The organism is Ruegeria sp. AM4 (assembly GCF_056540665.1).
Window position 1 is genome coordinate 1 of the sequence record NZ_JBQFXD010000003.1, and the last position, 55,970, is coordinate 55,970.

The 55,970-nt window shown below is 58.3% G+C and carries 53 protein-coding genes and 2 tRNA genes (1 of these 55 running past the window's edge); 31 read left to right on the forward strand and 24 right to left on the reverse strand.

The annotated features are described in order from the left end of the window. The first annotated feature begins 85 nt into the window (after positions 1–85). Both ACR0JA_RS07765 and ACR0JA_RS07770 read left to right on the forward strand, forming a co-directional pair. A tRNA-Met gene (locus tag ACR0JA_RS07765) sits at positions 86–162 on the forward strand. A 163-nt stretch (positions 163–325) separates the two neighbouring features. Further along, positions 326–886 (forward strand): CHAP domain-containing protein, encoded by a 561-nt coding sequence (locus ACR0JA_RS07770; RefSeq protein WP_480572423.1) that lies wholly within the window; start codon positions 326–328, stop codon positions 884–886. A 2-nt stretch (positions 887–888) separates the two neighbouring features. Here the strand turns inward: ACR0JA_RS07770 and ACR0JA_RS07775 are convergent, their stop codons facing one another. After that, on the reverse strand, positions 889–1,308 hold the full coding sequence (locus ACR0JA_RS07775) for a hypothetical protein (RefSeq protein ID WP_480572426.1): 420 nt from the start codon (positions 1,306–1,308) through the stop codon (positions 889–891). Between the two features lies 1 nt (position 1,309). Here ACR0JA_RS07775 and ACR0JA_RS07780 point away from each other — a divergent pair, with 1 nt between their 5' ends. The 5 genes from ACR0JA_RS07780 to ACR0JA_RS07800 all read left to right on the forward strand — a co-directional run bounded on the left by ACR0JA_RS07780 (position 1,310) and on the right by ACR0JA_RS07800 (position 7,321). Beyond that, on the forward strand, positions 1,310–1,729 hold the full coding sequence (locus ACR0JA_RS07780; protein WP_480572429.1) for a hypothetical protein: 420 nt from the start codon (positions 1,310–1,312) through the stop codon (positions 1,727–1,729). Positions 1,730–1,834: 105 nt separating this feature from the next. Further along, entirely contained in the window at positions 1,835–4,852 is a 3,018-nt protein-coding gene (locus ACR0JA_RS07785; protein WP_480572432.1) for a di-heme-cytochrome C peroxidase, read from the forward strand. Between the two features lie 125 nt (positions 4,853–4,977). Beyond that, a complete protein-coding gene (locus ACR0JA_RS07790; protein ID WP_480572435.1) occupies positions 4,978–5,373 on the forward strand; it encodes a hypothetical protein in 396 nt (131 codons plus the stop codon). Further along, on the forward strand, positions 5,373–6,332 hold the full coding sequence (locus ACR0JA_RS07795; RefSeq protein WP_480572438.1) for a tyrosinase family protein: 960 nt from the start codon (positions 5,373–5,375) through the stop codon (positions 6,330–6,332). Before ACR0JA_RS07790 ends, ACR0JA_RS07795 begins: the two co-directional genes overlap by 1 nt. Before the next feature lie 68 nt (positions 6,333–6,400). Further along, positions 6,401–7,321, forward strand: coding sequence for a hypothetical protein (locus tag ACR0JA_RS07800; protein WP_480572441.1), 921 nt, complete (start codon positions 6,401–6,403; stop codon positions 7,319–7,321). Between the two features lie 52 nt (positions 7,322–7,373). On the opposite strand, the gene ACR0JA_RS07805 is transcribed toward ACR0JA_RS07800, so the two are convergent. The 3 genes from ACR0JA_RS07805 to ACR0JA_RS07815 are packed head-to-tail and all read right to left on the reverse strand — an operon-like array spanning position 7,374 to position 9,895. Then, on the reverse strand, positions 7,374–8,222 hold the full coding sequence (locus tag ACR0JA_RS07805) for a 3-methyl-2-oxobutanoate hydroxymethyltransferase (protein ID WP_480572444.1): 849 nt from the start codon (positions 8,220–8,222) through the stop codon (positions 7,374–7,376). Between the two features lie 40 nt (positions 8,223–8,262). After that, positions 8,263–9,264 carry a sterol desaturase family protein gene (locus ACR0JA_RS07810; protein ID WP_480572448.1) on the reverse strand — a complete coding sequence of 334 codons (1,002 nt, stop codon included), beginning with the start codon at positions 9,262–9,264 and terminating at the stop codon, positions 8,263–8,265. 13 nt (positions 9,265–9,277) lie between these two features. Further along, positions 9,278–9,895: an HD domain-containing protein gene (locus ACR0JA_RS07815; RefSeq protein ID WP_480572451.1), complete on the reverse strand. Its 618-nt coding sequence runs from the start codon at positions 9,893–9,895 to the stop codon at positions 9,278–9,280. Between the two features lie 109 nt (positions 9,896–10,004). Between ACR0JA_RS07815 and ACR0JA_RS07820 the strand changes: the two genes are divergently transcribed. After that, positions 10,005–10,910, forward strand: a complete 906-nt coding sequence (locus ACR0JA_RS07820) for a LysR family transcriptional regulator (protein WP_480572454.1) — start codon at positions 10,005–10,007, stop codon at positions 10,908–10,910. A 46-nt stretch (positions 10,911–10,956) separates the two neighbouring features. On the opposite strand, the gene ACR0JA_RS07825 is transcribed toward ACR0JA_RS07820, so the two are convergent. Beyond that, a complete protein-coding gene (locus ACR0JA_RS07825; RefSeq protein ID WP_480572457.1) occupies positions 10,957–12,240 on the reverse strand; it encodes a cytochrome-c peroxidase in 1,284 nt (427 codons plus the stop codon). Positions 12,241–12,243: 3 nt separating this feature from the next. Between ACR0JA_RS07825 and ACR0JA_RS07830 the strand changes: the two genes are divergently transcribed. After that, a complete protein-coding gene (locus tag ACR0JA_RS07830) occupies positions 12,244–12,714 on the forward strand; it encodes a tetratricopeptide repeat protein (RefSeq protein WP_480572460.1) in 471 nt (156 codons plus the stop codon). Between the two features lie 3 nt (positions 12,715–12,717). Here the strand turns inward: ACR0JA_RS07830 and ACR0JA_RS07835 are convergent, their stop codons facing one another. From ACR0JA_RS07835 to ACR0JA_RS07865, 7 genes are all read right to left on the reverse strand, one after another. Then, positions 12,718–13,422, reverse strand: coding sequence for a phytanoyl-CoA dioxygenase family protein (locus tag ACR0JA_RS07835; RefSeq protein ID WP_480572463.1), 705 nt, complete (start codon positions 13,420–13,422; stop codon positions 12,718–12,720). An 85-nt stretch (positions 13,423–13,507) separates the two neighbouring features. Next, on the reverse strand, positions 13,508–14,575 hold the full coding sequence (gene dctP / locus ACR0JA_RS07840) for a TRAP transporter substrate-binding protein DctP (RefSeq protein ID WP_480572465.1): 1,068 nt from the start codon (positions 14,573–14,575) through the stop codon (positions 13,508–13,510). 25 nt (positions 14,576–14,600) lie between these two features. Beyond that, on the reverse strand, positions 14,601–15,890 hold the full coding sequence (locus ACR0JA_RS07845) for a TRAP transporter large permease (protein WP_480572468.1): 1,290 nt from the start codon (positions 15,888–15,890) through the stop codon (positions 14,601–14,603). After that, on the reverse strand, positions 15,891–16,478 hold the full coding sequence (locus tag ACR0JA_RS07850) for a TRAP transporter small permease (RefSeq protein WP_480572471.1): 588 nt from the start codon (positions 16,476–16,478) through the stop codon (positions 15,891–15,893). It lies immediately after the preceding gene. Between the two features lie 54 nt (positions 16,479–16,532). After that, positions 16,533–17,048 carry a flavin reductase family protein gene (locus ACR0JA_RS07855; RefSeq protein WP_480572474.1) on the reverse strand — a complete coding sequence of 172 codons (516 nt, stop codon included), beginning with the start codon at positions 17,046–17,048 and terminating at the stop codon, positions 16,533–16,535. After that, positions 17,048–17,938, reverse strand: coding sequence for an aldo/keto reductase (locus ACR0JA_RS07860; RefSeq protein ID WP_480572477.1), 891 nt, complete (start codon positions 17,936–17,938; stop codon positions 17,048–17,050). The genes ACR0JA_RS07855 and ACR0JA_RS07860 overlap by 1 nt, the downstream gene beginning before the upstream one ends. After that, entirely contained in the window at positions 17,938–19,092 is a 1,155-nt protein-coding gene (locus ACR0JA_RS07865) for an LLM class flavin-dependent oxidoreductase (protein WP_480572480.1), read from the reverse strand. Before ACR0JA_RS07865 ends, ACR0JA_RS07860 begins: the two co-directional genes overlap by 1 nt. Before the next feature lie 106 nt (positions 19,093–19,198). Here ACR0JA_RS07865 and ACR0JA_RS07870 point away from each other — a divergent pair, with 106 nt between their 5' ends. Next, a complete protein-coding gene (locus ACR0JA_RS07870) occupies positions 19,199–19,909 on the forward strand; it encodes a GntR family transcriptional regulator (protein ID WP_480572483.1) in 711 nt (236 codons plus the stop codon). Positions 19,910–19,921: 12 nt separating this feature from the next. Next, entirely contained in the window at positions 19,922–21,019 is a 1,098-nt protein-coding gene (locus tag ACR0JA_RS07875) for a Gfo/Idh/MocA family protein (RefSeq protein WP_480572486.1), read from the forward strand. 78 nt (positions 21,020–21,097) lie between these two features. Here ACR0JA_RS07875 and ACR0JA_RS07880 read toward each other — a convergent pair whose 3' ends face one another. The 5 genes from ACR0JA_RS07880 to ACR0JA_RS07900 form a co-directional block, all read right to left on the reverse strand. Further along, positions 21,098–21,568, reverse strand: coding sequence for a putative molybdenum carrier protein (locus tag ACR0JA_RS07880; RefSeq protein ID WP_480572489.1), 471 nt, complete (start codon positions 21,566–21,568; stop codon positions 21,098–21,100). Positions 21,569–21,711: 143 nt separating this feature from the next. Then, on the reverse strand, positions 21,712–23,889 hold the full coding sequence (locus tag ACR0JA_RS07885) for a xanthine dehydrogenase family protein molybdopterin-binding subunit (RefSeq protein WP_480572492.1): 2,178 nt from the start codon (positions 23,887–23,889) through the stop codon (positions 21,712–21,714). A 5-nt stretch (positions 23,890–23,894) separates the two neighbouring features. Further along, positions 23,895–24,359 (reverse strand): (2Fe-2S)-binding protein, encoded by a 465-nt coding sequence (locus tag ACR0JA_RS07890; protein ID WP_480572495.1) that lies wholly within the window; start codon positions 24,357–24,359, stop codon positions 23,895–23,897. Positions 24,360–24,387: 28 nt separating this feature from the next. Then, complete coding sequence (locus ACR0JA_RS07895; protein ID WP_480572498.1) at positions 24,388–25,230, reverse strand: SDR family NAD(P)-dependent oxidoreductase; 843 nt, start codon at positions 25,228–25,230, stop codon at positions 24,388–24,390. 23 nt (positions 25,231–25,253) lie between these two features. Then, positions 25,254–26,066, reverse strand: a complete 813-nt coding sequence (locus ACR0JA_RS07900; protein ID WP_480572501.1) for an SDR family oxidoreductase — start codon at positions 26,064–26,066, stop codon at positions 25,254–25,256. Positions 26,067–26,226: 160 nt separating this feature from the next. Here ACR0JA_RS07900 and ACR0JA_RS07905 point away from each other — a divergent pair, with 160 nt between their 5' ends. The 3 genes from ACR0JA_RS07905 to ACR0JA_RS07915 all read left to right on the forward strand — a co-directional run bounded on the left by ACR0JA_RS07905 (position 26,227) and on the right by ACR0JA_RS07915 (position 29,861). Beyond that, entirely contained in the window at positions 26,227–27,120 is an 894-nt protein-coding gene (locus ACR0JA_RS07905; RefSeq protein ID WP_480572504.1) for an AraC family transcriptional regulator, read from the forward strand. A 150-nt stretch (positions 27,121–27,270) separates the two neighbouring features. Next, positions 27,271–28,659 (forward strand): bifunctional enoyl-CoA hydratase/phosphate acetyltransferase, encoded by a 1,389-nt coding sequence (locus tag ACR0JA_RS07910; protein WP_480572507.1) that lies wholly within the window; start codon positions 27,271–27,273, stop codon positions 28,657–28,659. Continuing rightward, the gene (locus ACR0JA_RS07915) at positions 28,656–29,861 is read left to right on the forward strand and encodes an acetate/propionate family kinase (protein WP_480572510.1); all 1,206 of its coding nucleotides are present in this window, start codon (positions 28,656–28,658) and stop codon (positions 29,859–29,861) included. Before ACR0JA_RS07910 ends, ACR0JA_RS07915 begins: the two co-directional genes overlap by 4 nt. A gap of 17 nt (positions 29,862–29,878) precedes the next feature. Here the strand turns inward: ACR0JA_RS07915 and ACR0JA_RS07920 are convergent. Further along, positions 29,879–29,955: transfer RNA gene (locus ACR0JA_RS07920), tRNA-Arg, on the reverse strand. 439 nt (positions 29,956–30,394) lie between these two features. Here ACR0JA_RS07920 and ACR0JA_RS07925 point away from each other — a divergent pair. The 4 genes from ACR0JA_RS07925 to ACR0JA_RS07940 all read left to right on the forward strand — a co-directional run bounded on the left by ACR0JA_RS07925 (position 30,395) and on the right by ACR0JA_RS07940 (position 35,458). Beyond that, complete coding sequence (locus ACR0JA_RS07925; RefSeq protein WP_480572513.1) at positions 30,395–31,492, forward strand: glycosyltransferase family 4 protein; 1,098 nt, start codon at positions 30,395–30,397, stop codon at positions 31,490–31,492. Continuing rightward, positions 31,489–32,394 (forward strand): hypothetical protein, encoded by a 906-nt coding sequence (locus ACR0JA_RS07930; RefSeq protein WP_480572515.1) that lies wholly within the window; start codon positions 31,489–31,491, stop codon positions 32,392–32,394. The genes ACR0JA_RS07925 and ACR0JA_RS07930 overlap by 4 nt, the downstream gene beginning before the upstream one ends. Before the next feature lie 209 nt (positions 32,395–32,603). Continuing rightward, positions 32,604–33,557, forward strand: a complete 954-nt coding sequence (locus ACR0JA_RS07935; protein ID WP_480572518.1) for a glycosyltransferase family 2 protein — start codon at positions 32,604–32,606, stop codon at positions 33,555–33,557. Then, a complete protein-coding gene (locus ACR0JA_RS07940) occupies positions 33,554–35,458 on the forward strand; it encodes a hypothetical protein (RefSeq protein WP_480572521.1) in 1,905 nt (634 codons plus the stop codon). Before ACR0JA_RS07935 ends, ACR0JA_RS07940 begins: the two co-directional genes overlap by 4 nt. A gap of 72 nt (positions 35,459–35,530) precedes the next feature. On the opposite strand, the gene ACR0JA_RS07945 is transcribed toward ACR0JA_RS07940, so the two are convergent. Continuing rightward, positions 35,531–37,216, reverse strand: coding sequence for a tryptophan halogenase family protein (locus ACR0JA_RS07945; RefSeq protein ID WP_480572524.1), 1,686 nt, complete (start codon positions 37,214–37,216; stop codon positions 35,531–35,533). A 408-nt stretch (positions 37,217–37,624) separates the two neighbouring features. Between ACR0JA_RS07945 and ACR0JA_RS07950 the strand changes: the two genes are divergently transcribed. After that, positions 37,625–38,128, forward strand: a complete 504-nt coding sequence (locus ACR0JA_RS07950; RefSeq protein WP_480572527.1) for a hypothetical protein — start codon at positions 37,625–37,627, stop codon at positions 38,126–38,128. Positions 38,129–38,333: 205 nt separating this feature from the next. After that, positions 38,334–38,954: a 30S ribosomal protein S4 gene (gene rpsD, locus ACR0JA_RS07955; RefSeq protein WP_058275494.1), complete on the forward strand. Its 621-nt coding sequence runs from the start codon at positions 38,334–38,336 to the stop codon at positions 38,952–38,954. Between the two features lie 129 nt (positions 38,955–39,083). Here rpsD and ACR0JA_RS07960 read toward each other — a convergent pair whose 3' ends face one another. Next, entirely contained in the window at positions 39,084–39,545 is a 462-nt protein-coding gene (locus ACR0JA_RS07960; protein ID WP_480572530.1) for an Lrp/AsnC family transcriptional regulator, read from the reverse strand. 102 nt (positions 39,546–39,647) lie between these two features. Here ACR0JA_RS07960 and ACR0JA_RS07965 point away from each other — a divergent pair, with 102 nt between their 5' ends. The 4 genes from ACR0JA_RS07965 to ACR0JA_RS07980 all read left to right on the forward strand — a co-directional run bounded on the left by ACR0JA_RS07965 (position 39,648) and on the right by ACR0JA_RS07980 (position 43,973). Further along, positions 39,648–41,063 carry an aminotransferase class V-fold PLP-dependent enzyme gene (locus ACR0JA_RS07965; RefSeq protein ID WP_480572533.1) on the forward strand — a complete coding sequence of 472 codons (1,416 nt, stop codon included), beginning with the start codon at positions 39,648–39,650 and terminating at the stop codon, positions 41,061–41,063. Positions 41,064–41,128: 65 nt separating this feature from the next. Beyond that, positions 41,129–42,214 (forward strand): histidinol-phosphate transaminase, encoded by a 1,086-nt coding sequence (hisC, locus tag ACR0JA_RS07970; RefSeq protein WP_480572536.1) that lies wholly within the window; start codon positions 41,129–41,131, stop codon positions 42,212–42,214. Continuing rightward, on the forward strand, positions 42,211–43,125 hold the full coding sequence (locus ACR0JA_RS07975; protein ID WP_480572539.1) for a prephenate/arogenate dehydrogenase family protein: 915 nt from the start codon (positions 42,211–42,213) through the stop codon (positions 43,123–43,125). Before hisC ends, ACR0JA_RS07975 begins: the two co-directional genes overlap by 4 nt. Before the next feature lie 2 nt (positions 43,126–43,127). Next, a complete protein-coding gene (locus ACR0JA_RS07980; RefSeq protein WP_480572542.1) occupies positions 43,128–43,973 on the forward strand; it encodes an extensin-like domain-containing protein in 846 nt (281 codons plus the stop codon). Here ACR0JA_RS07980 and ACR0JA_RS07985 read toward each other — a convergent pair. Beyond that, positions 43,970–44,971: a DUF2125 domain-containing protein gene (locus ACR0JA_RS07985; protein ID WP_480572545.1), complete on the reverse strand. Its 1,002-nt coding sequence runs from the start codon at positions 44,969–44,971 to the stop codon at positions 43,970–43,972. The two genes, ACR0JA_RS07980 and ACR0JA_RS07985, sit on opposite strands and share 4 nt — an antisense overlap. Positions 44,972–45,038: 67 nt before the next feature. Here ACR0JA_RS07985 and ACR0JA_RS07990 point away from each other — a divergent pair, with 67 nt between their 5' ends. The 3 genes from ACR0JA_RS07990 to ACR0JA_RS08000 all read left to right on the forward strand — a co-directional run bounded on the left by ACR0JA_RS07990 (position 45,039) and on the right by ACR0JA_RS08000 (position 48,521). Further along, positions 45,039–45,569 carry a gamma-glutamylcyclotransferase gene (locus tag ACR0JA_RS07990; protein ID WP_480572548.1) on the forward strand — a complete coding sequence of 177 codons (531 nt, stop codon included), beginning with the start codon at positions 45,039–45,041 and terminating at the stop codon, positions 45,567–45,569. 69 nt (positions 45,570–45,638) lie between these two features. Continuing rightward, positions 45,639–46,817, forward strand: coding sequence for a biopolymer transporter ExbB (locus tag ACR0JA_RS07995; RefSeq protein ID WP_480572551.1), 1,179 nt, complete (start codon positions 45,639–45,641; stop codon positions 46,815–46,817). Positions 46,818–46,820: 3 nt separating this feature from the next. After that, positions 46,821–48,521, forward strand: coding sequence for a peptidoglycan -binding protein (locus ACR0JA_RS08000; RefSeq protein WP_480572553.1), 1,701 nt, complete (start codon positions 46,821–46,823; stop codon positions 48,519–48,521). 4 nt (positions 48,522–48,525) lie between these two features. On the opposite strand, the gene ACR0JA_RS08005 is transcribed toward ACR0JA_RS08000, so the two are convergent. The 3 genes from ACR0JA_RS08005 to gloB all read right to left on the reverse strand — a co-directional run bounded on the left by ACR0JA_RS08005 (position 48,526) and on the right by gloB (position 52,492). Then, the gene (locus tag ACR0JA_RS08005; RefSeq protein WP_480572555.1) at positions 48,526–49,134 is read right to left on the reverse strand and encodes a DJ-1/PfpI family protein; all 609 of its coding nucleotides are present in this window, start codon (positions 49,132–49,134) and stop codon (positions 48,526–48,528) included. A 91-nt stretch (positions 49,135–49,225) separates the two neighbouring features. Next, entirely contained in the window at positions 49,226–51,550 is a 2,325-nt protein-coding gene (gene clpA, locus ACR0JA_RS08010; protein ID WP_480572557.1) for an ATP-dependent Clp protease ATP-binding subunit ClpA, read from the reverse strand. A gap of 174 nt (positions 51,551–51,724) precedes the next feature. After that, positions 51,725–52,492 carry a hydroxyacylglutathione hydrolase gene (gene gloB / locus ACR0JA_RS08015; RefSeq protein WP_480572559.1) on the reverse strand — a complete coding sequence of 256 codons (768 nt, stop codon included), beginning with the start codon at positions 52,490–52,492 and terminating at the stop codon, positions 51,725–51,727. 61 nt (positions 52,493–52,553) lie between these two features. Between gloB and ACR0JA_RS08020 the strand changes: the two genes are divergently transcribed. The 4 genes from ACR0JA_RS08020 to ACR0JA_RS08035 all read left to right on the forward strand — a co-directional run. Then, a complete protein-coding gene (locus ACR0JA_RS08020) occupies positions 52,554–53,288 on the forward strand; it encodes a class I SAM-dependent methyltransferase (protein ID WP_480572561.1) in 735 nt (244 codons plus the stop codon). 311 nt (positions 53,289–53,599) lie between these two features. Beyond that, positions 53,600–54,160, forward strand: coding sequence for a F0F1 ATP synthase subunit delta (locus ACR0JA_RS08025; protein ID WP_480572563.1), 561 nt, complete (start codon positions 53,600–53,602; stop codon positions 54,158–54,160). Then, the gene (atpA, locus tag ACR0JA_RS08030) at positions 54,161–55,699 is read left to right on the forward strand and encodes a F0F1 ATP synthase subunit alpha (protein WP_480572565.1); all 1,539 of its coding nucleotides are present in this window, start codon (positions 54,161–54,163) and stop codon (positions 55,697–55,699) included. 12 nt (positions 55,700–55,711) lie between these two features. Further along, positions 55,712–55,970, forward strand: partial view of a F0F1 ATP synthase subunit gamma gene (locus ACR0JA_RS08035; RefSeq protein ID WP_010441762.1) — the 5' portion only. 617 nt of this gene lie beyond the right edge of the window; only the first 259 of its 876 coding nucleotides appear in the window; the start codon lies at positions 55,712–55,714; its stop codon lies beyond the right edge, outside the window.

Below are 55,970 nucleotides of genomic sequence, written 5' to 3' on the forward strand. Positions count from 1 at the left end.
ACCTAGTAAAAGCCCAATTCTCTCTAAACGATCAATCAATACACGGCCTCAATTAGCCGAATAGGCGATAGGCCCACCAAAGTGTCGCGGGGTGGAGCAGCCCGGTAGCTCGTCAGGCTCATAACCTGAAGGTCAGAGGTTCAAATCCTCTCCCCGCAACCAAACTTCCAACAGCCCGTTCGATCTGCAAACAGTCCACTGGACTGTTTGCAGATCGTAGGCGCGGGGAACCGGCAAAATCTTGCCGGTAGTGAGTTAGCATCTTTTCAATTCGTAACAGATCGCGATAAAGCTCGGTGACCACTCAAATCGGCATTGAAGCTTCTTGCAAAACAGCGACCGCAAAACGAATTCAAATTGGCCGCGCCTGTCCGGTGCCGCTCGAATTGCGATCGCGTTTGCGCTTGTTGGTCTTGTCTCGGCCTGCGCCCAGAACCCAAATGAAGTGGAACTTGATCCCGAACGTCAGTCGATGGCGCTGAGAGAGGTCGCGCAAAAACAGGCCCGAGGGCACAGGGTGTGGTGCGTACCCTACGCGCGAAACCTCAGCGGCATTCAGATTCGTGGCAATGCCAAAGACTGGTGGGCGCGGGCGCACAACATTTTTGAGCGGGGCAGTGAGCCTGCTGTCGGCTCGGTAATGTCGTTTCGGGCAACCGGCGGAATGCCTCTTGGCCACGTAGCTGTCGTGTCCGACATTGTCGACGACAGGCAGGTTATCGTGAATCACGCCAATTGGCACCGAAACAAGGTGTCGTTGAAGATGGGCGTCAGGGACGTTTCGAAAAACAACGACTGGTCATTGGTTCGGGTCGAAAGCCAACCGGGCCGGTATGGCAGTTTCTATCCGATAAACGGTTTCATTTATCCAAAAGTCGATGGGTGAGCTCAAACGGTTCCTATTGGTTGACCGGATTTGATGGACTGGTTTGATTGATTGTTGGTGCGTATCTGATCTTTAATTCGTCCGGACAATTGGATCTGGCACCGGCAGGCGGAAAAGCTAGACACATCTATTTGGGCCCGCGCACGCTCCAGAAGAAAGAATAGTCTACCCAGCCTGCATCGCGCTTTCGAGTTGGATGTCAACGGGGATGCCCACCACCAGATCGGGTTCGGCAGTATTTTGAAGTCGAACGTACCTTCGCCAGGGATCACGATGGTATAGGCGCGAAACTCTTTTAGGCGACTTCTGGAAAAAACCTTGTACAATGCAGCTCGTTTTTTAAGCTCGAGATTATTCTGCGTAAAAATCATTTGTGAGTTCACATGGCAATTGCCCCGGCGGTTCTGGGCTTTGAAGATCATAATGACAGCCTTGCGCGCATGCAATCGCGCAAGGCTATTCGACAACGGTACCGATGCGTTTTTCTGGTACACGGGCGATACCAACAAAGGCAGTTCCGGCTCACCCGTTTTGAACAACCGCTGGGAGGTTCTGGCCGTGCATCACAAGGCGATACCTGACACAGATGTCAACGGGCACGTTCTGGACGTCAACGGCAAGAAGATCGCCAAAGACAGATTTGAAGAGAACGATGCGCGGGTCCGCTGGCTGGCCAATGAAGGTATCCGGGTTTCGCGCATCGTCGAAAAGCTTGAAGCGCAGACTTTCACCAATGCGAAACATACTCAGGTCCGGGACGAGCTGTTGGCTTTGTGGGCCGATCCGCTGGTCACAGACCGGGCGCGACGGGCCTCATTCGACGGGATGAAGGGGCTGCTTTAGCGGGCGCGATGTTCTGATTTATTCCGAGGCTATTCAAAAGCCGACGAATCATGGTTTATTTAGTATATATTTATCAATCATTAAGTGTATTTATCGGAGCCTTATATGCCACGCAAAGCACTTGCCGCCCTTCTTTTGGTCGCCGGAACCGCTGCGGCCGAGGAGTTTTCGCAGAACGACGTCTCCATTCTTCTCGAGGCACCAATGCAGGCAAGTGACCCGCGTGTCGAAGTGCCTGAGGCGATTTTTTCCACCGCGCTGGCAGCGACGGCTGGCGCGGTCATCGATGCTGTCAACGGAATGCCGAGTGCGGTGCAGACCATCGATTCAAGCCTTCTGACCAATCGTCGCGACCAGTTGCATGTGGCCTCGGTTCGGATCGATCCGGGTGCGCCGGGTCTGGACGCAGCGTTCAGGCCGTTCGGACGCAACCTGCAGATCAGGCTTGTCGTGCAACCTGTCGACTTTGCCGCAAGCAGCGCGGTCAAGGACGAGGCTGTGCATCTGGTCTACACCTTTGGCGCAAACGCTTCAGAAAGTATGCCGTCTTGTCCGTTCCGGGTATTGCCTGATCAGGGCGACATGGATGATTTTCAGGCAGCGCTGGATGATCTGGCCGCTATTCGGGATGAATTGGCGGCGATGGGGGTGGACACAGCCGGGACTCCGCTGGGCGTTCACCCGGCGTTCGAAAACCCTGCCGCTGCCGAGTTGCTCACAGAACGCCTTGGCAGCTTTTTGGAGAACCACCTGAGCGAAGACAGGCTATCCGCAGTATCTGTCGCGGGTCTGCCGCCCGGTGCGCCCGAGCCGTGGGTGTTTCTGGCGTTGCAACGGAGTGACGCCGGGTTCGCCCCGGTTCCCAGCCCTGCCATTGCCCAGCCCGAGGACGGCGCCGGGGCCATGAACTTTCAGCAGATGCTGACATTCTTAGACGATCGCGAGAACGGCGGTGTTGTGCCGCCGGGTCTGACCCGCAACCGATTGCCGGTTGATTGTCTGGCGAACTTTGTCCTCCCCGCAATTGGTTTGCCGCAGCCCGATCCCAGCGCCGGTGTCTCGACCAGCACGTTGTTTGGCAGTGGCAATAACAGCCCCGAGGGCGCGGCTGAAATCGCCAGCGTCATTGCCGATGCCGGTGCTGCACATTTCTTCAATACGGATTGCGTCAGTTGCCACACCGAAACCCGCCGGGAATTGGACGCCGGGCCAGACACGCAGGTCGTGGCCGAGCGTATCGCGTCGGAGGAAGACCTCGCGATCGACGATCTTCCACGCAGTCCAGACGGGGCAGGGAACCGCTTTGATCGCTGGAACGTCCGCGCCTTTGGCTGGTTCCCCGGATTTCGTGCACCCGGCACACGCGCACATGCCACGGTCACTCGTCGGACCGCACGCGAAACAGCCGAAGTGGTGGCTTGCCTCAACGAAGGGGATTGGACCCAGCTGGATATCCCCTGCCTAAGCGAAGATCACACCCAGTTCTTTGATCAGGGTTGGCAAGACGAGATTCGCAGAATGTACTACCACACCAGCCAGGGCGGAGACATCATGCCGCTCAGCTGGTTCCTTGCGCTTGAAACGAGCGACGGCACGATGCGCTTTGCCTCGCCCGAGAATCTGTCGCGGTACGGACTGTTGCCATCACCCATTGACGCGCTCAATCCGCACGGATTGCCGGTCGGTTTTGCCGTGGCATCCACCGAGGATGGTTCAAAAGTTGGTTTGAACTGTGCGGCGTGCCATACCGCCGATGTCGTTATCGACGGCGCGCAATTCAGGATTGATGGCGCGCCTGCGAGTTTTGACTTTGACCGGTTCGTTCTCGATCTGGCGCGGGCGGTCCGCGAAACCGGCCAGATGGATATTCTCAAAGATCCCACCGGTCGGACACCGAAGCCACGCTTTCGCAAATTCATGCAGAACCTTGGGCTTATCGATCCCGCCGAACTGGGCAATCCCGAGGAGTTCACGCCAAAGTTTCTTGGGTTTGCATCCAAGTTCTCTGGTCGCATGGCGCAGCGCAGCCCGTTGCACCCTTCGGGGCCGGGGCGTGTCGATGCATTGACCCAGATCGTCAACGCAGTGGCCGTCAAGGACATGGGCATTGTCGAGAACTTGGCGACGCCGCGTGCGCCGACCAGCTATCCGGCGCTGTGGTTGGCCGACCAGCTGGAATATGTCCAGTGGAACCTTGCGGTCGCCGATCCGTTTGCCAGAAACCTCGGCCAGGCGCTCGGGGTTTTTGGGACGGTTCACATTGAAGAAAGCACAAGGTTCGACTCCTCTGCGGATTATGGTGCGCTCGAGCTGTACGAAGACTGGATCAAAGATTTGTCCGCGCCAGCTTGGCCGGAAGAGTTGCTTGGCCCGATCAATGTCGCGCTGGCAGAGCAGGGCCGCGACCTGTTTAGCGCGAAGTGCGAGGGGTGTCACAATGCGCCGCCCTATCGCGAGACGAAACCGAGTGAGAACGAAAATGGCGATAGGTTCATAGCAGTCGGTGCTATTTTGGCGTCTGACGCCGGAACGGACGACGCATACACGCGAGCATTTACGCAACGTTGGGCAAGAACAGGGCTATTGGAGGACCCTGCCTCTGATATATGCGGCCTGCGCGCAGTCGTCCCGTCCGTTTTGCTGCTGCAAAAGGTTGTGGGTGGTGTCGCACAAAAAGCGCTGGGGGATCAGTTCGCTGAAAAAACACGTCTAAGGCCCGCTGGTCACGCTGACTGTCAGGCAGCAATACCACAATGTACCGACCCAGAACCTTGCAACTACAGACCACCCGAAAGGGGGCATGCCCTTAAGGCATCGCCATTGATCGGTGTTTGGGCAACCGGTCCCTATCTGCACAACGGGTCGGTCCGCACGGTTTATCAAGTGATCTCACCGCCGGAGGAGCGCGAGCAGACGTTTTTCGTCGGTGATCGTACCCTGGACGCAGAACGGCTGGGATTTGTCAGCTCCGACCAGGAAAACGCGTTTCTCTTTGACACATCAGTGCCGGGAAACGGAAACGGTGGGCATGTCTTCTGGGACACACCTTTCACGCACGATGAAAAAATGGCGATCGTCGAGTACCTGAAAGACCCCGAGCGTTTTCCGGTTCAGCGGCCGTAACACCGTCGCCTTCGGGTGCGGAAAGAAACAAAGTGGTGCGTCGCGCAGCAAAGGCTGTGTCCGGTAGTTGTTTCTGAACGGCATTGGGCCACAGCCGCCGACCAATTGAAGGGAAGGAGATTTTTATGTCTGACAAGCACAAGCAATATGACCACGACCTCAGCCCGAATTTGGGCGAGTTGCAGCTGCCGGACGGTCACGTGGCCGACGCTGGTCATCATGGTCATCAGAAGTCGTTTACCTCCACCAGAACCGCCATTCACCGTGGCAAGAAAATCAAGATCAAAACCACCTATCGCATCGAAATCGATGGCGAACCGCTGACACTGCACACCATGGTCATGGATGACGGCACGGTTCATTGCCACGGGCTGCCGAATTACTCGTTCCCGTCAGCGATTGATCTCGCGCGCTCGATCATCGACGCGGCGCGCCTTGCGCCGCTGGTCCGGGACGAGCTTGGATCTGGAGGTCACGATCACGGCGATCATGACCATGACGATCACGGAGGGCATCACTGATGGCCGGTACCAGAGAAAACATTCTTGTCAGTCAAACCGTTCGGGACCAGTTTCTTCAGGGGATGGTCGCGCTGGATCAACCGAATTCGGGCATCTTTGCGCGCGATATCCTGGCGTTTCTGAGGAACAACAATCTGCCGCTGGACATCGTTGGCGTGGATCAGGAGCTTTCGATCTACGATATCTTTGTGTTCTGGCATGTGCTTGCCATGTCGATTCCTTTCCCTGTTGGAAACGCGGCGCATAGCGGCCCCATCTTCCTGCCCTGGCACCGGATGTACCTGATCCGGCTCGAAGAGAATCTGCAACAGGTTCTGGGCGACCCGGATTTCGGTCTGCCCTATTGGGACTGGGCTGCAGATGGTGAATTGCCGGTTCAGGATCAGTGGCGCACCGATTTGTGGTCGCCGCAATATATCGGTGAGGCGCGCGGTGCTGTTCGGACCGGTCCCATCGCGAACATGCAGGTACGGCTGGTACAGGACGCGCAAACCGGACGGCTGGTGTCCACACCACCCCGAGCGATCCAACGCGCAAGCGGGCTCAACCCGTTGGTCAGAACCCTGCCGACCGAGACGCAGGTGGACGTCGCGTTAAATCAAGCCGTCTATGACCGACCACCGTGGAACCAGAGTGTCGTCAGCCACCGCAATGTTCTGGAAGGCTGGGTGCAGGGCCCGCAGCTTCACAACCGGGTACACGTCTGGATCGGCGGAGATATGGGGCCGGGAACCTCGCCCAATGATCCGGCCTTCTTCCTCAACCACTGCAATGTGGACCGCATCTGGCAGCTTTGGATGGACCGCAACGGTCAGGACTACGAACCGGGGCGCAATCGTGGCCCTCAAGGCCATCGGATCGACAGCACAATGGTGTCGATCATCGGACAGGCGCTGACGCCGGAACAGGTTCTGGATCCGTCCACCTGGTACGTCTATGACCACCAGCTTATCGCCTAGAGGCGCAATGGCAAATCCGGCAGTCAGTGCTTCGGAGACTTGGAACGGTCAAACCTGGAGAACCCTGCATGGGTATTGGCGCGCGCATTCAGAAGTTTTTTGAACCGCAGAAAGGCTGGCCGCTTGAAACTCTTGTCGAGTTCAAGCGCCAGCGCCAAATTCAGGCGCTTTGGATTGGCATCCTGGCCTTTCTGTTGCCGGTTGTCCTGTATTATGGCCATCGCACGTCAGAGTGTTTTCGGGACTCGATCTCACACAGCTACTATCTGCCATTCTGGGGCGATGTCTTTGTTGCCGTGACGTGCAGCGTTGGGCTGTTCCTTATGTTCTATCGCGGACAGTCCAAGCCCGAGCGCTATCTGGCGGTCTTTGGCGGGATTTGTGCGATTCTTGTGGCCATGAATCCAACCAACGGATCGGGCTGCGACGACATTTTCGCACCGTCTCGGATTTTGCTGGAATCCCACACGACCACGACGTTGCCCAATGCATTTCCAATGGAAACCTTCCGAGGCAAGTTTCACCTGATTGCAGCGGTTTTCTTGTTCATAACGCTCGCGATCTTCAACCTGTTTGTGTTTACCGCAACCGACCGGAACAACGATTTTCAGACCAAACAAAAGAACCGGAACAAGTGTATTCGCAACGCGATCTACAGGGTTTGCGGCGTGTTGATGATCATCACGCTTGCGACGCTTGCATTCGGTCTGAGTGCCGGTTTCGAAGATTGCGACGCTTTTGATGACGCCAAAGGCGTATTCATCCTTGCGACAGGCTGCGAACCACATGCATGGGACAAGTACAACGCCACGTTCTATCTGGAATGGCTCGGCCTTGCGCTGTTCGGGATCGCATGGTTCGTAAAAGGTCGAGGGGGTGGTTTTCTGTTGCTGGATGAAAAGCCCGATCAGATCTTTTCGAAACCGTGGTGGTGGCCGCTTTGGGGGCGTGACGATCCGCCAGAGGTGGACAAGACGGGCGGTGGTTGAAGCGCTGCGGCGTCGGTGATCGGATCGGTCACTAGGGTGGCAACGCGCGCGGTTATTGATGCGTTGGCGTCCACTTGTCCAAAGCTTCCAGAAACTTTGGATGTTCGCCCTCGTGCATTCCGATATTGGTCTCGGGATAGGGGAACCGTTGCTGGGTGACCTCCTTGTGGAACATCCCCAGGGCAGCGACCCTTTCCTCATGGATCTGCCCGTGCAAGCGCCCCACATCTCCAAACGCGTAGGCATGATTTGGCGGTTTGTCCTCTTCGCTCGCCTCGCCGCAAATATCTGCAACGAAAGAGAAAACCGCGTCACCCGCGTTGCCCGATCCCAACGAGAAGGTCACGACCGAGGTCTTGGTGTTCACCGCAGCAAGAACCTCTTCGGCCAGGCACTCGACCTCGACTGCGAAGACGCCGACATCCTCCATGCGTTTCAGGGTCGAGAATACCTTCATCGCTTCCTCAGCGGTTCGTCCCCAGGCGCGCAGTCCCCCACAATGATGGCTGAATGTCGGGATCAATCCGATATGACTTTGAACCGGGATGCCGTCCTTTGCCATACGTTCCATCACCTCAAACGAGCGCAGGGTATAATACATGTCGGCCCCGCTGCGCATTGTCTCATAGGCGTGTGCGACAATCTCGTCATCAGACCCGAATTGCGCCCAGCTTGATCCGGCACCGGTGAAATGGGTGGGTGCGATGGCGCGAACGTCGTGCATTTGGTCGGCACCCACGACAAACAGATCGATCCCCGCATCGACGCAGGCGCGCAGCTCGTCATTGTTGGAGGGATTGGCCATCGATAGCGTGCGCCCCGAGCCTTTCAGCGCCTTTAGGTCAGCGACCGTATAGTTCCGCTGCGCCGGGTTTCTGCTAAAATCGTAAATCCGTTTCATTCCATTCTATCCCCTGAGGTTGGCGTTCCGCGGACTGACACTATTGGCCGGACCAGATTTTGCGGCGACGCTTTTTCACCAACTCGTTGCCTTCGGACGTGCCGTCGTGGAAGGTGCCCAACCATTTGTCCCACGGGGTCTCATAGGTGCCATAGTTGCAATCGAAAAACCGATGGTGCAGCTGGTGAAAAAAATCCCCGACCTCCAGTCCAGCGGTCTTTCCTACCTTCAGTTTCTCGAACCCCGCATGCGAGGTCGGAGCCCCGATGCCGTGGTGAAACAACAGAAAAATCACGTGAATCGGGTGCGCCGGAATGACCAAAAACAAAAGCGTATCCGTCATCAGGATGAAGCTCTCGACCGGATGCATCGCCAGGCCCGACCATGGCCCGGTGTTGATGTTCTTGTGGTGCCAGGAATGCACGTGCTTGTACATGAACCCGATATGCAGCAACCGGTGCTGACAGTAGAAATAGAAGCCCGCCCAGATGGGGATCAGGATGATCAGTGTGACAAACCAGACCGGGTTTGATTCAAAACTGATCATCGTTGCCCAACCATTGGCATAGGCATACCACATGACGCATTCCCAGAACGTCCAGAACTGCATCGCGACAAACGACCACAGCATGTTGTCCCAGACCTGGTTTTTGAACCAGAATGCCTTGGTATTGGTCATCATCGGGCGCATGTCATAGCGCGTCTCGTCGCCCTGGACGCCGAGTTTCCAAAGCAGAAGATGCAATCCGCCGGCGACCGCAAACAGGATGATGAAATTGCGGATCCAGACCTGGAAAACCCAGTCAAACGACAGGGTCTCGGCGCGGCTGAGATCGGGGATAGCAAAAACCCAGGTAAGGATCGCACCCAGCAGCAGCAAACACCGTATGCCGATCGGATTCCAACTGCGCAGCAGATAAAGGACCGAGGCCAGCGGCTTCATCGGCCAGTCCCAGTAGGGCGCGACCCGAAGCGGCAGATTGGGCGTGAAGTTCCATATTTTGCGCGGCGCTCGGGTTGGCGCATCAGCTTGATCGGTCATCTCGACAGCTTTCTTAAACGCGTGCAGATGCTGTTTGAGGGACAACAAGCGGCTGATCTTCGGCCTGCATCACCGCTTGGTCATAGGGCGTGCGGGCAAAGACTTCGTGCACCATCGGGGCGAAGAACGAAAGCGGCAAGGTGTCGTAATCCGGGTCGAAACTGGCCTGATCCCAGCGCTCGCAGAATTCGGCGCAATCGTCGAAATATTTGTGCCCGCGATGGCGGTCACGTTTGTTCTGGTCAAAGCCCTCAAGGTGATGGCCATAATACAGCATCTGGAAATCGCCGTGGGTTTCCACGCACCAGCGGCACTGCTCGCGCACAAACGGTTTCAGGATCGTGGCAGCATATTCATCGTGGTTGTAGGGGGCAAAGATATCACCAATGTCATGCAAAAGCGCCGATACGACCCAGTCGATGTCCGCCCCATCGCGCCAGGCCCGTGTGGCCGACTGCGTCGAATGTCCTAGCCGAGTGATCTGATAGCCAGACAGCCCCTCGTCCAGATGTTCCAACGCATGCAGCAGCCGATCGGCGGTGCCTTTTGTGTATTCGATCTCATGCGCCGTCAGGAATTCGTACTCTTCCTTCGTGCCGTCCTTCATCTGAGTGAATTTCACGCGTTCCATGTTCTGACTCCCCAACGGTGTGCTTGGAGGAGTCATCACACAGTTTGGGCGCAGGCGGCGAGACCAAATTGTTGAATGCTTTGATGCTTTTTTGTTATCCAAGGCTATTATGGTTAGACGTCGTCTTCCCCCTTTAAATGCGCTGCTTGCGTTTGAGGCGGCTGCCAGACATGGCAGTTTCACGCGCGCAGCCGAAGAGCTGTCGGTGGCGCAGCCTGCTGTCACACGGCACATCGCTAATATTGAGGCATGGCTGGGCGCGCCGGTCTTTGCGCGACGAGGCAATAAGGTTTCGCTGACTCCACAGGGGCAGGACCTGGCCGAGCTGTCCACTTCGGCGCTGGACAGGCTGGAACTGGGTCTGCAGAACATTCTCTCCACGGACGATCGTGAGCTGCGGATTGGCGCGTCTTTTGGTGTAACGCATCTGTGGCTGATGCCGAGGATCAGCAAAATGCGCGCGGCCGCGCAGGTCACGATCAATTTTCTGACGTCCGACAATTATCGCGATTTCGAAGAACCCTCGGTCGATCTGTCAATTCGGTTCGGAACAGGCGATTTTGGCGACCGCTCGAGCGACCTGCTGTTTCCCGAGACCTGTCAGGTGATTGCAAGCCCGGCGTTCCTGGCCGATAACCCGGATTTCGACCCCTTTCGGCTGGCCGAGACGGTGGACCCCAAACACATGTTCGACCATGGCGATCCTTACGCGCATGGTTGGATGACCTGGCATGACTACGCCGCAAGAACTGGCCAGTCCCTGGATGCCGATACTCCGTTCGAGCGGGTCGCGAGCTATCCGACCATGCTGGACATGATCTGCGCGGGCGAAGGGGTCGGGATCGGTTATTGGGGGCTTGAAGATTGGTTGATTGCAAGGCATCAGCTGGTGCGAACCGGTCCAACCATCAGCCGTAAGGACTGTGGGTACTACGTGGTCTATTCGCCAGCTGCTGAACGCAAACAGGCGTTCAGGCGGCTGAAAGACTATCTGGTGTCCAGCGCAAACCCATGAACGCTATGGTCGGGCCTATTTGGGTATGTATGAAGCCAGCCCACCACTAAGGAACGAAACCTTCAGGAACACCAAAAGGCGGCGTGTCGACGCCTGCGCCGGTCAGCGCATGTAGAAACGCAACCAGGTTCTGGATTTCGCGTTCCGTCAGATCGACTGGGCGGATGTCGATCTTGTTGCGCTGTCGCTGCATTTCCATCCGGTCGTCCCAGACCACGAAGTCCGCGGCCTGCAACCAGGGCACGTCGGGTAATGCGGCCAGTTCGGGGGTCCAGTTGATCAGACTGGTCTGCGGGTCCAGGTGATGGCGGATCATGCTTTCCAGATCGTGGAATGCGCCGTTGTGGCCATATGGCGGCGTCAGCGCGACGTTTCGCAGCATCGGTGTGCGGAACCTGTAGGCGTCCTCAAGCCGGTCGCTCTCGCCCATGCGGCCGACATCCCGGGCATACGGATCCCATTGCCGTGTCCGGCCAGGCCCGAAGGGCGGCAGAGCCAGCGCATGAAATTTCTGATCCGACAACAGCGGCCCGGAATGGCAGCTTGAACACTTCGCTTTGCCAAAGAACAGGTCCATTCCGTCTTTCTGTGCAGCCGTCAGGGCGTTCCCGTCCCCGGCGAGGTAGCGGTCAAACGGGCTGTCGGTGCTGCGCCACTCAATCGCCATGAAGGCAGCCAGTGCGTTGGCGATCTGGGTGATCGTTATGTCTTGGGGCGTCTCGACCTCGTCAAAGGCGGCAACCAATGCGGGACCGTATCGCGGATCTGTTCGCACGCGTTTGGCGAGGATCGGCCAGCCCTTGTCGATCCGATCATGCACCGCTCCGGTCACCTGGTTTTCGGCGACATTGCCAGCCATCTCGAATTGCGAGGTCAGCGGGAAAAGCGCTTGCGCGGCCAGCAACGAATTGAGCCCATCGGGCAGCCATTCCTGCGCAGGCGAATTAAAGCCGTTACCGTAGACGTCCGAGATGCTGAGGCGGCCATCATGAAAGACCGTATGAATTTCCTTGGCTCCAAGGTTCCACAGCCCCGGTGAGTTGCGGGGGATGCGTTTGCGAATTCTGTCAGCTCCAGCGCCGGGTGTGCGATCCGGGCCTAGTCCTTGTCCGCCCTCGCCGATACCTAAGGACAGCCCGTCAGAGGTGCCGAAATCCGGGTGATGGCAATGGGCACAGGCGATGTTCTGATTGCCTGACAGGATCGGATCGTAAAACAGTTGATGACCAATGGCGGCCTGATCCATATCAAAGGGGATGAAGTCGTCACCGGTCAGCGGCTGCGGCAGGTCTTGCGCCGCCACAGCCCCGGCCCAGAGGAGAGCAGCCACCCCATGCGCCAGATTGTATTTGCCCTTTGTTTTCTCGCCGCCCCGGCGCTGGCCGAACTGGAACAGGCGCGCGATCTGATGGAAGCCGGAGACTTCGAGGCCGCACGGGAAGAGCTTCTTCCCGCTGCCCGGTCCGGCAACGCCGAGGCCGAAGAGCTGATCGGCGTCATGTACGGGCTGGGCCTTGGGGTCGAACAGGATTACGAGCGGGCGTTCGAATGGTATCTGCGCGCCTCGATGAAAGGTCATCCCGGCGCGCAGTCGGGCGTTGGCTGGTACTACGAGCTGGGTCTGGGCATGCCTGCGCCCGATCTGGTGCGGGCGTATATGTGGTACACGCTCAGCGCCATTGGCGGCGATCCCGATGCGGCGATCAGCCTTGAGGAAGTGGTCAAGAAAATGTCGCCGGAGCAAATCGAAAGGGCGCATGTTCTGGTCGATGATTACAAAGGGTGGATGTACCCTTTCAGGTGACAGTCAAACCCTTAGCGGCTTCGCGAACCGTTTCGGGGCATCGGTTTCCGGATCGATAATCGGACCCGAGGAATATTGGCAGACAAACGCGCGTCGCGGGTTATTGGTCGTATTCGCACCCGAACTGTGAAGCGTCAGGCTGGAAAAAGCCACGATGGTGCCCGCTCTGCAGGTCATCGGGACACCTGTTTCAGCGCCGAAATACCCGTTGAGCTCGTTGCTTTCGTCCTGCCATTCATGAGGGTCCAGACCCGGTTCCGCGTCCAGGTCACGCGGCAGGATATAGACGCAGCCATTTTCTTCGGTTGCATCATCCACAGCGATCCAGACGGTCAGGTAAGGTGTGTGATCAAAGCCGACATAAGCCCCATCCTGATGCCAGGCAAAGCTGGCGCCCTTGCCTGCGCCTTTGACGACAAACTGCTCATTGAACAGCATCGGGTCTGCAATACCGCAGGCGCTGGTAATCTCGGCGATTTTTTCACCCAGCAGAAAACCCTCGAGCGAGGGAAACTCGGCGTGGCGGTGGCGCAGAAAGCGCCGCGCGTCGCCCAGACCGATTTTGTGGACGTTGCCGCCGCCATCATGGGCGGGCTCTTCCAACAGCGTGTCGCAGGTTTCGCGCAGCATCTGCAGGTCTTCTGCACTCAGCGCGTCCTCGAAGATGAGGTAACCTTGGCGGCGAAATGCATCGGTTTGATCGAGCATGGGAGCGTCTCCGGCAAGAAGGGCAGCTGGGGTTGTTGGCCTGCGCGCAACGGGGTCGCGCGCAGGGATTTCTTGCTTTGGCACGTTATTGCGTTTCAGATTCGCGCGTTGCTGCAATTTCGGCTTCGGCTTCGGCAACTGCCGCAACCAATGCGTCAAAGGCAGTTTCACCGCCGTCGACATTGGCCTTGAACCAATCGTAGACAGGAGCGGCGGCCTCTTTGAACGCAGCCTTTTCTTCCGGGGTCGGTACGTAGAGATCACCACCCTCGGCTACGAAGTCCTCATACGCCTGGATCGATTTGCGCTTGGGCGACGCAAACGTCGCCTGCTGCAACTGATAGAACCCGTCGACGATGACATTGCGCAGTTCCGGCGGCATCGACATGAACTTTTCGTTGTTCATGAACCACAATGCGCCCATGTAGGCGTGTCCATCCAAGGTGATATATTTGAGGCCGGCATCGGGGAACTTCATACCCATGATGTCGGTGATACCGTTCTTGGAGCCTTCGACTACGCCAGTCTGAAAACTGGTGAACAGTTCCGGCCATGGGATCGGGGTGGGGGATGCGCCAAGTGCCTTGACCAACTCTTGCGGCAGGTCGGCCACCACGGTGCGGATTTTCAAACCTTCCATGTCTCCGGGGCTGGTCACGCGACGCTGCGTGTTGGCAAAGTTACGCCAGCCACCGGTGTTGCCGATTGTCATCAGACGCAATGCACCGCCCGAGTTCTCGGCGACCATTTCCTGCATTTTTGTTACGAAGGGCGATCCGTTGGCCAATGCCGCCTCGGCAACACGGTCATCCGCCATCAGATAGGGCAGATCCAGCACTTGCACGAAGGGGAAGATGCCCGAGGTGCCGCCTGACGTCTGGATGACGATATCGATCTGACCCTCGGCCACGCCCTGCAGACATTCTGCGCCGTTCGAGCACAGCTGTGTGCCAATGAACAGTTCCACCTCGATCGCGCCGTTTGATGCGGCCTCGACGTAGTTCTTGAAGACGATCAACCCGTCATAGTCTTCGTCATTCTCGTTCGAGTTTGCGGTTGCGCGCAGCGTGTAGTCGGCCGCGGTAGCCGCGATGGCGGATGCGGCCACCAGCGATGTGGCCACCGCTGCGGTTTTGATGAAGTTTCTGAGCATGCGTTTCCTCCCTGTGATACTCAGTTCAGTTTGCAAATCCCGTTATCCTCGGGATCGTCATGGATAGTGCGGGGACGTATGTGATCAGGAAGATCACCAGAATCTCAACGGCCAGGAATGGCAGGATTGCCTTGGCTATGGTTTCCACCTTCTCGCGTGACACGGCGGCGGCCACGAACAGCACCAGCCCCATGGGCGGCGTGGCCAGACCGACGGTCAGGTTGACGCTCATGATGATGGCAAAGTGGATCGGGTCCACGCCCAGGCTGGTGAAGATCGGCGCCAGAATGGGACCCAGGATAATAATCGCGGGGCCTGCATCCAGAAACATGCCGACGATGAACAGCAGCAGGTTGATCAGGAACAGCAGGATCAGCGGGTTTTCCGACAGGCTGAGGATCAACGAGGCCAATTGCTCGGGCGCATGGCTCAGGCTGACCACGGTCTTGAACGCCATCGCCGCACCAACAAGCAGCAGAACGACCGCCGAGGTCAGGCCCGCGTTGCTGAGAATCTCGGGCACTTCCTTCAGTGTCAGTGTGCGCAACACGAAGAACCCGATAAGAAAGGCATAGCCTACAGCGACAGCGGCTGCTTCGGTTGGTGTAAAGACGCCCCCCAGAATACCGCCCAGAATGATGACCGGTGTCAGCAGCGGGAAAAACGCTTTGAGGCTGGCCTGACGGCGCTCTGGCCAAGTGTATTTGCGGCTAGCGACGGGGAAATCGTATTTGTCGGCCATAAACTTGATCATCAGCATCAGACCGACGCCCACCATCACGCCCGGCACGATCCCGGCAAGGAATAAGGCAGCGACACTTTCGCCCATCACATAGGCATAGATGATCATGATGCCCGACGGTGGGATTATCGGCCCAATGACCGAACTGGCCGCCGTGATCGCAGCGGCGAATTTGCGGGTATAGCCCTGCTTTTCCATTGCAGGGATCAGCATCGACCCAAGCGCCGAGGTGTCAGCCACCGCAGACCCGGACAGACCCGCAAACAGGATCGAGCTTAGCACGTTGACATGTGCCAGACCGCCGCGGAAATGACCCATCAGGGCCTGGCTGAATTCGACCAGGCGGATCGTGATGCCGCCCCGGTTCATCAACTCTCCGGCCAGCATGAAGAACGGGATGGCCATCAGCGGGAAGCTGTCCATGCCGTTATAGACATTGCGATAGAGCAGCGTGATATCGTTGGTCTGACCGTTCAGCCAGAGCAGGATACCGGGCGCGGCCAGAAGCGCGAAAAAGACCGGCAGGCCGACGATCAGGAAGACAAGGAATGTGGGCAGGAACCAGATCAGCATCTATTCAGCCCCCACAGGTGCATCGGCGATTTCGGGCAGAAGGTCCTCGCCTCCTAACAGGGTAATCACTGCGCGCAGGATCAGCTCGATATTGACGGCGATCAGCAGCACCACCCCGACCAGCAGCGACGCCATCATCCAGCTGCGCGGGATGCGATACCATTCGTCAAAGCCCAGCGATGTGGGAAGGTACAATGCAGCGGTGGCGAATTTGCCGCCGAACCCTGTGACCTCGGACCAGCCAATGTTGACGGCGACCAGCAGCACGGCCAGCGAAACAACCAGCAGAAAGAGGGTCAGGACCTGCCCCAAAACGCGCGGCAGCATCAGCGGCACCATGTCGATGGCCACGAACCCGCCGCGCCGGAAGGCGGTGGGCGCCATCAGACCGGTCATCCAGAGCATACAGAACCGGGCGGCCTCGTCCGGCCAGGGCAAGGCATTGCCCAAAACATATCTGAAGAACACCTGGATCAGAATTGCAATCACCATCAATGCAATGGCAACGATACCAACCGCGCGGCCCAGACGCAGCGCGGTTTCATTCACGAACGCAATCGGCGCCAGCACCGATGTCAATCCGCCCATGCGGATCCTCCCTTTTTCAGCTGCGGATTTGGTCCCGCAGTCGTCATAGCGCGCTTAGTGCTGCGCGAATTGGCCGAGTTTTCCGGCGTAAAAGGTCAGCGCGTCTCCCTCCGCCATGCTGACCTTAAGGACTTTGCCTACGACGATGACGTGATCCCCGGCATCGTGATAGGCATGCTGCTCGCATTCAAACCGCGCCAGACAATCCGGCAGCAGTGGGGTGCCGTTCATACAGCGTTCGTGCTGGATACCGCGCAGGGCATGTGCGTCTTTGGAGCAGCCAAAGCACAGCTCGGCCTGTTCCGACGACAGCACGTGAACGCTGAAATGGCGTGCCTTGTGAAAATAGGGGAACCGGCGCGAGTTGCGGTCTCCGGCCCACATGATCAGCGGGGGGTCCAGCGACAGCGACGAAAAGCTGTTGGCAGTGATGCAGATCGGCCCGTCCACGCTGTCGCATGTGACGATCGTGACGCCAGTGGCAAATCGCCCAAAAGCATCGCGCAATGTGCGGGTGTCATCTTTGTGCGGCACGAATGTGCGCGTTATGTCCTTTGAAATGGCGTTCATCATGGCACCTCATGTCCCAGTGCCGCCTCGTAAAGACGGTACCAGCTTTCACGATCCAGGTTGACCTTCAATGCGTCCGAAATGCGTTTGATCCGGTCCAGATTGTTGGTGCCCAACACTGGTAGAATGCCCGCCGGATGCGCCAACAGGAAGGCCACCGCGACGGCGGCGCGGTCGACGCCGAACTCGGCCGCGATCTCATCGGCGACGACGCCAACCGGCGGATTTCCGGCCATCAGAAGACCTCCGCCCAGTGGAGACCAGGCCATGATCGGTTGTCCATGCTGCTGATGGAACGCCAGGTCGCCATTGGTAAAGGGGCTGATCTCGCCCAGAGAAACCTCGATCTGGTTGGTGACCAACTGCGTCTTCATAGCCGACTGCAACAAGGACCAGTCCCACGGACGGAAGTTCGACACGCCAACTGCGCCGACCTTGCCGCTGGCGGCGACCTCATCCAGCGCGGCACCGGTTTCGTGGTGGTCCATAAGCGGATCGGGACGGTGGATCAGCAGCAGGTCGATATGGTCAATGGCCATCTCAGACAACGACGTATCGACCGACTTCAGGATATGCGCGCGAGAGGTGTCGTAGAATTTGCACTTGGCATCCGCATAGCGCCCCATCGGCGCGACGATGTCACATTTGGTGACGATCTCCATCTTTTGCCGCAGCGCCGGATTGGCGCGCAGGGCATTGCCCAACACCGCTTCGGCGGCGTACCCGCCATAGATATCGGCCTGATCGAATGTGGTGATGCCCTGATCCAGACAGGCCTGAATCTTGGCCTCGACATGCCCGACCGAGGTGTCGCTGTCATCGCCCAGCCGCCACATGCCATAGACAAGGCGACTTAGTTCCAGCGTGTCGGATAGTTTCACACGTTGCATCAGCGACGAACTCCGTTACCCAGCGGGGTGGCCGGGGTGTTTGCGGGCACGCGACCGTATTCTTCGGGCAGCGAGCAGGTTTTGAGGTGGGGCATGACGCGGGCACCGAAATGCTTGGCTTCGTCCATGTGCGGGTAGCCCGAGAAGATGAAGGCGCGGATGCCCATCTTCTGGTACTCTTCGATCTTGCTCATCACCTGATCGGTCGAGCCGACCAGAGCAGCCCCACAGCCCGACCGCGCGCGCCCGACACCGGTCCAGAGGCCGGGTTCGACATAGCCATATTCATCCGCCAGATCGCGGTTCTTGGCCTGATGCGCGACGCCTAACGAGGTTGAATCCAGCGCCCGTTCCCGAATGGCCCGGCCATAGTCGTCATCCAGTTTCGAGACGATGTAGTCGGCATATTCCTGTGCTTCAGCCTCGGTGTCGCGAACAATCATGTGGACGCGCAGGCCGTAATCCAAGGTGCGGTTGTAGTTCTCGGCCACAGCATGAACCGCTTTCATTCGCCCGGCCAGTTGATCCTTGGTTTCGGGCCACATCAGATAGACGTCGCAATGCTCGCCGCACAGGTCCAAAGCCGAAGGAGAATAGCCACCGAAGTACAGCAGCGGCCCCCCGGTCTGATAAGGGCGTGCCGGGTCGGTCGTCAGGCCCGAGAAGTTATAAACCTCGCCCGCGTGATTGATCTCATCCTGCGTCCACGCCTGCTTCAGTATCTCGACCACTTCGCGCGAGCGCTGATAGCGATAGGCGCTGTCGGCCTTTTCGCCAGGGAAGTCAGACGAGATGATGTTGACCGTCAACCGACCCTTCAGCATGTGGTCCAATGTGGCGATGGTACGGGCCAGCATGATTGGCTGCATCTCGCCGCAACGCACGGCGGCAAGCAGGTTGATCTTGTCGGTGATCGGCGCGCATCCGGCGACAAAGCTCAGGGTGTCCTGGCCGACCTGATAGGAGGAGGGGCACAGGATGTTGCGAAACCCTTGCGCCTCGGCCTCTTTCACGATGCCGGAACAATGGTCCCAGCTGGATCGCAGGTCGCCTTCGGGCACGCCCAGAAACTGGTAGTCGTCCGAACACAGTGCCGCAAACCATGACACCTCGGCCGCATCCAGATCAGGGGATGTGATGGGGACGATGGTCATCTGTGTCGATCTCCGCAGAAGTTTCGCATTTCCTCTTGCGTAGCAATCGCTTTGATGTAGATCAATAGTGTATCAATTTTTTCTGCGACCAAGTGAAGCGACGTCCGTGACCACTGCCAATCGAAACCCAAACGCACTGCCTGTCTACATTCAGATCGCAGAGCTTCTGATCCGTGACATCGCAGCGGGCCGCCTGATCGACGGCGAACGCCTGCCGCCTGAACGCGAAATGGCGTCAGAGTTGAAGGTTTCTGTCGGGACGCTGCGAAAATCGCTCGCTGAGCTTGAGAAAAAGGGGATGCTTGAGCGTATTCAGGGCTCAGGCAACTATATCCGCGAGACTGGCACGCAGAACAGCGTCTATGCGATGTTCCGTCTGGAACTGCCACAGGGTGGTGGCCTGCCACGCGCGGATATTCTGTCGGTGGATCATTTGAAGAAGCCGCTGGATTTGCCGGAATTTGGCGCCTCGGCTTTCGGATCGCGTGTACGTCGAATGCGCTATCTGAATGACACAATCATCGCGGTCGAGGAGATCTGGCTGGACGAATCAGCCGGATTGATCGACCGGGGCCTGCTGTCAGACTCGCTTTATCGATATTATCAGCGCCAATTGGGGTTCTGGATCACGCGGGCCGAAGACAGGGTCTCGGTGCAGGCGTTGCCGGACTGGACCCCTGACAGCTTCACCAAACCCGCAGGTGAGATTGCGGGTTATATCGAACGTTTCAGCTGGTCCGAGAAATCCGAACCGGTTGAGTTCTCAAAAACATGGTTCGATCCGGATCGGGCCACCTATGTCCAACGTCTAAAGTAAAAGGAAGCGTGCATGACCCGGACCATCAATTACGGGCTGATTGGATGCGGCATGATGGGGCAGGAACACCTGCATAATATCGCCCTGCTGGAAGGCGCACGTGTGTCGGCGATTCATGACCCCGATCCCGGCATGGCGAAGGCAGCCAAGACGATTGCGCCCGATGCCTATTTGGCAACTTCCGTACAGGATCTTTTGGCCGTCGAGGATCTGGACTGCATCGTTATCGCCAGCCCGAACCATCTGCATGTGGATCAGCTTTGCGAAATAGCAGAGACGCGACCACTACCGTTGTTGGTTGAAAAGCCATTGTTCACGGACCCGCAGGATGTTGCGCGGTTGGAGCAGGTACAGCGCAGCTACCCCTGTCCGATCTGGGTCGCCATGGAGTACCGGTACATGCCGCCCATCGCTGCGCTGATCGACAAGGCCGTCGTCACTGGCGGCGTAAAGATGCTGTCGATCCGTGAACATCGTTTTCCGTTTCTGGAAAAGGTCGGCAACTGGAACCGTTTCAACCGCAACACTGGTGGCACCTTTGTCGAGAAATGCTGCCATTTCTTCGATCTGATGCGTCTGATTTTGCAATCCGACCCGGTACGCATCTCTGCAAGCGGCGGACAGGCGGTCAACCACCTGGACGAAACCTATGCGGGCGAGACTCCGGATATTCTGGACCACGGCTATGTCATCGTCGATTTCGCCTCGGGCGCGCGGGCAATGCTGGAACTTTGCATGTTTGCCGAAGGGTCACGCTATCAGGAGGAGATTCTGGCCGTCGGACCAGAGGCCAGGATCGAGGCGCTGGTTCCCGGTCCCGGACGTTTTTGGCCGGACCATCTGGGCGAACCACCGGTTCCGCAGGTTATAGTCAGCCCGCGTAACCCCAAGGGCCCTGTTGCGGTCGATGTCCCCGTCGACCCCAGTTTGCTGGCGGCCGGGGACCACAATGGCTCGACCTATTACCAGCACGAAAGGTTTCTGGCTGTCGTACGCGGAGACAGGGCGCACCCGGAGGTGAGCTTGAACGATGGTCTTTGGGCCGTCAGGATGGGCCAAGCGGCGCAGCAGGCGATTATAACCGGCGAAACGGTGCACCTGACCGGCTGACTGAGCGAGGTCGGTTCGAACAAGCGGGGCAATTTCCCGGTGGGCTGACCACCCGATTATGGGAATTGCCTCAGTCTGTCACGGCCGCAGGCCAATCAGGCTGTTCTCGAGGATAGTGGTGACTATAGCCCCGATGTGAGGTGCCTCAGATTGTCGTGGGCCTGCAATGTTCAGGATTGAAATTTTGGTCTCGGACAGCCATGCGGCGATCTGGTGGGTGCAGGCCGCAACTCCGGACGTGACATCGGCAACGAAATAGGGTTTGCCCAGTTCCTTCGCAAAAACAACAGTTTGGTCGGTGCCGGGGCTGGTTGAGCCATTCACAAATACAAGCGTCGCATCGCTGGAGGCGACATTCAGCCGGGTTCTTTCGGCCACGTTTGTCGACTGTGTTTCCTTCAGGCCGGTAAAGCGGTCAGGAATTTTGCCATCTTCGTTGGTGCGACCCTTGGGAATCCAGCCGCCATAGGGCACACCGGTCTTGTACGCGTATTCAAGCGCAGCCATGTCCACGCCCGTTTGACCGCCTGTCACAATTTTCGACACCATATGAACGGTTCCCACCCGCTAACGTAGTTTTCATCAGGATGTTAGCTGGTCACGCGCGCTGATCCAATTGGGCGGGCACCCGTTCGTTCCACGGCGCGCGCAAATCCCTACCCCAATGCACAAAGCTTGGGGTGGGGGAGAGGTCAGGCGAAGGACACGCCGTTCTCGCTCATCGGGAGTTCCGACACCCGAAGATCCAACTGCGCAATCGCGTTGGCCAGCGCGGGTGCGGATGGTGGCGTTCCCGGTTCACCGATCCCGGTTGGCGCTTCGGCTGAGGGCACGATATGCGTCTCGATCGCCTTGATGTCCGAGATGCGCAAGGGTTCGTAGTCCGGGAAGTTGGACTGTTCCACCGTACCGCCGTCCAGAGTGATCTGATCGCGCATGGCGTGACCGATCCCATAGCCGATGCCGCCTTCGATCTGGGCCTTGATCACGTCCGGGTTCACCGCAATCCCGCAATCAACAGCGGCGGTGACCTTTTCGATCTGAATGCCGCCTTCCGGATCGCCGGAAATCTCGACCACCTCTGCAACGTAGGAGTTGAAGGATTTGTGCACGGCGATGCCCTGCACATTGCCCGCAGACGGGTTGCCCCAGTTGCCCTTTTCGGCGGCAAGTTTCAGAACGGCAGCCTTGCGCTGCTGTTCCTTTTCGTCGCCAAGATAGGACAGACGGAAGTCGACCGGATCGATGCCTGCGGCCTTGGCGGCCATATCCATCATGACCTCCATGACATAGGCGGTGTGCGTGTGCCCAACCGATCGCCACCACAGGACAGAGGTGGCCTTCGCCGTGTCCGTCAGGCCAACAGACATGCCGGGGATGGCATAGGGGTTTTCGGTGACACCTTCGACCGTGGTATGATCGATGCCATCCTTGACAACCATCGACTCGAACGCGGTGCCCTTCATGATCGACTGTCCGGCAACCTGGTGCTCCCAACCAACGATGGCGCCATCGCTGTTCAACCCCACGCGGACCTTGTGACCCGCTGCCGGGCGATAATACCCGCCACGGATGTCATCCTCGCGGTCCCAGACCAGTTTCACCGGACGAGAGCGGTCGGTCAGGACAAAGGCCAGCGCAGCCTCGACCTGATAGTCCGCGTCAGGGGTTGCACGGCGCCCGAATGAGCCTCCGGCCAGCAGGGTCTTGATGTGGATTTTCTCGGGCGGAAGCTCGAAAATCTGCTGATAGGCCATATGCGGACCGGTGGGCATTTGTGCGCCATCGTGAAGGACGATATCGCCCTCTGCGGTTTGCTCGATGGTACAGTTCAACGGTTCCATCGGGGCGTGGGCCAGTAGCGGGAAGTAGAAGGTCTTTTCAATGATCGTATCGGCACCATCCACTGCCGCGGTCACCGCGGCCTGGTCAGCCTTGTTCACATTGTAGACCGGATCGGCCGCGAGCGCCGCCATGATCTCGTCCCGGATTTCCTGAGACGAACGGGTTTCGGCGGCAGACAGATCCCACTCGACCTCCAGCGCCTCGCGGGCCTGCATCGCAGCCCAGGTGTTTTCGGCATAGACCGCCACGCCGTGTTTGGTTGGCAATGTCTGGGCCATGATAAAGCCCTTAACTTCTTTTGCGGCACTATCGTCAAAACCTGCGACCGTACCACCGCGTTGCGGTGTGCGCCGGACCATCACTACCATCTGATTGTCCAGATGCACATCCATGGCGAACTTTGCGGTACCGTTCACCTTGACCGGGCTGTCCTTGCGGCGTGTAGCGGGGTTGCCGATGATCTTCCACTCGGACGGATCACGCAGTCGCGGCGTTTCGCTTGGGGCGATTTCTGCGGCTGCGGCAACGAACTCACCCAGAGGCGCGGACTGGCCGGACCCGGTGATCATCCCTTCCTGAATGTCCAGTGTTGCGGCATCGACACCCCATGCATCCGCAGCGGCTTTGATCAACATCTCGCGTGCCGTGGCTCCGGCAGAACGGTACTGAAGCCACGAGTTCGCAATAGCGGTCGAACCCCCGGTCCCCTGGAAGGGTCCCAGGAACATATTGTTATAGACGCTCGGGTCAGACGGGGCGAATTCATAGCCGATCTGGTCCATCGTGACGCCCAGTTCTTCAGCAATCAGCGAGGTCAGGCCGGTTGCGGGCCCTTGACCCTTTTCAAAGTGCTTCACGATGGCGATGACGTTGCCATTGCTGTCGATCTTGACGAACGGGTTCAGCATTGCGTCGGCCTTGTCGGCCGCCGCCATAGCACCGCGCGCATTGGCACCAACATACAGGACCGCGCTGGCTGCGGCTGCGGTTTTCAGGAAACCGCGACGGGAAAGAGTGGTTGTCATGGGTCTCAGGCCTCCAGTATCTCGGCTGCGCGCAGAACACCGGCGCGGATACGCTGGTAGGTGGCGCAGCGGCAGGCGTTGCCATACATGTATTCGTCGACGTCGTCGGCGGTCGGAGTGGCGTTCTCGCGCAACAAACCGACGGCATTCATGATCTGACCGGACTGGCAATAGCCACACTGGACCACGTCCAGTTCAAGCCAGGCCTGCTGAACGGCTGCGCCGATCTTGTCCTGGTCCATAACCTCGATGGTTGTCACCTCGGCGTCTTCGACATCTTCGATATAGGTCTGGCAGGACCGGACCGGTTCGCCGTTCACATGCACGGTGCAGGCCCCGCACGAAGCGACACCGCAGCCGAATTTCGTACCGGTCAGCTTCAGTTCATCCCGGATCACCCACAGCAGGGGTGTGCCGGGTTCTGCCTCGACATTATGGGTCTGACCGTTCAGTTTGAGTGGAATTGCCATGGCGGTAGGGGCTCCCTTTGGCTAGTGGTTATTTGGATTTCTCGAATTCCGCGAAGGCGTCTGCATAATCCGGATGCCAGCGCGATAGGGCAGGGCGGTTTTCCACGATGTCGCCCAGCGCCCATGCGACGCGACGCTTGTCTCGTTCATGTGTCACGTCGTTGTCCGGGCAGAGGATGTAGAAATCACCCTGCGACATATGGGTAATCAGGTGATCGACCGTCTGTTCCGAGGTCCAGGCCGCAGCCGGCTTTTCGGCAATGTGGCGCGCGATCATGCCGGTATAGGTAAAGCCCGGCACGAACAGATGGGCCGAGATCGGCACTTCGGCCTGACGCAGATCATGGGCCAGTGCTTCGGTCAGCACTTTGACCCCGGCTTTGGACACGTTGTAGGCGGGGTTGCCGGGTGGCGTTGTGATACCCTGCTTCGAGCCGGTGTTGATCACTACGGCAGGGCGTGCGGCTTCGACCATCCGGGGCAGAAACGCCTGCACGCCGTTCAGCACGCCAAACAGATTCACCTCTATGGTCTGGCGCCAGGCTTTGGGGCTCCCCCAACTGCTGCTGGGTTTGCCAATACCGGCGTTGTTCATAAGAACCGCCACGTCACCCGCCGCAAAGGCAGCGTCGGCTAGAGCCTGAATTGCGGCCGCGTCACTGACATCGGTTGGCTTGGTGAAAACTTGTGCGCCGTTCTGCGCAAGCGTCTGAACGCGGCTTTGAGCATTGTCCAAATCATCGCCCGGAAGGTCGGCAATCAGGACGCTGAGACCAGCTTGCGCGAACCGCTCAGCCGCCGCAAGACCGACGCCACTGGCACCGCCTGTCACAACGGCAAGACCACCGGTTTCAATCGCTTGATCGTACATGTCATTACCTCCCTCCTAGGAAACTAGAGCCCCAGATTTTGCTTCAAGGCCCCGATGAAGGTTGCATCGTCTTGTGCTTTGCGGGCATCGAGCAGGGCGTCGGCATCTGCCCCGGCCCGGTACCGCAGCGTGGGTGTGCCATCGGTTACGGCCTGCCAGATCACCTCGGCAACGACGGAGGGCTCGGAAGCGTCCTGCGCTTGTGACCACGCGCCAAAGAGGGCCTGCACGACGGGCTGGTACTCGGTCATGCTTTCGTCGTTGACCATGTCGAAGGACCGGCCACCGAAATCGGTTCGGATCATGCCCGGCTCGACAATCTTAACTTTGATACCCGCCGCTTCGAGTTCGAAATGCAGAGCCTCGGAAATGCCTTCTACGGCGAATTTGGTGCCGTGATACAAAGTGCCCAAGGGAAATGTCATCTGGCCGCCGATCGAAGAAATGTTGACGATCGTACCGCTGCCCCGATGCCGCATATGGGGCAAAACGGCCTTGGTCGTTTCCAGCAAGCCGATGACATTGGTGTCAAACTGGCGGCGAATGCGGTCCATCGGGAACGCCTCGAGCGGGCCATAGGCCCCGTATCCCGCGTTGTTCAACAGAGCGTCGATGGCTCCAAATGCTTCGATCCCCGCAGATACGGCCGACTGGATCGAGTCTGGGTCTGTGACATCCAGACGGGTGACCAGTATGTTGTCTGTGCCGATCATATCCTGTTCTTTGTCGGGGCTGCGCATCGTTGCGACAACATTCCAGCCCCTTTCGGCGAACAGTTTCGCCGTTTCTTTACCAATGCCCGATGATGCGCCGGTGATCAGAATTGTCTGTGCCATGGGTAAGCCTTTTGCTGCCGTTGCGCTAAAGGTAGCGCCTTGGACGGCAAACGCGCTGCCTTATCCTCCGAATGATCTGCCTATTCCTCCGGCGGGCCGGTGTCGGGACTTCACCCGGCAGGCAATGCGGCTATATTTCCATGGAGGAGGAGCGCGCACGATGGTGTCAAAAAATCTGGTTGAGGATGTCTTTGATCTTGTGAAAACCAAGAATGCGCTGGGCGTCGGGTGTGAAACCGGTGTCGATGGGCTCTATGCGTTTGGGACGTTTGAGACCACGGAATGCGCCGCCGGTTTTTACGAACCGATCATGTGTCTGGTCCTGCAAGGCGCGAAAGAGGCCTATATAGGCGGACGGGTTGTTCGATACAGCGGTGGCGATACATTGATCGTCAGTCATGCGGTGCCCGCCGAGGCGGCGATCAAGCAGGCAAGTCCCGAGGAACCCTATGTCGCACTGGCGCTGAAGCTGGATTTGGCATTGGCCCGCAGCCTTTATGATGAAATCGGCGATGTCGGCGAACCTGACAACAATACGCATACCTTGGCTTCCGCCGCGTCCGAGGAGGCGCTGATTGACGCCGTAACACGGCTGTTTCGACTGTCGCAGGACCCGGTTGAGGCGCGGGCCTTGGCCCCCCTGGTTCTGAAGGAAATTCACTTTCGTCTGCTACGGGCCCGCCACGGCGGCATGTTGCGCCAGCTGTTACGTCATGAAAGCCCGGCAAGTCGGATATCCAAAACGATCGCTTTCATTCGCGACAACTACCGAGCGAGCATTCCAGTGACCGATCTTGCGGCAGAATCCGGGATGAGCCTGTCTGCCTTTCACGAACATTTCAAATCGGTGACGTCGACATCGCCGTTGCAGTACCAAAAAGAGCTGCGACTGCTCGAGGCGCGCCGCCTGTTGGTGTCCGGAAATGTCTCGGTCGCGTCGGTTGCTTATGATGTGGGCTATGAAAGCCCGACGCAGTTCAGCCGTGAATATTCGCGCAAATTCGGCTTGTCCCCAAGCGATCAGAAATCCAGCACAACTCTGTTGGCTGGATAGGACGGTCGCCAGAGGTGGCCGCGCGGTTGCCAAAGATCGCGCTAGCGGCGCGCCGTTGATTCAGTTCTCGGGTTGAAACCTGTGGCAGAGGATGGTCTTCAGGGTCCATCGATCTCAGAAGAACCATCCACAGCGGCCGAGTGAATTGAGATGAAATACCACAACAAACCCTATGACCGGCTGAGGGTCGGTGACACCGCCGAATTGACCCGGATCTGCACCGAAGATGATTTTTATGTCTTCGCCAACAACTCGGGCAATCATAATCCTCTGCATCTGGCGACCGAGGACGGGGATGGGGACGGTATCGTCGAAGCCGTCGCGCCTGCTTTGTTTATCGGCGCGCTTGTCTCGGCGGTGTTGGGCAATATCCTTCCAGGCGCAGGCACGCTCTACAAATCCCAGAACTTCGAGTTCGGCGAGCGTGCCCATGCCGGTGACGAACTGGTTTCCAAGGTCACGGTGACCGAGAAACGAGCCAAGCGCGAGGTCGCCTTTGATACGATTGTGACCCGCAAATCGGACGGGGCCGTGATCGTTCAGGGTAAGGCCGTCGTGATCGCGCCGGAAAAAGAGATGGCCTTTGACGAGATCGACCTTCCGGGCCTGGTCGTTCAGCGTCATCGACATTTCGACGCTTTGCTGGAAAAATCGCGTCCCTTGTCTGCGATGCCAACAGCCGTTGTCGCACCCGAGGAGCCCAACTCGCTGGGCGGTGCCCTTTTGGCGGCGCGTGAGACAATCATCGCTCCTGTTCTGGTCGGCGACCCTGACAAGATCAAAGCCGCAGCGAACGGCATCGGAGCTTCGTTGCAAGGGGTCGAGATCATTCCGGCCAGAACGCATTTCGCGGCAGCAAGCATAGCGGTTGATCTCGTGGCTGACGGGCGCGTGAATGCCCTGATGAAAGGGCATTTGCATACGGATGAGCTGCTTCGCGCAGCTCTGCGACGCGACCGGGGATTGCGGGCGGGTCGACGCTTTACCCATGTATTTGTGATGGATATCCCCGGGCAACCCTCTCCGCTGTTGGTAACCGACGCAGCGATCAATATCGAACCGGATCTGGCGACCAAAATCGATATCACCCAAAACGCGATCGACCTGGCCCTGTCGATCGGGCTGGACCAACCCAAAGCTGGGATATTGTCGGCGGTCGAAACCGTAAATCCTGCGATCAAGTCTTCGGTCGATGCCGCGCTTCTGTCAAAAATGGCCGAACGAGGTCAGATCAAAGGTGGTCTGGTCGATGGTCCGCTGGCGATGGACAACGCGGTCAGTCTGGCTGCCGCGCGCACCAAAGGCATCGTGTCCGAGGTCGCCGGGCAGGCCAACATACTGGTGGTGCCAAATCTGGATGCGGGCAACATGGTGGCCAAGCAATTGACGTTCATCGCCCACGCCGAAGCCGCTGGTGTCGTTCTTGGGGCAAAAGTGCCTATCATCCTGACCAGCCGTGCCGACGACGACAAAGCGCGGCTGGCCTCTTGCGCCGTGGCTGCGTTGCATCAGGCACGCAGGGCCGGAGGTTCGGCATGAGCCATGTCATCACGTTGAATGCGGGCTCGTCGTCGCTGAAATTCGGATTGTTTCAGCTCGGCCCGGGCGATCCGGTTTCGCTTTGCTCGGGTCTTGTGGATCGGATTGGCACGCCGACCGCGCAAATCAAGGCCCAGGCCGCCGACGGCAGGCAGGTTGTCGATGGTGCATCAGAGCCAATTGGCGACCAGTCCGAGGCGCTTGAACGGGTGCTGAACATGCTCGTGGCGAAGTTCCCCGGCATGCGTGTTTCGGCCGTCGGGCATCGCATCGTGCATGGCGGGCCTGATATTGATGGGCCGCTGCCTCTGACGAAAGACACGCTTGCCGCGCTGGAAAAGCTCTCTCCTTTTGCGCCTTTGCATCAGCCGCACAACATTTCCGGCGTACGCGCGGCGATGGCACGTTTCCCGGACGCCGCTCAAATCGCCTGTTTTGATACCGCCTTTCACCGTCGCCACCCTTGGGTAAATGATGTGTTTGCGTTGCCGCGCGGCTATTACGACAAGGGCGTGCGCCGCTATGGCTTTCACGGGGTCAGCTATGACTACATCTCGGGTCATCTGGCCGAGACTGCCCCTTTGATTCATGCAGGTCGCGTGGTTGTCGCCCATCTGGGCAATGGTGCGTCCATGTGCGCCATGGTGGATGGGCGGTCGGTTGGTTCGACCATGGGATTCTCGGCCCTGGATGGCCTGCCGATGGGCACGCGCTGTGGCCAGCTGGACCCGGGCGTTCTGCTATACCTTATGGATCAGGAAGGCATGAGCGCCGATGAAATCGCCGACCTGCTTTACAACAAATCGGGATTGCTGGGTCTTTCGGGCATGACCAACGACATGCGTACGTTGGAACAGGCAGACACAAGCGAATCCCGTCAGGCGATCAGCTACTACACCTTCCGGATACGACGCGAGCTTGGGGCCCTGACCGCAGTTCTGGGTGGGTTGGATGCTGTTGTCTTTACCGGAGGGATTGGCGAAAACTCGCGGCTGATCCGTGACCGCGTGTGTGGGGATATGGGGTGGTTCGGGATCGAACTGGACCCCGACGCCAATGCCGACAACAACCGTATCATCTCAACCAACCTGTCCCGCGTGTCTGTCATGGTCATCCCCACCAACGAAGAGCTGGTCATCGCACGGGCCGCCGCAGACCATCTATCGGCGCAAACGTGTCAGCAATCTGCAAAGGCCGATTGATCAATGAGCGCGGGTGGTGGCGGTCCCTGAAGGATTCGAACCCTCGACCGATCGCTTAGAAGGCGATTGCTCTATCCAGCTGAGCTAAGGGACCGTTCACCAACCCATACCTGCCGATTCCCAAGAAATAAACCCTTTACGTTATCTTTGGCATCCACACTCCAAAACGCGCGGGCAACGCAGAGCAAAGTGCTATTAATCAGAGGCTTGCAGGTGCCGGGCGGGCGGCTGTCTTTATTCTCAACCGACGAGGTTATGGGCAAAGTACGTTCCATCCGCCAAAAGTCTGGAAACAGCCCCTCTGAGATCGTTTGGGTAGCGAACGCGAGACTTGAGAATGAAACCCGGATGGCAAAGCGTTCAATCTCGACACGACCGCGCTCACCTTCTGCAGGTATCGTCTGTTGCAATATTTCATATCGCTTCTAGAGCAATCTGACCCTAACACCCTTACATCTCATTTTTGCAACAATGGGCGATCGACCGCGATTACCAGGTTGGTCATTGGCGTTTGGAGAGTGGATGATGCGGCCATGACGCCGGCTATGAAACTCTGTTTTGTCTCACGAAAATGGCCACCTGCAATGGGTGGGATGGAGACATATTCCAAAAGATTGACGGACGAGTTGGCGGACGTAACCGACTTGAATCGCATCGTGTTGGAAGGCCACAGTGATGGGTCCGTCCCCAATGTGTTGGAACTGATCGGGTTTGGGTTTTCAGCGGCGTTTCGGTTGGTTTTTTATCAGGGCTCGTTTGACGTTGTTCATGTCGCGGATATGGCAAGTTGGCCCTTGGCTTTGCTGGCACAGCTTCGCTATCCGCGCTGCCGCGTGATACTTTCAGCGCATGGAACAGATGTGTCCTATCCGCGCCGAGGTGGTGTTAAGGGCAGGGTCTACGGGGCTTACCTTAGACTTGGCGCGCGGCTTCTTCCAAGAGTTGAGGTCATCGCAAATTCTAAGGCTACGGAAAGCTGTACGCAAAGCTATGGATATCGGAATTCCGCGGTGGTTCCGCTTGCGGCCGAGGTTGATCGACCGGAACGAGCCCCTCGGCCAGCAAGTTCACTGCTATTTGCCGGGCGACTGGTTCCGCGAAAGGGCTGCGCCTGGTTCATCCGCCAGGTGTTGCCGAAGCTGCCCGAACATATCACCCTGGACGTTGCTGGGACGGTCTGGGATGCGGACGAGTCCGAGGCTCTGAAGTCCTGCAGGGTTAGGTATCTGGGCGTTCTTGATCAGAAATCGCTCTGGCAGGCCTACGCCGACGCGCTTTGCGTGATTGTGCCGAATATCGACCTTGAGAGCGGAGAGTTCGAGGGCTTCGGACTTGTCGCCACCGAAGCTGCGGCCGCAGGGGGTGTCGTTCTGGCCGCGCGGCATGCCGGATTACAAGAGGCTGTTTTGGACGGGCGCACCGGATTCCTGCTCCCGACCGGTGAGCCGGATGCGTGGGTCAAGAAGGTCATCAATATTTCAGAATGGTCAGGGTCGCAACGTCAGGACTTTGTAGATCGCGCACAATCTTGTTGCGCCTACGAATTCTCATGGGAACGGGTCGCGCGAGATACATTGGCCATCTACGACCCAAGTCACGCTGAAGCTTATAGCAAAGAGATCGTCGAATGACGCGCCCAAGGTCTGAGACAGGCTCCGGATACTTTCCGGCGATTTTGAACCGGCTCAGTTCCACATTTGAAAAACTGCGGTCTCGACGTCTCCGTCCCTGGCTGCGTGCTGGTGGGCTGTTGGTGCTGGTTGGTGGGGCGATCTGGTCATACAGCACCTTGGGGCTGCACTTGTCAGAGCTTTCCGGCTGGCTTCTGGTCTTGAATTTGTTGGTCCTTTCACCACTGCTGCTTGTGGTCGCAGGCATCACGCTGATGGTGACGGCCAAGGTGATGAATCTGGAAATCTCGCTGTCGGCATCGGTCCAAACCTCGGCGATGGCAAACGTCGCCGAGTTATTGCCCTTACCCGGAGGTGCGATCGTGCGCGGCGCAGCGCTTGTGCAGGCAGGCGCCGGTGTCAAGGACAGCGCGGGGATTGTTACACTGACCGCGATGCTGACACTCTCGATGACACTTGCATTTTCGGCGATGGCGTGCGGCTACCTTGGTGTCGGTTTGGGTTGGTGGTTTGCAGCCCTTGGTGTGATCTGCATGATCATTGTGCTGTGTCTGGTCGCCCGCAGAACGGGGCCACGGATGCTGGTTGCGCTGGTCGTCATAAGATTGGTGACGCTTGGATTGAGCACGTTTAGGTTGGCCGTCAGTTTTGCAACAATCGGCGTCGCCGCGCCCTTTAGCCAAGCGGCTGTATATGTGATTGCGACATCGCTTGGTTCGGCCGTGGCGATCGTACCCGCAGGATTTGGTGTGAACGAACTCATTGCCGCTGCCCTTGCTACCCTTATTTCCGGCTCACCTGCGGCCGCTTTTCTGGCCGTGGCGTTGAACCGTGCTTTGGGGCTGATCGCTGGGGCGATGATGACATTTGCGGTTTCGATGTTTCGAAGCGCGCAAAATTGACGAAACATCCGGTATTCATCGCTTCTCGCAGCCGCCTAGGGGCACGGTTCCTGCGTGGCAGGCGAAGACCAAGATCCGCACCGTATCTGACGGACCAGGTTCAGGTGCATTTATGTCTCAGAATTTGCAACAATAGCGTCGGCGCGGCCTCATTGCAGCCGTAATCCACTCTTATTCCGTCCTTAAGTGAGCGTATGCAGATTGGCCCTATGAAACTCGTAATTCAGATCCCTTGCTATAACGAAGAAGAGACATTGCCAGAGACGCTCGACGCGTTACCGCGTGATGTGCCCGGGTTTGACAGCGTCGAGTGGCTGATCATCGATGATGGTTCGACCGACAACACCGTTGAAGTCGCACGCAAACTTGGGGTGGAGCACATCGTACAGCAGTCTCACAATCAGGGGTTGGCGGCTGCGTTTATGGCTGGTCTTGATGCTGCTCTCAGGGTGGGTGCGGACGTCATCGTCAATACGGATGGCGATAACCAATATGATGCATCCTGCATCCCCGATCTCACGGCACCCATTCTTGCGCGCGAGGCCCAGATTGTTGTTGGTGCGCGGCCGATCTCTACGATTGCGCATTTTTCCCCGACCAAACGCCTGCTTCAAAAACTCGGAAGCTGGGTGGTCCGCAAAGCCAGTGGGGCTGCAATTCAGGACGCGCCCAGCGGTTTTCGCGCAATCCACCGCGACGCTGCGATCCAGCTATACGTTTTTGATCGCTACACCTATACGCTCGAGACGGTGATTCAGGCCGGGCGCCTTGGGATCCCTTTGGTTTCGGTCCCGGTTGAGGTCAACGATCCGACGCGTGAATCGCGTCTCATGCGTTCCAGTGCGCAATACATCCTGCGCTCGACCAAAACTATTTTGCGCATCGCAGTGCTCTATAAACCTTTGCGCTTTTTCTCCTGGCTGTCCGTCGTAATCATGCTGCCTGGTCTCGCCACGTTTTTGAGATTTCTCTATTTCTACGCCGTAGGGGAGGGGACCGGGCATGTACAGTCGCTTGTTATCGGTGCTGCATTTATTGCCGCCGGTGTGGTGACGTTCACTGCCGGACTGCTAGCGGATCTGATCGCGGCGAACAGAATGTTGTCGGCAGATATTCGTAGCCGCCTGTTCAAGGCCGAGCTGGAACGGAGCAGTCACCGGTGACGAATACGCTTGGTCGGCAAACGCTCTATGTTCTGATCGGGTGCAGCCTGTTGCTGATCCTGCTTGGAGTGTTGGCGTCCGATGGGTTCTTCATCTTGGACGAGTTCATCTATTTCTCCGCGGCTCAATCGTTCCACGATACTCGAGGTTTTGCGATCGCCAATGGTTTTGAACAGTTCGGGTCTGAAGATCTTCGGTTGTGGCTGCTGGTCGATGGCCCCTCGGGTCTGGTGTCGCAATACCCAGTGGGGGCCACGTTAGCGGGCGCAATGTTGCTTGGTGTTTTTGGGCAAAAAACCCTGATCGCGCTGAATGTGGTCGCCGCGATTGGCACTTTGATTTTTACCTATGCGCTTGCCCGTCGATTGTTCCCGGGAAGATTCGTGGGTGAGCTTGCGGTTGCGCTTCTGACCTTCTGCACATTCTGGACCGAATATGTCGTTGGGCATTGGCCGCATTCGATCAGCATGCTGAGTGTTACCGCGGCGATCTTTTTCTTTGTCACCGCGTTGGATCGGGAAAAGTCCGCAAGTTTACCGGCTCTTGCTGCTGGTGCTGCGATCGGATTGGGCGTCATGTTCCGTTTGGAAGGTGTGCTCGCCCTTCCTGCCATTGCAATCCTGACAATCATCTATGCCAGAGCCCCGGTTAAGGTTCTTGTATCGGGTTTGGTTGGGCTCGCACCCTTTGCGGCCGCTATCGTGTGGTCAAACTTTGCCCGTTTTGGCAGCCTGAATCCGCTTTCCTATGGTTCGACAGGCGGCGGAACCGACCTGACCAGCTATTGGATGCTCGGTGTTTGCATGCTGCTGGCGCTAGCGGGTCTGGTAACGCTTCGCATCAAGGGCAGCGTCCGATTGATGCCGCTCTGGTTCATCGGCGGCGCTGCATTCGCCGTCCTATGCGTGATCCTGTCGCCTCAACTGTCAGCATTCGCCGTGAAGTTGGCCAAGGGGTTTCACTCTCTCATAATCGATGCCACGGCATTGTCCGATCCACGCAGTGGCGTTCAATCCGGTCCGGACGGCACACTATCCTTCTGGGGACTGCCCAAGAAAGCACTGGGTCAGAGCTTGCCATGGTTGGGCTGTCTGGCATTGCTTTTTGGCCTGCAATGGCAGCGACAGCGGCGCAGCGTCGTGATCGCACTGACGATTTGCCTGATTTGGTCATTGCCGTTCTTGATGCGCAGTTGGCATGGTGGCCTGGGCCTGAACATGCGTTATTTTCTGCCGCTTCTGCCTTTGTTGGCGTCACTGTGCGCCTTTCTTGTCGCGCATCACGCCGGGCGAATTGGCTACCGCACACTTGTTGCCGGTGTCGCAATGGGGTTGGTCTTTTCCGCAATGTGGCAAGCGAGCTTGTCGACCAGCGTTGCTGAGTTTCACCAGATAACGACGGTACGGGTGTTGATGTTCGTCGCTTTCGCTTCGCTGGTGGCCGGGTTTTTCCCTCATCGCTCATCCTCGGGCCTGGCGCTGGCGGCGATTGGCTTCGGCACGGGCGTCGCGATGCTGCTGGCCTTTCAAGATTGGACAATCTCGCAGAGCCGCCGCGCGGTAATGGCTTCTTTGTCGGAAAACACGAGATCCTTGGAGGGAAGCTTCGTATTCTATGGGGTGCCCGAAGCTCATTCCTATGCGCTGAGAAACCCAGATCACCTGATCGCCTTGCCCGACCGTATTTCCGATGAGGTCGATGCAAATTTGATAGCGTCGGCCTGCGCGACCGGATTTCGGGTTTTGATACCGTCCGGTGTAACGCTGTCAAATCCAGGCCTGAGTCTTTTGCAGACCAAACCGAAGAACCAACAGAACGACATCATTGCCGGATATGCCGAAGCAGATTGTGCTTCGACATTACCTGAAGCTTTCGAAGACGCGCCGGACTCAGGGTCCTAGGCCTACCCGATAGAACCGGAAACGCCTTGGTACCTTTCCTTGCTCTCCGGCGCGCAGCTGCGCAAAGTGGTGCTAGAACAATTGCAAATCCTTTGCGCCGCTTTGGATTTCGGCAAGGTTCGGCATGTTCTGAACGATAACCGGCGCTGGTTTGACGCCGGGCATTGCCACTGTCGGTTTTGCCGAAACCGCTTTGCCAAAGGCTGGTCGCTCCAGTTCGCCCCTGATATCGCGCAGCAGTGTTTTATGATCGGGCATCGTCTTGAGTATCTGCGCAAGGTCCACCTTTGCGCCTTTCCACCACTGGAACCAGATCGGTTTCTTCAGCGGTCGAATGCGATCGCGAATGCCGGTGCCATAGCCGGTGTCATAGACCTGCTTGCCCAATAGAACCGTTTGATAAACACGGAAGTTGAACAGGGTCGCGAACTCGATATCGTGCTCCATTGGCAGGCGGTGCTGCCACAGTTCAAGGTTTTCGGCGAGCCGATCCGGTATCTTCATTTCGGTGCGCGCGTCGATCCAGTATTGATCGTCAGTGCGGTTGCCCAACCGATAGTGCAGACAGATGAAATCCAGAACCTCATCATAAAGCTTGTTCATCTGCCGATTGTATCTGTCGCGCAGCGCGGGCTCGATGTCGCACGTGGGCAGATGTTCGGCGAACCAACGGATCGCATGGTCGATCATATGGATTGCGGTACTTTCAAGCGGTTCGATAAATCCGCCGGACAGGCCGATCGCCACGCAGTTCTTGACCCAGGCGTTGCGCACGCGCCCGATGCGCATCGGGATCACGCGCGGGGTCATTCCCTTACCGCTATCGCCCAGCCATTCAAGGTACTCGTCTGCCGCCTGATCATCCGTACGATGCGCGGACGAGTACACATAGCCAGTGCCCACACGGTTGTAGAGCGGCACCCGCCATGTCCAACCGGCACCAAGCGCGGTCGAGCGTGTGACGCTTTCGATTTTCTCAGGGTCGGGATGCTCGATCTGCAATGCCATTGCGCGGTCGTTGGGCAGGTAGTCCGAGTAATCCATAAACGGCTCGCCAAGCGCCTTGTTGATGATCAACCCGCGGAAACCGGTGCAGTCTATGACCATCTCAATGTCGTGACGGCCTTTGCTTTCCAGCATCAGATGGCTGACATTGCCCTGTTCGTTCAGTTCGACCGATTGCACTTCGTCCTGAATATGCTCGACGCCGCGTTTGGTGCAGACCTTGGTCAGCATGCCCGCGAATTTCACGGCATCCAGATGATAGGCATAGCCAAATCGTTGCTCGAACTCGGGCTGGCCGAGCTGCCGCGCACCTTTGCACAGACGGGCCAGATCGTCATGCGGCGCGATGGATTGCGTAAAATCCCGGTCTCCGTTGCCGAAACGCAAGAAGTATTCAGCGGCCTCCAACCCTTCGAGCAGCTGACCATGCGCAAAGGGGTTCACGTAATCGATACGGTTGCCTTTGGCGTCCTTGTTCCAGTTGCAGAATTTCACCCCAAGTTTGAACGACGCGTTTGTTTCGCGGAAAAAATCGCGCTCTGAGATGCCCGCTTGTCTCAGCGTGACGGGCATACGCGGTACGGTGGCCTCGCCCACACCCACGGTCGAGATATTGGGGCTTTCGATCAGGCAGATGCGTGGGCGATCCTTGGAGGCCGAAGTGCGGGAAAACACCATCTCGAGGATCAGCGCGGTCATCCAACCCGCCGTTCCGCCGCCTACGATGGTGATTTTGCGCAAGCGATTGTTCATATTTTTCTGTCCCTGTTTGCTTAAGGGAATGTGCAGCTGCTGTCCCATTTTTTTGGTTATTGGGATCGATTGCAGCTTTCCCTTTTGGCTAGGGGGAAACTATAGCAGCTTTCCCGCACCTCGCTAGGGCCTTCGGCGACTTGGGAGGTCGGCTGTGGATTGGCCGCGTCAGATTTGTCGGTCACGGTATTCGCTGCAATGTCGTGGCCGGATTGGTCGTATCCGGCAAGGGGGTGCCGACCTTTCTGTGACACGCCGCTTCCACCTCATCCGGCTGGGTTTGTGACATTCGTTAACCTTTCAGCAACATTTTTGTGAACGCTGCATTTCGGTCTCTTTTCTGCCCATTTTTTCGTTGATAAACAGGTCACGTTAAAGGTGGGATGTTTAACAGTGCGGGCGAAAGAGATGAGAACCGGTGAAAGCGGTCGTGTAGCAGTATACTGGACCCAAACCGAACTGGATGGGCTTGAATCGGCCCCGTTGGCCGATCTGTCTGTTGGTGCGTCTTGGTCCTGGCGGGGGCCGGTTTCGAACCTCGCCACGGCAGGTCAAATGGGTCTGGCGTATCTGCCAAACGAAAGCACGGGCCTGACGGTTTCCGGCGGCGCTGCATTTCAGCCCATCGAGGGCACTGTGACCGTGTATGCAACGATTGAGTTGTCAAATGGTGCGCAAAGCTTTGTCGCCGATCTGGTGCGGATCAAGGGTGATGACCGCGCGGTGTTGATCTTCGAGCATGGATGCCCCGCGCGCGAGCAGGAATTCTGGGTCAACTCGGTGATATTGGCTGCGGTTTCGGCGGGCTATCCGCAAGCGGATGAAACCGTTGTTTCCTTTCCCGGTCGTGGACGCAAACCCGACGCCGTGGATGTCCAACAGGATCAGGTCGCGGGCATCGCGGCCGAGTAGGTCTGCTGGCGGACCAACCCCAGCCCTCAAACATTCTATTTCCGGTCGATTGGCGTGTTGACTCCGGCGCGCACGCGGCTATAAGCGCGGCTTCATTGGTGTTGGTGGCCCTCGCAAGGGGATGCCTGTCATGGGGGGAACCTCAAGAGGACAACGCCCTTCATAGTGGCCAGATATGGCCTCGACCTAACGAAGGAGATCAGCCGTGACCAAACGCACGTCTGCCAAGTACAAAATCGACCGCCGGATGGGCGAAAACATCTGGGGTCGTCCGAAATCCCCGGTCAACCGTCGTGAATACGGCCCCGGCCAGCACGGCCAGCGCCGCAAGGGCAAGCTGTCGGACTTCGGTCTGCAGCTGCGCGCCAAGCAGAAGCTGAAAGGCTACTACGGCGACCTGACCGAGAAGCAGTTCCGCCGCATCTACGCCGAAGCCGTGCGTGTGAACGGCGACACAGGTGAGAACCTGATCGGTCTGCTGGAGCGTCGTCTGGACGCCGTCGTCTACCGCGCCAAATTTGTTGCAACCGTCTTTGCCGCACGTCAATTCGTGAACCACGGCCACGTCAAAGTGAACGGCAAGCGGGTCAACATCCCGTCCTACCGTGTCAAAGAAGGCGACGTGATCGAAGTGCGTGACAAGTCCAAGCAACTGGCTGTTGTTCTGGAAGCTGCTGCGCTGGCCGAGCGTGATGTGCCTGACTACATCGATGCGGATCACTCGAAAATGACCGCGACCTTCGTGCGCGCACCGGGCCTGGGCGATGTGCCGTACCCGGTTGTCATGGAGCCGAACCTGGTCGTCGAATTCTACGCGAAGAACTGATCTTCGCAGACCACCGAATACAAAAGGCCGCGCATTCTGCGCGGTCTTTTTTTGTTCGGATGGCGCGCTGCCCCATCGCGGCAGGCCGCGACCCTACCCCCAGATATTTCTTGGCCAGATGCAGAAAGATCAGAGGGGCAGTGGCCGACCTTCGGCGATAGCCTCCATGGCAAAGTACGAGGTGACCGAATCCAGTTCGACCTTTTCGATCAGGCGCTGATAGACCCTGTCGTATGAGGCCATATCCTGGGTCACCACCTTCAATTGATAATCATAGTCGCCGCCGATCCGATGGAAGTCCACGACCTCGGGGATGGTCAGCACATGGCTGCGAAACGCCTGTAGCCATTCGGCTGAATGGTGGCGGGTGCGCAGCATGACAAAGACCACAAGGCTGAGCCCCAATTTTTCCCGCGCGATCCGCGCCGTCGAGCCCAACAGAACGCCGTTGTCATTGAGCGCTTTCAGACGTCGCCAGCAGGCATTCTGGGACAGCCCGACCCGATCCGCCAACTCGCGTTGGGACAGGGTGGCGTCTGTCTGAAGCTCCTTCAGGATGCGTGTGTCAATTTGATCTAATTTTTGGTCCATATCTGATCATATGACACAAAAAACGAAGTTTACAGGCAAAGAATGGTGAAGTTTTTGGATCCAAGATCAATCACATTGGTTCTGTAAGAAGGAGCCCATGTTATGACCTTGTCCAGATTTCGCGCAGACCTGATGGCCGCCGCTCATGATAGTGAACTGCGTGATGGATTGATCGGTGAAAATGTCCTGATCCCTAGTCTGCATGGGGACGTGCCGCTGGTCTATGCGGATTACGTCGCTTCGGGCCGCGCTCTGCGGCAGGTTGAGGACTATGTGGCCCAGCATGTGCTGCCGTTCTATGCCAACAGCCACACCGAAGCTTCTTACTGTGGGTCGTACATGACACGTTTGCGCCGCGAAGCGCGAGCAGAAATAGCCCGTATTGTTGGTGCGAGGGGAGAAGACACGGTGATTTTCACCGGGTCCGGCGCCACTGCGGGGCTCAACCGGTTGGTCAGTCTGATGGGAGTGAACGAGGCTGACCAGCCGGTTGTATTGATCGGCCCGTATGAGCACCATTCCAATATTCTGCCCTGGCGTGAAAGCAAGGCGACGGTCATTGAAATCCCGGAAGGCAAAGGGGGTGGGCCGGATCTGGTCGCGCTTGAGGATGCTTTGATCGCCAACGCGGCAGCGGATTTGGTGATCGGTTCGTTCTCGGCCGCGTCAAACGTGACCGGAATCATCACCGACTCTGATCCGGTTACCAAATTGCTCAAGGCGCACGGGGCTTTGGCTGTTTGGGATTATGCCGGTGGCGGTCCATATCTGCCGATTGACATGGGCCCGGAAGATGCGCGCAAGGATGCGGTCGTCGTGTCCCCGCACAAGTTCCCCGGTGGTCCGGGCGCGTCGGGCGTTTTGATCGTCAATGGTGCCGTTGTGCAGCGTACCTGCCCCAGTTGGCCCGGTGGTGGCACCGTTAGTTTCGTGTCGCCCTGGCGTCACGACTACAGTGAAGATCTGGCAACGCGTGAAGAAGCCGGAACGCCGAACGTCATCGGCGACATCCGCGCGGCGCTGGCCTTTATCGTCAAGGATGTCGTGGGCACCGACGAAATCGCGCGCCGTGAGGTTAAGTACAACCAGATGGCGCTGAAGGGTTGGAAAGACAATCCGCATCTGACCTTGCTCGGCGTTGAGTCCGCGCATCGCTTGCCGATCTTTTCGTTCCTTGTTCGTGACAATGCGGGCGACCCCGTTCATCAGCAACTGTTTACCCGGATGCTCAGCGATATCTACGGCATTCAGGCGCGGGGCGGGTGTGCCTGTGCCGGGCCTTACGCACATCGCCTGTTGGGAATTGACCGCGAAACCTCGGAAGGGCTGCATGCGGATCTTATGGCCGGGGAAGAGATGAAGAAACCGGGTTGGGTCCGGTTGAACTTTTCGTATCTGATGAGTGAGCAGACAGTGCAGTTCATCATCGACAGTGTGAACGACCTGTCCTGCAGAACCGAGGAGTTTGCACCCTTCTACAACGCGGATCCGGCAACGGCGCGTTTCAAGGCGGCCTGACGGAATTGCCGCTTTTCTCAAGACGCTGAGACAGATATGAGAGGCTCCAATCAACGGAGCCTCTCATGACCAAAATCACCCCGCAACCCGGTATCATGGACATCGCGCTGTATCAGGGCGGACAGTCGCATGTGGCAGGGGTCGCGCATGTGATCAAACTAAGCTCTAACGAGAACCCCTTTGGTCCAAGCCCAAAGGCGATTGAGGCTGTCCGCAACAGCGCAGCCAATCTGCATCGCTATCCCAGCACCGATCACGCCAGCTTGCGTTCGGTGATCGGAGAAAAACACGGGCTCGATCCGGCGCGGATCATCTGCGGGGTCGGCAGCGACGAGGTACTGCAATTTGTGGCGCAAGCTTATGCCGGGCCGGGGGATGAGGTCATCCATACTGAGCATGGATTTTCCATGTATCCCATCATCGCACGCATGGCGGGGGCGACACCTGTCATGGTGCCTGAAAGGGACCGGCACGTAGATGTCGATGCGATCCTTGCTGCTGTCACGTCACAAACCCGGATCGTTTTTGTCACCAACCCGGGCAACCCAACCTCGACAATGATCTCGGACGCGGAATTGGCACGTCTGGCCCAAAGTCTTCCGGGCAATTGCCTGCTGGTGATCGATGGTGCCTATGCCGAATTTGTCGAACGGTTCGACGGCGGTGCCGGACTGGCCGACCGTTTTCCGAACGTCATCATGACGCGAACCTTTTCAAAGGTTTATGGTCTGGGCGGAATGCGCGTCGGCTGGGGATATGCCGCGCAGGATATCATCGACGTGCTGAACCGTGTGCGCCAACCCTTCAACCTATCGCTGACGGCTCTGGCTGCGGCTGAGGCGGCGGCGCAGGACGAGGAATATCTGAGCTACTGCCAGGCAGAAAACGCCCGCCTGCGCGTTTGGCTGGCAGATGAGCTGGCAAGGATCGGTGTGCCATCGGATCCGTCCTGCACAAATTTCATCCTCGCTCGCTTTGCTGACAGGGCCGAAGCCGAGGCTTGCGATGACTATCTGAAAACGCAGGGTTTGATTGTGCGCCGCGTTGCGGGCTACAACCTGCCGAACGCCTTGCGGATCACCGTGGGCGATGAGGAAGCCTGCCGCCGTGTCGTCGCGGCGATCACCGCATTCAAAGGGGGCGCGGCATGAGCCAAATTTACGACCGTGTGGCGCTGATCGGGCTGGGTCTGATTGCATCGTCGATGTTCTGGGCGATCAAGCGAGCCGGACTGGCGGGTGAGGTCACGGGCTATGCCCGATCCGAAGCCACCCGGGATACAGCCCGCCGGATCGGGCTGTGCGACCGGGTTTGCGATACCGCGCGAGAGGCCGTCGAGGGTGCCGATCTGGTTGTACTCTGCGTTCCTGTCGGGGCGATGGGGCCTGTGGCGAAAGATATCGCGCCAGTGCTGAAACCGGGCGCGACGGTTTCCGATGTGGGCTCGGTCAAGCGCCATGTGATCAAAGATGTCGGCCCGCAAATTCCCGAGGGTGTACATTTCATTCCGGCGCACCCCTTGGCAGGAACCGAGCATTCCGGCCCCGAGGCTGGCTTTGCGGAACTGTTCGACAATCGCTGGTGCCTGCTGGTTCCGGTCGAAGGAACTGACCCGGATGCCATCGCGCAACTACGTAGGCTGTGGGAGGGGTTGGGGTCAAATGTCGATGAGATGGACGCGGATCACCACGATCTGGTTCTGGCCGTCACGTCGCATGCGCCGCACCTGATCGCATACACGATGGTGGGGGTGGCTGACGACCTACGCCGGGTGACCGATACCGAAGTGATCAAGTATTCCGCAGCCGGTTTCAGGGATTTCACGCGCATCGCGGCGTCGGACCCTACGATGTGGCGTGACGTGTTTCTGACCAACAAAGACGCGACGCTGGAAATACTGGGCCGCTTCACCGAAGAGCTATTTGCCCTGCAACGGGCAATCCGAACAGGTGACGGCGAGCAACTTTTCGACTATTTCACGCGCACGCGTGCAATCCGGCGCGGGATTATCGACGCCGGGCAGGACACGGATGCGCCGGATTTTGGACGAGGAAAGGCATAGACATGAGGGGCAGTCGAGGCGCAATCGTGGTTCTTGGTCTCAGCTTGTTGACCCTGCCCGCGCTGGCCGCCTCGCCCGAGACCTCATTGTTTCCGGTCCCCAGACCCGTCGTAACTGCCAGTGTCATTACAGCTTCGGCAACCGTCCCGGCGCCTGCGGTGATCGTCAAACTGCGCCCACAAGTGCGCCCCGCTTCGCCGCAAGAGGTTGCCGTGGCGGCGCGCCCGCTTGACCTGCCTTTGTTGGGGCCGGATGTTTCGCTGAAACCGAATTTGCGGCCCAAGACGCTCGAGCAGGAGGTTCTGTTCAAAAAGCGCAAGCTGCGCAAGGGGTCGGTCTGCGGAGATATCGCGATCCAGGGCAAGCCAGTGGGCAAAGTCACCAGCAAGGTGAAAGCCTGCGGCGTAAGTGACGCTGTACAGATTACGTCTGTGTCTGGTGTCGTACTCAGCCGACCGGCGACCATGGATTGCGGCACCGCTATCGCGCTGAACAAATGGGTCGACAAAGCGGTCAAGCCAACCTTCAAACGGCGGGGGCCGGTTGTCGAGTTGCAGGTCGCCGCGCATTATGCCTGCCGCACCCGCAACAACCGCAAGGGCGCGCGCATTTCCGAACACGGTAAGGGCCGCGCGATCGACATATCCGCCTTCAAAATGGCGGATGGTGAGGTTGTGACGGTTCTGAGCGGGTGGCGTAAGAACCCCTCGCAGAAGCAGTTGAAAAAGATCTGGCGCGGGGCGTGTGGACCATTTGGTACGGTTCTAGGGCCGAATTCCGACCGCTATCACCGCGATCATTTCCATTTGGATACAGCCCGCCATCGCAGCGGGCCCTACTGCCGCTAACGCAGGATCAACCGGGGCGCAGGACCCAGCGGCAGCGGACCCAGCGCAACGTAGCCGTCGCGAAAATTCAATTGCAGGTCCAGCGCCTTTGGGTTGCCACCCAAGCCGGCCAGAAAATTCAATGCGCGCGTCACCGGATCAACCGCCTGATCGGGCAGGGCGCCTGCCGCATTTGCCATGGCGATCATGTCGCGCCAGTTTTCGGCTTTGATTGCGATCTCTCCGCTTGGAATGCCTTGCGCGTCAACGTCCAGCCCGCCCGCTGCAAACAGGCGCAACTCACCCCATTTCATTTCGGCCAGATTCAGATCGATCTTGGCCGGTTGCGGCCTGCGTTGTTCCAGCGCGGTCCGATCCCAGGGTTTGTCGAACGCAACCGTCATGTCCAGTTCCAGCGTCTCGAACGCTTGTGGCAGGGTGGTGGCAGAGCGCATCAGGGCTCGCAGATCGTCACCGGGGGTAAACCCGTCAATTCGGGCTGAGATGTTGTAGACCTCGGGCAGGGCGGTCTGCTCCATGATCATGCCCAAGTTTTTGCCGCCTGCTTGCGCAACGCCATCCTCGGCCACGGACCAGGGGCCAGCGGTCAGCGCCATTTTCTCAAGCACCAGCGCGACGCCCGGTTGCAATTGCAGCTCGGCCTGCATCTGGTTTGCCTGAATCGTCGCGGTCTGGTCGAAGTAAGACAGGCGCTGCGGCGTATCTGCAAAGCGCAGAACCTGTCGGCCGGGCCAGATCGCCGGGCTTTCAAACTCGATCCAGTCGGCGCTCCAGGCGGTGCCGTTGATTGGGTCGGCCAGCGCCGGGTTCATCAAACGCGTCACGTGGTGGGTCGGGTACCCGGCGGTTTCGACCTCTGAAAAGTCGGCCTGCCAGCCCAGTTCCTGCTGCTTGTCGAACCAACTGGTCAGCGCTGTGCGCAGACCGTAACCGGCAACAAACCAGTATGCGCTCCAGGCGACAGCAACAAAAATCAGTACTCGTATCAGTCGGCGCATGAGGAATGGCCCTTTTTCCTGCCTTGGAATTGATGTTTATAGGCGCAAACAGGCAAGGACCAGTGCAATGACGATGTGGGTATTCGGATATGGATCGCTGTTGTGGAATCCGGGCTTTCCGGTGGCTCGCAGCGAACATGCAACGCTGCATGGATATGCGCGGTCTTTCTGCATGAGTTCGATCCACCATCGCGGCACCGAAGAGTCCCCGGGCCTTGTACTGGCGCTGGACGAACAGGCCGATGCGCACTGCACAGGATTGGCACTGTCGGTCGAGGCCGGGCATGAAGAGCGCACGTTGGATGAACTGCGCGAACGCGAATTGATTTCCTCGGCCTATCTGGAACGGATGCTGGATGTTCAGCTGAGTTCGGGCGAGATCGTGAACGCGGTGACCTATGTGATCGACCCGCATCACGTCCAGTATTGCGGCGGTATGCCCTTGGAAGAGCAGGCCCAGATCATTGCACGCGCGGTGGGCGGGCGTGGTCCAAATACCGAATACCTCTACAATACCGCCGAACACCTGACCGAGATCGGCCTGCACGATCCGGACCTTGAGTGGTTGTCGCAACGGGTGCGGACAATAACCGCATAAACCCTTGGCGTCATCGCGGGGTTTTCGCTAGGTTTGGCCCAAAGCAGGCAAAAACCGGGAAACACGCGCATGGCGCAGGCACAGCAGAGCGCGAGACCGCATTTCTCGCATCCCATTCGTCAAATCCTGATGATGTTGATTGCAATCGGGCTGTCCGGTCTGGGTGTGTTTCTCGCGCTGCCCTACGTAATGCCCGTGTTTCAGGCGAACCTGTACCTGAACGGCTTCATACTGCTTGTGTTCATCATTGGTGTTCTGGCCTGTTTCTATCAGGTGACTCAACTGATCGGATCGGTGCGCTGGATCGAGGCTTTTGCCGGCGGCGTTGAACGCGACGATGTGCGCCCCCCGCAATTGCTGGCACCGCTGGCCGCGCTGCTGCGATCTCGGGGCGCCCGGTCGCATATCAGCTCCAGCTCTGGTCGGTCGATTCTGGATTCGGTGGCGGAACGGATCGAGGAAGAGCGTGAGATTACGCGTTATATCACCAATGTTCTGATCTATCTTGGGCTTTTGGGCACGTTCTTTGGTCTGGCCACCACGGTTCCGGCGATTGTCGACACGATTCGCAGCCTGAACCCGCAGGACGGTGAAGAAGGGCTGACCGTTTTCAACCGCCTGATGACGGGCCTTGAATCCCAGTTGCAGGGCATGGGCGTTGCGTTCGGCTCATCCCTGTTGGGACTGGCTGGGTCATTGATCGTGGGCTTGCTGGAACTGTTTGCCGGTCACGGTCAGAACCGGTTCTACCGTGAGCTTGAGGAATGGCTGTCGGGGATCACTCGCGTTGGCTTTGGCGGGTCGGACGATGGCGGTGCGGAACTTGCCGTTCTGACCCCGGTGCTGGACACCATGGCCGAGCAGATGGACGCCCTGCAAGAGATGTTCACTGCGCAAGAGGCCGACCGCGCCGATGTCTCGGCCAAACTGGGGCAGCTTGTCGACGCCATCGGTGATATGAACCAGCGACAGGCGCAGGGTGAGGGCGTCACCGCCGCATTGGAACGCGTCGCGCTGGGGCAGGATGCCTTGCTGGATCACATGCGCGATCACGGCGCGGGCGAGGGGATCGATGCCGAAAGTCGGATGCGCCTGCGGTCGATGGACGTTCAATTGCTGCGCATCCTCGAAGAAATCTCGGCTGGGCGTCAGGACAGCATGAACGAGCTGCGCAAGGATTTCGAACTGTTGGTCAAGGCGCTGACCCTGCCACGCGGCGCGGTCCGCACCCCGCCGGAAGGAGAGTAAGGGATGGCCCTTTCCCGCCGCACCGGTCAACGGTTTCAGGGCTCGGTCTGGCCTGGCTTTGTCGATGCGATGACCGGCCTGCTGATGGTTCTGACCTTTGTGCTGACCATTTTCATGGTCGTCCAGTTCGTGCTTCGGGAAACCATTTCGGGTCAGGAAGACGAATTGACCGCGCTGTCTGATGAGGTGGCAGCTCTTGCCGGTGCGTTGGGGCTGGAAGAGCGGGAAAACAACCGGCTTCAGGCCCGTTTGGGCGCGCTGAACACGACCTTGACGCGGGTCGAGGATGATCTAGCACAGGCGCAGGGCCGTATCACAGCTTTTGAAGCCGAAGTTGCGGCGTTGCTGGCCGATCAGGCGCGGGCACAAACCGATATCGCGGCGCTTGAGTCGCTTCGGGCAGACTTGCAGGCGCAGCGCGACGATTTGCTGACTGAACAAGAGGCGCTGAACCTGGCCTTGGCACAAAGCCGCAACGAGATCGACGCGCAGGCCGAGGCTGCCCGTCTGGCCGCCGCGCGTCGTGAAGCTCTTGAGGCTTTGGTTGCCGATCTGGAAAGCAGTGATGCCACCCAGACCGCACAGATCGCCGAACTAGAGCAACAGCTTTCTGACGAAGAAGCCGCTCGGTTGGCCGAAGCTGCGGCTGCAGAAAACCTGCGGGACCGTTTGCAAAACGCCGATGCGGAACTGACCGCGATGACCCTTGCACTTGAGGCGCAGCGGCAAGAGGCCGAGGATACATTGACCTTGTTGGCCGCTGCCCAAGCCGCCAAAGCGGAATTGGAGCGGCAGTTCGGCGAATTGAATCCCGAGCAATTGAAAGCGCAGCTGCAGGCCGCGCTTGATGCGCAAACGCAGGCGCAGGCGGATGCGGCGGCGCAGAGAACTCTGGCCGAAGAACGGGCCGCATTGCTGGCCGCTGCGCGCGATACTCTTGCCTCGGAGCAGGAAATCTCGACCAAGGCGCAACAGCAGACGGCCTTGTTGAACCAGCAGATGTCGGCACTACGCGGACAGCTTGGTTCATTGCAGGCGCTTTTGGATGACTATGAGGATCGGAATGAAGCGGCAGAGATCAGGATTCAAACTCTCGGGCAGGACCTGAACGCAGCACTGGCCCGCGCCGCGTCCGAAGAGCGTCGGCGCCGCCTGTTGGAAGAGGCCGAGCGTGTTCGACTGGAAGCCGAAGCCGAGGAGTTGGCCGGTCAGAACGAACAACTGACGGCGCAGGCGGAAGACCTGCAAAGGTACCGGTCTGAGTTCTTTGGCCGCCTGCGCGATGTGCTGGGTGATCAAGAGGGCGTTCGCATCGAAGGCGACCGCTTTGTCTTCTCCTCTGAGGTGTTGTTCGCCACTGGCTCGGCCGTTCTATCGCCAGAAGGGCAACTGGAAATCGCCAAGGTCGCCAACATCCTGCGCAGTGTTGCGGCAGAAATACCCGAGGGCCTGAACTGGGTGATCCGTGTGGATGGCCATACGGACAACGTGCCGCTGGGCGGATCGGGTCGCTATCGTGACAACTGGGAGCTCAGCCAGGGTCGCGCCTTGTCCGTCGTACGCTATATGGTTGATGCGCTGGGCATTCCGCCCCAGCGGCTGGCGGCCAACGGCTTTGGCGAGTTTCAGCCCGTAAACCCCGCCGATACGCCCGAAGCGCGTGCGCAGAATCGCCGGATCGAACTGAAACTGACCGAGCGATAGGCGTTCAAACCAGGCCATGAACCTTTGCAAATGGATCGTGGGCCTTGTCCTTGTGCCATGTGTATTCGCACCATGTCGCGACCTTGTCGGCGACGTTTGTGCCGTGCATCAGGGCGATTGCACCCAGCGCCATATCCATGCCGGCCGAAACGCCGGATGATGTAAGGACGGGGCCGTCCTCGACCCATCTGGCCTGCGGAACCCAATCCACATCCGGCCCCTGTTCGCATACCCAGGAAAAGGCAGCCTTGTTCGTGGTGGCGCGTCGTCCATCCAAAACCCCGGCTTTGGCCAAAAGGGCGCTGCCGGTGCAGACGCTCAGGGTAAATTCCGCCTTTGCTGAACTGAGCGCAATCCATTCCAACAGGCGCGGGTTGGCGATTTCGCGACGTGTGCCAGCGCCACCTGGAACAAAGACAATGTTGTATGACCGGGGCGTATCCAAAGTCGCCTCGGCGACGGCTTGAAGGTGCTGATTGCTGGCGACCGGACCTGCGGTTTCGGCGATCAGTTCTAGCGAAAAGTCATCCGGCAGAAGCCCGAACATCTCCATTGGGCCGAATAGATCCAGCAATTCGAAACCGGGAAAGATCAGGGCACCAATCTTGCGCATTCCAACTCTCCTTTCGGGAGCGGGGGTTTTGAATGAAAAGCGCCCGCCAACAGAGGTAGGCGGGCGCTTGCAATTTTGTGAGGTCGTCTGGTCAATCCGCAGTCAGCAAGGGCGGCTTGTCGCCCGGAATGCGGGGCTGATCCGGGCCAAGGATTTCCAGATCCAACTCGCCTTTCTTGACCGAGACCCGAACAACACCACCCTTGGCCAATTTGCCGAACAGCAGTTCCTCGGCCAGCGGTTTCTTGATGTGTTCCTGGATCACACGACCCAACGGACGGGCGCCCATCTTGTCGTCATAGCCCTTGTCGGCCAGCCATTCGGCGGCTTTGGGCGTCAGATCAATGGTCACACCGCGATCCAGCAATTGCGCCTCAAGCTGCAGGACGAACTTTTCGACCACCTGCAGGATGACCTCTTTCGGCAGCGGCGCGAACGAGATCACGGCATCCAGACGGTTGCGGAATTCCGGGGTGAACATGCGCTCGATCGCGGCGGTGTCTTCACCCTCGCGACGATCACGGGCAAAGCCGATGGCGGCCTTGGCCTGTTCCTGCGCGCCCGCGTTCGAAGTCATGATCAGCACCACGTTGCGGAAGTTCACCGTGCGGCCATTGTGATCGGTCAGCTCGCCATGATCCATCACCTGCAACAGGATATTGAACACATCCGGATGCGCCTTTTCGATCTCGTCCAGCAGCAGCACACAGTGCGGATGCTGATCCACACCGTCGGTCAGCAGACCGCCCTGATCAAACCCAACATAGCCCGGAGGCGCGCCGATCAGACGGGAAACAGCGTGTTTCTCCATGTATTCCGACATGTCAAAACGCAGCAGCTCCACGCCCAGCGTATCGGCCAGTTGCTTGGCGACCTCGGTCTTACCAACACCGGTCGGACCGGCGAACAGATAGTTGCCGATGGGCTTTTCGGGCTCACGCAGACCTGCGCGTGCCAGCTTGATGGCGCTGGACAGCGCTTCGATGGCCTCGTTCTGACCAAACACCACCCGCTTCAACGACGCTTCGAGATCTTTCAGAACTTCGGCGTCGTTCTTAGTGACGTTCTTGGGCGGGATGCGGGCGATCTTGGCAACCACAGCCTCAATCTCTTTCACGCCAATGGTTTTGCGACGTTTGCTTTCCGCCACCAGATGCTGCGCCGCTCCGGCCTCATCAATCACGTCGATGGCCTTGTCGGGCAGTTTGCGGTCATTGATATACCGCGCGGCCAGTTCCACAGCCGTCTTGATCGCATCTGCGGTGTATTTGATCTCATGATGCTCTTCGAAATAGGGCTTGAGGCCGCGCAGAATCTTTACGCTATCCTCCACCGAAGGCTCGTTTACGTCGATTTTCTGGAACCGACGGCTGAGCGCGCGGTCCTTTTCGAAATGCTGACGGAATTCCTTGTAGGTCGTCGAGCCCATGGTGCGCAGCTTGCCGCCCTGCAACGCAGGTTTCAGCAGGTTCGAGGCATCCATTGCGCCACCGGACGTGGCACCAGCCCCGATCACGGTGTGTATCTCGTCAATGAACAGAACTGCGTCCGGGTGATCTTCCAACTCGGTCACGACCGCCTTCAGGCGTTCTTCGAAATCGCCACGGTAACGGGTGCCCGCCAGCAATGCGCCCATGTCCAGCGAGTAGATCGTGGTGTTCGACAAAACATCCGGCGACTCGCCAGCCACAATCTTGTGCGCCAGACCTTCTGCAATCGCGGTTTTGCCAACACCCGGATCACCCACCAGCAGCGGGTTGTTCTTGCGGCGGCGGCACAGCACCTGAATGCAGCGTTCCACCTCGGCGGAACGACCGATAAGAGGGTCAACATCGCCAGCGCGCGATTTGGCGTTCAGGTCGACACAGTATTTACCAAGCGCGCTTTCTTTCTGTTCAGATTCAGCGGTGGTTGCCTGCGCCTCTTCCTCGACCTCGTCCGCGCCGGTCACCGGCCGGTTTTCGCCATAGGCCGGATCCTTTGCCACGCCATGCGCGATAAAGTTCACCGCGTCATAGCGGGTCATGTCCTGTTCTTGCAGGAAATAGGCGGCATTGCTTTCGCGTTCGGCGAAAATCGCCACCAGCACGTTGGCCCCGGTCACCTCGGTCCGGCCCGAGCTTTGGACATGGATCGCGGCACGTTGAATGACACGCTGGAAAGCAGCGGTCGGCACAGCCTCGGACCCGTCTATGTCGGTCACAAGGTTCGATAGATCCTCGTCAATAAATTCAACCAATGTGCTGCGCAATTCGTCCAGATCGACGCTGCATGCCTTCATCACCCGGATCGCATCGGGTTCTTCCAAAAGTGCCAGCAGCAAATGTTCCAGCGTTGCAAATTCGTGTCGCCGTTCATTCGCAGCCGCCAGGGCTGCGTGGATGGCTTGTTCCAATGTGCTCGAGAATGAAGGCACGCGGGTGCTCCTCTAAATTGGGCCGGAAGGGGGTCGAGTATCGGCCGGATCCCCATCCCAACCATGTCCTCATACTATTAGAGTTTGGTTGATCGTGGCCCGGCTTCAAGGGTTTTCTTGCTCTTGACAGTCACATTTCTTGTGACCGTGGCCGTGAACAGTGCGAAATATGCGCTAATAGCGGTCTTTTCTGGCCCTGATTTCGGCAAAGACAGCGGCCGGATCGACATTTCCCAACCCCAATCGGGCTTGAATCTCTGGATTCTCGGCGCGCAAAAACGGGTTTGTTGCTTTTTCCAGTGCGAGAGTTGACGGCACAGTAGGCGCTCCGGCAGCTCTGGTCCGGTTGATATCGGCGACTCGATCCAGCAAGGCAGCATTGTCCGGATCGATCGTCAGCGCGAATTTCGCGTTCGATTGGGTGTATTCATGTCCCGAGCACACGATTGTCTCATCCGGGAGCGCCGCCAGCTTGCACAGCGACGCCCACATCTGTACCGGAGTCCCTTCAAACAGGCGGCCGCATCCCAGCGCCATAAGGCTGTCTGCGGTGAATACTGCATTTGATTGAGGCATATAGAACGCGATGTGGCCAATGGTGTGACCGGGTACGTCGAGAACCTCGACGGTTTCCCCACCGACATAAAATGTGTCGCCTTCAACGACCGCCTGATCCAGCTTGGGTAGCCGCGCTTCGTCGGCCTTCGCGCCAATCACCCGCGCTGGGTGCGTTTCCAAAATACCCGGCAATCCATCCACATGATCCCAATGATGATGTGTCAGCAACACGTGTGTCAGGCGCCAGCCGCGGGCATCCAGTTCCGCTAGAATCGGCCCTGCTTCCGGTGCGTCGATCAATGCGGTCTCGCCACTGGCGGCATCATGCGCCAGAAAGGCATAATTGTCGCTGAGGCAAGGAATGGTGACGATCTCAAGAGGCATGGCCTTTTGCCCTTTCGTTGCTAGACTGCGCCCAGCTAAGCCGATTGACCGGGTGTCCGCAATGCATCTTGATGTGCAGGATCTGAGGAATTTCTACTACCGCAGCACATTGGGGCGTGCGGCGCAGGCAGCCATCCGCGGTCGTCTTGTCGATCTGTGGCCCGAGGCCAAGGGCCAAACCGTTGTCGGGTTCGGATTCGCGGTTCCGTTGCTGCGACCCTACCTTGCCGACGCGCGCCGTGTGATCGGGCTGATGCCCGGACCGCAAGGCGTGATGCCATGGCCTGCCGGAATGCCCAACGTGTCGGTACTGACCGAAGAAACGCTCTGGCCGATTGAGACCGGCCATGTGGACAAGCTGGTTGTCATGCATGGGCTGGAGACGACCGAGCGGCCCAGTCAGTTGCTCGAGGAATGCTGGCGCGTGCTGGGGCCGGGCGGGCGGGCGTTGTTCGTTGTCCCCAACCGCGCCGGTTTGTGGTCGCGATCTGACCGCACGCCGTTTGGATTTGGCCGTCCCTATTCAGCGACGCAGTTGGAAAGCCAGCTTCGAGAACACCATTTCCTGCCTGAAAACCATTGTTCGGCGTTGTACCTGCCACCGTCCTATCGCCGCTTCTGGCTCAAATCCGGTGGGTTGATCGAGAAAACCGGACAGCGCTTGCCAACGGTCATGGCGGGCGGGGTTCTGATGGTCGAGGCCAGCAAACACATCCGTCCTCGCAGTGGGAGCGTCACAAAAGACGCCGCCAAACGCCCAATCAAGGCGCTGGACGGGCTGTTGAAACCAGCCTGAATGACGTGGTGACCTGATCTCTGATGCAAGGGGTAAATTGCGGGAAAAAGGTCACAGGAATCGCAAAAAGCTGCAGTTCGGTAACATTTTTCACCCATTCTGATCGGTGCAAAGGGACGCACTTTTCTTAACATGTTGAAATTAAACATTTTGTGGATAAATGCGCTGCCGCTATATTATATTGCTAGCTTGGTTCGGCTCTGCTACATCCCCGGTGATTTTGATCCCCGGCCTTCTGGACGGGGTTTCTTCACGCCCCCGGGGTGGCTGCGCGGGCAGTTTTCGGGGCCTAAAATATCGGAAGGGTGGACGTGTCCGAACCAGCTTCGATTTCCACTGGCATTGCCGAGCGCTATGCCACCGCGATCTTTGAGATCGCCAAAGAGAATAATGACCTTGCAGGTCTGGAAACCGGAATCAACGATCTGGCAGCAGCATTGGGCGACAGCGCCGAACTGCGCAACCTGATTGCATCGCCTCTGGTTTCGCGCGCCGAACAAGAAGGCGCAATCACCGCAATCGCTGACAAAATGGGTCTGCACGCGATCCTGCGCAACACGCTGGGTCTGATGGCGCAAAAGCGTCGTCTGTTCGTCGTGCCGCAACTGGTGCAAGTTCTGCGTGATATGTTGGCCGACGAGCGTGGCGAAGTGACCGCCGATGTTGCGTCAGCCAAGGCGCTGACCAAAACTCAACTGGATAAACTGTCCAAAACGCTGTCCGAGCGTGTGGGCAAGACCGTGACAATCAATGCGACCGTTGATGAAAGCCTCATCGGCGGTCTTGTCGTTAAAGTGGGCTCGAAAATGATCGATAGCTCGATCCGTTCGAAACTCAACTCCCTACAGAATGCAATGAAAGAGGTCGGATAAATGGGAATCCAAGCTGCAGAGATTTCTGCAATCCTGAAGGACCAGATCAAGAATTTTGGTCAGGAAGCCGAAGTGGCCGAGATCGGCCGCGTGCTGAGCGTCGGTGACGGGATTGCCCGTGTATACGGCCTGGACAACGTGCAAGCCGGTGAGATGGTCGAATTCCCCGGCGGCATCATGGGCATGGCGCTGAACCTGGAAAGCGATAACGTCGGTGTCGTTATCTTCGGTTCCGACCGGGACATCAAAGAAGGTGACACCGTTAAGCGCACCAACTCGATCGTGGACGTTCCGATTGGTGACGAACTGCTGGGCCGCGTAGTTGACGGTCTGGGCAACCCGCTGGACGGCAAAGGCCCGATCAATGCGTCGAAGCGTGGCGTTGCAGACGTCAAAGCCCCCGGCATCATCCCGCGTAAATCGGTGCACGAGCCTATGGCAACCGGCCTGAAATCGGTTGACGCGATGATCCCGATCGGCCGTGGCCAGCGTGAGCTGATCATTGGCGACCGTCAGACCGGTAAAACCGCCGTGGCTCTGGACACGATCCTGAACCAGAAAGTTTACAACGACGCCGCAGGCGACGACGAGTCGAAGAAACTGTACTGCATCTATGTGGCGGTTGGTCAGAAGCGGTCGACCGTTGCGCAGCTGGTGAAGAAACTGGAAGAGTCCGGTGCGATTGAATATTCGATCGTTGTGGCTGCAACCGCGTCCGACCCGGCGCCGATGCAGTTCCTTGCGCCTTACTCGGCAACCGCAATGGCCGAATACTTCCGCGACAACGGCCGCCACGCGCTGATCATCTATGATGACCTGTCGAAACAGGCCGTATCCTATCGTCAGATGTCGCTGCTGCTGCGTCGTCCGCCCGGACGTGAAGCTTACCCGGGTGACGTTTTCTACCTCCACTCGCGTCTGTTGGAGCGTTCGGCGAAGCTGAACGAAGATTTCGGTGCTGGCTCGCTGACCGCTCTGCCGGTTATCGAAACCCAAGGCGGCGACGTTTCGGCGTTTATTCCGACCAACGTGATCTCGATCACCGACGGTCAGATCTTCCTGGAAACCGAACTGTTCTATCAGGGCATCCGTCCTGCTGTGAACACCGGTCTGTCGGTTTCGCGTGTGGGTTCTTCGGCTCAGACCGATGCGATGAAATCGGTTGCTGGCCCGGTAAAATTGGAACTGGCTCAGTATCGCGAAATGGCGGCCTTTGCGCAGTTTGGTTCGGACCTCGACGCCGCAACTCAGCAGCTGCTGAACCGTGGTGCGCGTCTGACCGAGCTGATGAAGCAGCCGCAGTACTCGCCGCTGACCAACGCGGAAATCGTCTGCGTCATCTTCGCAGGCACCAACGGCTATCTCGACAAAATCGACGTATCTGAAGTTGGCCGCTATGAGGCTGGCCTGCTGGCGCACCTGCGCGGCAAGCACGCTGACCTGCTGAAGTGGATCACCGACGAAGATCCGAAGATCAAAGGTGACGCAGCGGACAAACTCAAGGCAGCGATCGACGAATACGCCGCGACCTTCGCTTGATAGGGGGTTCCGATGCCTAGTCTGAAGGACCTTAAAAACAGGATCGAGTCGGTCAAATCGACCCGCAAGATCACCAAGGCCATGCAGATGGTCGCGGCTGCAAAACTGCGCCGCGCCCAGGAATCTGCCGAAGCCTCGCGCCCCTATGCCGAACGGTTCAATGCCGTGATGGCGGGGCTGGCGGCGTCGGTCGGGGGCAGCGACAGCGCCCCAAAGCTGCTCCGTGGTACGGGCAGTGATGATGTCCATCTGCTGGTTGTCATGACAGCTG

Excerpts from the sequence above, each read along its gene's own strand:
- ACR0JA_RS07865 (WP_480572480.1), bottom strand. The coding sequence starts at position 19,092 with ATGACCATCGTCCCCATCACATCCCCTGATCTGGATGCGGCCGAGGTG.
- gloB (WP_480572559.1), bottom strand. The coding sequence starts at position 52,492 with ATGCCTCTTGAGATCGTCACCATTCCTTGCCTCAGCGACAATTATGCC.
- ACR0JA_RS07910 (WP_480572507.1), top strand. The coding sequence starts at position 27,271 with ATGAAATACCACAACAAACCCTATGACCGGCTGAGGGTCGGTGACACC.
- ACR0JA_RS07895 (WP_480572498.1), bottom strand. The coding sequence starts at position 25,230 with ATGTACGATCAAGCGATTGAAACCGGTGGTCTTGCCGTTGTGACAGGC.
- ACR0JA_RS07785 (WP_480572432.1), top strand. The coding sequence starts at position 1,835 with ATGCCACGCAAAGCACTTGCCGCCCTTCTTTTGGTCGCCGGAACCGCT.
- ACR0JA_RS07935 (WP_480572518.1), top strand. The coding sequence starts at position 32,604 with ATGAAACTCGTAATTCAGATCCCTTGCTATAACGAAGAAGAGACATTG.
- ACR0JA_RS07780 (WP_480572429.1), top strand. The coding sequence starts at position 1,310 with ATGACAGCCTTGCGCGCATGCAATCGCGCAAGGCTATTCGACAACGGT.
- dctP (WP_480572465.1), bottom strand. The coding sequence starts at position 14,575 with ATGCTCAGAAACTTCATCAAAACCGCAGCGGTGGCCACATCGCTGGTG.
- hisC (WP_480572536.1), top strand. The coding sequence starts at position 41,129 with ATGACCAAAATCACCCCGCAACCCGGTATCATGGACATCGCGCTGTAT.
- ACR0JA_RS07875 (WP_480572486.1), top strand. The coding sequence starts at position 19,922 with ATGACCCGGACCATCAATTACGGGCTGATTGGATGCGGCATGATGGGG.
- ACR0JA_RS07945 (WP_480572524.1), bottom strand. The coding sequence starts at position 37,216 with ATGAACAATCGCTTGCGCAAAATCACCATCGTAGGCGGCGGAACGGCG.
- ACR0JA_RS07790 (WP_480572435.1), top strand. The coding sequence starts at position 4,978 with ATGTCTGACAAGCACAAGCAATATGACCACGACCTCAGCCCGAATTTG.
- ACR0JA_RS07985 (WP_480572545.1), bottom strand. The coding sequence starts at position 44,971 with ATGCGCCGACTGATACGAGTACTGATTTTTGTTGCTGTCGCCTGGAGC.
- ACR0JA_RS07930 (WP_480572515.1), top strand. The coding sequence starts at position 31,489 with ATGACGCGCCCAAGGTCTGAGACAGGCTCCGGATACTTTCCGGCGATT.
- ACR0JA_RS08020 (WP_480572561.1), top strand. The coding sequence starts at position 52,554 with ATGCATCTTGATGTGCAGGATCTGAGGAATTTCTACTACCGCAGCACA.
- ACR0JA_RS07960 (WP_480572530.1), bottom strand. The coding sequence starts at position 39,545 with ATGGACCAAAAATTAGATCAAATTGACACACGCATCCTGAAGGAGCTT.
- ACR0JA_RS08005 (WP_480572555.1), bottom strand. The coding sequence starts at position 49,134 with ATGCGCAAGATTGGTGCCCTGATCTTTCCCGGTTTCGAATTGCTGGAT.
- ACR0JA_RS07995 (WP_480572551.1), top strand. The coding sequence starts at position 45,639 with ATGGCGCAGGCACAGCAGAGCGCGAGACCGCATTTCTCGCATCCCATT.
- ACR0JA_RS07890 (WP_480572495.1), bottom strand. The coding sequence starts at position 24,359 with ATGGCAATTCCACTCAAACTGAACGGTCAGACCCATAATGTCGAGGCA.
- ACR0JA_RS07855 (WP_480572474.1), bottom strand. The coding sequence starts at position 17,048 with ATGAACGCCATTTCAAAGGACATAACGCGCACATTCGTGCCGCACAAA.
- atpA (WP_480572565.1), top strand. The coding sequence starts at position 54,161 with ATGGGAATCCAAGCTGCAGAGATTTCTGCAATCCTGAAGGACCAGATC.
- ACR0JA_RS07800 (WP_480572441.1), top strand. The coding sequence starts at position 6,401 with ATGGGTATTGGCGCGCGCATTCAGAAGTTTTTTGAACCGCAGAAAGGC.
- ACR0JA_RS07830 (WP_480572460.1), top strand. The coding sequence starts at position 12,244 with ATGCGCCAGATTGTATTTGCCCTTTGTTTTCTCGCCGCCCCGGCGCTG.
- ACR0JA_RS07950 (WP_480572527.1), top strand. The coding sequence starts at position 37,625 with ATGAGAACCGGTGAAAGCGGTCGTGTAGCAGTATACTGGACCCAAACC.
- ACR0JA_RS07850 (WP_480572471.1), bottom strand. The coding sequence starts at position 16,478 with ATGGGCGGATTGACATCGGTGCTGGCGCCGATTGCGTTCGTGAATGAA.
- ACR0JA_RS07820 (WP_480572454.1), top strand. The coding sequence starts at position 10,005 with ATGGTTAGACGTCGTCTTCCCCCTTTAAATGCGCTGCTTGCGTTTGAG.
- ACR0JA_RS07880 (WP_480572489.1), bottom strand. The coding sequence starts at position 21,568 with ATGGTGTCGAAAATTGTGACAGGCGGTCAAACGGGCGTGGACATGGCT.
- ACR0JA_RS07860 (WP_480572477.1), bottom strand. The coding sequence starts at position 17,938 with ATGCAACGTGTGAAACTATCCGACACGCTGGAACTAAGTCGCCTTGTC.
- ACR0JA_RS07810 (WP_480572448.1), bottom strand. The coding sequence starts at position 9,264 with ATGACCGATCAAGCTGATGCGCCAACCCGAGCGCCGCGCAAAATATGG.
- ACR0JA_RS07980 (WP_480572542.1), top strand. The coding sequence starts at position 43,128 with ATGAGGGGCAGTCGAGGCGCAATCGTGGTTCTTGGTCTCAGCTTGTTG.
- ACR0JA_RS07975 (WP_480572539.1), top strand. The coding sequence starts at position 42,211 with ATGAGCCAAATTTACGACCGTGTGGCGCTGATCGGGCTGGGTCTGATT.
- ACR0JA_RS07845 (WP_480572468.1), bottom strand. The coding sequence starts at position 15,890 with ATGCTGATCTGGTTCCTGCCCACATTCCTTGTCTTCCTGATCGTCGGC.
- ACR0JA_RS07805 (WP_480572444.1), bottom strand. The coding sequence starts at position 8,222 with ATGAAACGGATTTACGATTTTAGCAGAAACCCGGCGCAGCGGAACTAT.
- ACR0JA_RS07965 (WP_480572533.1), top strand. The coding sequence starts at position 39,648 with ATGACCTTGTCCAGATTTCGCGCAGACCTGATGGCCGCCGCTCATGAT.
- ACR0JA_RS07990 (WP_480572548.1), top strand. The coding sequence starts at position 45,039 with ATGACGATGTGGGTATTCGGATATGGATCGCTGTTGTGGAATCCGGGC.
- ACR0JA_RS07900 (WP_480572501.1), bottom strand. The coding sequence starts at position 26,066 with ATGGCACAGACAATTCTGATCACCGGCGCATCATCGGGCATTGGTAAA.
- ACR0JA_RS08000 (WP_480572553.1), top strand. The coding sequence starts at position 46,821 with ATGGCCCTTTCCCGCCGCACCGGTCAACGGTTTCAGGGCTCGGTCTGG.
- ACR0JA_RS07915 (WP_480572510.1), top strand. The coding sequence starts at position 28,656 with ATGAGCCATGTCATCACGTTGAATGCGGGCTCGTCGTCGCTGAAATTC.
- ACR0JA_RS07885 (WP_480572492.1), bottom strand. The coding sequence starts at position 23,889 with ATGACAACCACTCTTTCCCGTCGCGGTTTCCTGAAAACCGCAGCCGCA.
- ACR0JA_RS07925 (WP_480572513.1), top strand. The coding sequence starts at position 30,395 with ATGACGCCGGCTATGAAACTCTGTTTTGTCTCACGAAAATGGCCACCT.
- ACR0JA_RS07905 (WP_480572504.1), top strand. The coding sequence starts at position 26,227 with ATGGTGTCAAAAAATCTGGTTGAGGATGTCTTTGATCTTGTGAAAACC.
- ACR0JA_RS07835 (WP_480572463.1), bottom strand. The coding sequence starts at position 13,422 with ATGCTCGATCAAACCGATGCATTTCGCCGCCAAGGTTACCTCATCTTC.
- ACR0JA_RS07815 (WP_480572451.1), bottom strand. The coding sequence starts at position 9,895 with ATGGAACGCGTGAAATTCACTCAGATGAAGGACGGCACGAAGGAAGAG.
- ACR0JA_RS07775 (WP_480572426.1), bottom strand. The coding sequence starts at position 1,308 with ATGATCTTCAAAGCCCAGAACCGCCGGGGCAATTGCCATGTGAACTCA.
- ACR0JA_RS07795 (WP_480572438.1), top strand. The coding sequence starts at position 5,373 with ATGGCCGGTACCAGAGAAAACATTCTTGTCAGTCAAACCGTTCGGGAC.